Here is a 40,719-nt window from a genome sequence, read left to right as displayed (position 1 = left end):
GTCGACCTGCCGACCTACGCCTTCCAGCACCAGCGTTACTGGCTGGAGTCGGAGCCTGTCGTCTCGGCCGATGTCACGTCGGCCGGTCTGGTCTCCGCCGATCACCCGTTGCTGGGCGCGGCTGTCACGCTGCCCGCGTCCGACGGGGCGCTGCTGACGGGCCGGCTGTCCCTGCGCACCCACCCCTGGCTGGCCGAGCACGCCGTGGCCGGTGTGACCCTGCTGCCGGGGACGGCGTTCGTGGAGCTGGCGCTGCGCGCCGGGGACACGGTCGGCTGCGACCGGGTGGAGGAACTGACGCTGGAGGCGCCGCTGGTGCTGCCGGAGGACGGCGCGGTGTCCGTGCAGGTCTCCGTCGGCGGGCCCGACGAGTCCGGGCGGCGTGCGCTGAACGTGTACTCGCAGACGGACGGCGGCCCGTGGACCCGGCATGCCGTCGGTGCCCTCACGAGCGGTGGCGGATCGGCGGTGTGGGCGGACGCCGGTGCGGCATGGCCGCCGGCGGACGCGGAAGCCGTCGACGTGGACGGCCTGTACGAGCGGTTCGCGCGCAACGGATTCGGTTACGGACCGACGTTCCAGGGACTGCGGGCCGTCTGGCGCCGGGGCGACGAGGTGTTCGCGGAGGTCCGGCTGCCCGAGGACCAGCGATCCGGGGCCGGGGACCTGGGCGTTCACCCCGCGTTGCTGGACGCGGCGCTGCACGCGATGGCGTTCGGTGGGTTCGTCCGGCTGCCCGGCTCCGTCGCTCCGGGTGGCGACACCGGACGGGTCCGGCTGCCCTTCGCCTGGAACGGTGTGGCGCTGCACGCCCAGGGCGCGTCCGCGCTGCGGGTGCGGCTGGCCCCGGCGGGACCCGACGCGGTGACGGTGACCGCCGTGGACGAGTCGGGCCGGTCGGTGCTGTCGGTGGACTCGCTGGTGACCCGGGCGATCTCCCGGGAGCAGCTCAGCCGGGCGCACGGCACCTTCCACGAGTCGTTGTTCCGGCTCGACTGGACCGCGGTGGTGTCACCGGCCGTGTCCCGCGCGCCGGGCAGGTGGGCGGTGCTGGGCGACGACGGCACGTCGCTGTCGACGGCCCTGAAGTCGGCGGGTGCGGCGGGGGCGCAGGCCGAGCGGTACGCGGACCTGCCCGCGCTGGCGGAAGCCGTGACGGCGGGCGGGGACGTGCCGGACCTGGTGTTCGTCCCGTTCGCCGCGTGGCTCGACGGCGGTGAGCCGGACGAGCTGTCCGCGGACCGGGTGCGTGCGGTGGCGCACCGGGCGCTGCGGCTCACCCAGGCGTGGCAGGGCGAGGAGCGCTTCGCGGGCTCACGTCTGGTGTTCGTGACCCGTGGGGCGGTCGCGGCCCGGCCCGGGGAGCGGTTGCCGGACCCGGCCTGCGCGGCGGCGTGGGGTCTGGTGCGGGCGGCGCAGTCGGAGAATCCCGACCGGTTCGTGCTGCTGGACATGGACGACCAGGACACCTCGTTCGCGGTGCTGCCGCGGATCCTGGACGGTGTCGAGCCGCAGTTGGCGGTGCGGTCCGGGCGGCCGTTCGCGCCGCGGCTGGCCCGGGTGCCCGCGGAGCGCGCCAACGGCGGGGCGGGGCCGGACACGGTGGACGAGGGCACGCCGGACTCCGGGGTGTGGTCCGCGGAGGGCACCGTGCTGATCACCGGGGCGACCGGTGTGCTGGGGTCCCTGGTGGCCCGGCACCTGGTGGTCGAGCACGGTGTCCGGCACCTGCTGCTGACCAGCCGCAGCGGCCGGGCCGCCGCCGGCGCCGCCGAGCTGGCGGACCGGCTGACCGCCCTCGGGGCGTCGGTGCGGCTGGCCGCCTGTGATGTCGCCGACCGTGCGGCGCTGGCGGAACTGCTGGCGAGCGTGCCGGACCGGCATCCGCTGACCGGTGTGGTGCACGCGGCCGGCGCGCTCGACGACGGTGTCCTCGGTTCACTGACGCCGGAGCGGGTGGACGTCGTGCTGCGTCCCAAGAGTGACGCGGCGGTCAACCTCCACGAGCTGACCCGGGACCTGCCGCTCACGGCCTTCGTGCTGTTCTCCTCCGCGGCGGGTGTGTTCGGTGCCGCCGGACAGGCCAACTACGCGGCGGCCAACGCGTTCCTGGACGCTCTGGCGCACCACCGCCGGGCGGCGGGGCTTCCGGCGGCCTCGCTCGCCTGGGGCCTGTGGGCCGAACGCAGCGCGATGACAGGGCACATGGACGACGGTGACGTACAGCGGCTGAACCGTTCGGGGGTGGCCGCACTCACCTCCGACGAGGGGCTGGCCCTCTTCGACCGGGCGGTGGAGCTGTCGTCGGCCGCCGAGGCGGACGGATCCGGGGTGGACCCGCTGCTGGTGCCGATGCGGCTCGACGTCGCCGCCCTGCGGGCGCAGGCCGCCTCGGTCGGCACGCCCGCCCTGCTGCGGGGGTTGGTCCGGGTGGCACCGCGCCGGACGGCCGACAGTGCCTCCGGCCGGAGCACGGACGAGGCAGGACAGGTGCCGCTCGGGCAGCGGCTGGCCGGGCAGCCGGCCGAGGAGCAGCTGCGGACGCTGACCGAGCTGGTGCGGACGCACACGGCGACGGTGCTGGGCCACGACTCCGTGGACCCGGTCGAGGAGGGCCACGCCTTCCTGGAGCTGGGCATCACCTCGCTCACCGCCGTGGAGATCCGCAACCGGCTCAACCACGTCACCGGTCTGACGCTGCCGGCGACGCTGCTGTTCGACCACACCACGCCCGCCGCGCTGGCCGGCTACTTGCGCACCCAGGTGGTGCCGGGTGCCGCGCCGGAGCCGCAGCCGTCCGCCGCGGCCACCGGCGGTGCCGGGCAGCAGGCGGCCCCCGCGGCCGGGGGCGGATCGACCATCGAGTCCCTCTACCGGCAGGCGTGCGCCGACGGCCAGTACGTCGCGGGCACCCAGCTGCTGATGGCGGCGGCCCGGCTGCGCCCGTCGTTCCGTACGGCCGCCGAGCTGACGAGTCCGCCCAAGCTGGTCCGGCTGTCCAAGGGCGGCACCACGCCCGGCCTGGTGTGCTTCCCGTCGCTGGTGGCGATCTCGGGGGCTCGTGAGTACGCCCGCTTCGCGGCGGGCTTCCGGGGCCGCCGTGATGTCACCGTGCTGCCCGAACCCGGCTTCAGCAAGGGCGAGTTGCTGCCGGCCGACGTCGACGCCGTGGTGGAGATGCAGGCGGAGGCGGTGCTGCGGACCGTCGGCGAGGAGCCGTTCGTGCTGGTCGGCCGGTCGTCGGGCGGCTGGATCGCCCAGTCGGTCGCGGGGCTGCTCGAGCAGCGCGGGAGCGCCCCGGCGGCGGTCGTGATGCTGGACACCTATCTGCCGCGCAGTGAGGCACTGCCGTGGATCCAGACCAACCTGTCCGGGAAGATGTTCGATCGCGAGAAGATGTTCGGCGTGGTGGACGAGGGCCGGCTCACGGCGATGGGCGGGTACCTGCGCCTCTTCTCGGACTGGGGGCCTGCCCCGATCGGTGCGCCGATCCTGGCGGTGAAGGCCGAGGAGACCTTCACCGGCTCGGAGCAGACCACCGACGAGGAGGCGGCGTGGGGCGCCCGGGTCACCCGGATCGAAGTGCCCGGCGACCACTTCACCATGATGGAGGATCACGCCGGTGCCACCGCCGGAGCCGTCCTCGACTGGCTTGCGGAGAACGCGTGAGGTGAGGGCGCGGCGGCCGCCGTGCCCTCACCTCACGCGTCGCGAGAGAAAGACGGAACCCGGAAGGGCGCGCACGCGTCCTTCGAGCCGCGCAGGCTCCCTTCCGGGCCCGTGGACTGTGAATATCGACAATCAGGAGAACAAAGTGACGTCTTCGAACCTCAGCCCCGTCGGTGAGCAGGTCGGCCAGTTCTACGACCAGCTGATGGGTGCGTTCGACGCCTCTCTCTACGGCCCCAACATCCACGTGGGCTTCTGGAACAGCCAGGAGGACACCACCGGGCTAGAGGACGCCGCCGACCGGCTCACGGACATGATGATCGACCGTCTCCAGGTCGGCCCGGGCGACCGCGTCCTGGACATCGGCTGTGGCCTCGGCGGGCCGGCGATCCGGCTGGCGCAGCGGACCGGTGCCGAGGTCGTGGGCATCAGCGTGAGCCTCAAGCAGGTGGAGAGGGCCAACGAGCTGGCCGAGGCCGCCGGTGTGAGCGGCAAGGTCAGCTTCCAGCACGGTGACGCGATGAACCTGCCGTTCGACGACGCCTCGTTCAGCGCCGTGTGGATGCTGGAGTCCGTCATGCAGATGCCCGACCGTACGGCCGCGCTCACCGAGGCGGCCCGGGTGCTGCGGCCGGGCGGCCGGCTCGCGCTCACGGACAACTACGAGCGGGAGACCATCTCGGAGGAGCGGCGCCCGGTGATCGAGGGCATCCTCAAGCGGTACCTCACCCAGTCGCCGGCGTCGTTCGAGGCGTACCCGACGATGCTGCGTGAGGCGGGCCTGCGCTGCGCGGAGATCATCGACGTCAGCGAGAACACCACGCGGCAGTCGGTCAAGCGGCTCGGTGAGGCGCTCGCCAAGAACATGGAGCAGCTGGCCGCCAAGGTCGACCCGGAGGTCTTCGCCAAGCTGAAGCCCGCGGAGGGGGAGAACCTGGAGATGCCCGAGGTGGGCTACCTGATCGTGACGGCCCGCCGGCCCGCCGCGTAACCGCACGGGGCCCCGTACCGGACAACGCCCGTGAGGGGCGCACCGCCACGGCGGTGCGCCCCTCACGGGCCGTGCGGTGCGACCGGCCGGACAGCGCGGTCGCGCAGGCCCCGCCGCCGTACCCGCGGCGGGGACCGGGGGGTCAGGACACGACACCCACATGTGCCAGCGCCTGCTTCAGCAGTACTCCGTGGCCGCCGGGCATCTCGCTCTGCACGGCCAGGGAGGCCGCATCCTGGGGGCTGAACCAGACGAGGTCGAGCGCATCCTGGCGGGGCCGGCAGTCACCGGTCACCGGCACGATGTAGGCCAGGGACACCGCGTGCTGGCGCGGGTCGTGGTACGGCGTGATGCCCGCCGTGGGGAAGTACTCCGCGACCGTGAACGGCTGGAGGGAGGCGGGGACCCGGGGCAGCGCGACGGGGCCCAGGTCCTTCTCCAGGTGCCGCAGCAGCGCGTCGCGGACCCGCTCGTGGTGCAGGACGCGGCCGGAGACCAGGGTGCGGCTGACCGTCCCGTCCGGGCCGATGCGCAGCAGCAGGCCGATGCTGGTGACTTCACCGCTGTCGTCCACGCGCACGGGCACGGCTTCGACGTAGAGGATCGGCATCCGGGCCCTGGCCATCTCCAGCTCGTCCGTGGTCAGCCAGCCGGGCGTGGTCTCGGTCATGTCAGACATTGCTTGATCATACTTTCCGGGTGGGGCGCCCGCTGGGATCGCGGGCCGGTTCGGATACGGGCGGCCCGTACAGGCGGCGGGCGTTGTCGCGGCCCGTCCAGGCCGCGATCCGCAGGGCGTCGGCCAGACTCAACTCGTCGGCGTCCACGCGGGCTTGCAGGAGATCGGCGAGTCCCTGCCGGAAGCACAGGGCACCCAGGTGATGGAACTCGGCCACACCGTAGGCGTCGGAGCTGTACAGGAGTTTGCGGAACGGGGTGATCTCCAGTGCCTCCTCCAGCACCGCCCGGCAGCGCGCCGGGCCGGTGTAGTGCAGGGCGAGACCGACGTCCAGGTACACCTGCTCGAACACCGTGGCCAGATAGGCGGCCTGGCGGTGGTACGGCCAGCAGTGCAGCAGCAGGACCGGGATCGTGCCGGCGGTGCGGTGCAGCCAGTCGGTGAGCAGGGCGGGGTCGGCGCGGTGCAGCGTCACGTCCGCATCACCGAAGCCGGTGTGCAGCTGCAGCGGCAGACCCAGGTCGACGGCGGTCCACAGCAGGTGCCGTACCAGCACCGGGTCGGTGAGCCGGCCGCCCCGCGCCAGCCAGTGCCGGGCCGCCTCCGTCACCTCGGCGTCCGCGGGGCGCTCCGGGTCCAGGGCGAAGCCCGTGCGGTAGGCCGCGATCGACTTCACCGCCACCACCCCCGGCCGGCGTACGGCCTCCTCGGCGGCGGTGCGCAGGACGGCCGGGTACTCGCCCGCCTCCACGCCCCGCGCGGCCACCGCCTCGGCGAGCTGCTCCAGGCGGACGACCTCGCAGGCGGCGGCGCCGGCGGCCGTGGCCAGCTCGGCGGGGGTGGTGAGCGGGTGCGGGGCGAAGCCGGTGTCCACACAGAACATCTCGGCTCCGGCCGCCGTCAGGAAGCGGCGGTTGACCTCCCGCCAGCCGAGCGCCGCGCGGCGCGCCGTGTAGTCGGCGGGCGGGGCGTGCCGGGGGAGGCCGAGCAGGGGCGCGCAGTGCCGGCGTACGGCCACGCCGACGGGGCTGTCGAAGGGCGACACGCCGGGCCAGGCCGCGCCCTCGGTGATCAGGGCCTCGAACTGCCCGGCGTCCAGGTCGGCGGTCACCGCGCCATGGCAGTGGTGGTCCACCAGCGGCAGCGCGGCGAGGGCCTCGTGGACCGGTCCCGGTGCGGTCATGGTCAGTATGCCCAGCGGTAGGCCGCCGCCACCTGGACGGGCCCGAGCCCGTCGACGGCCGCCGCCTCGCCGAGCCGTACGGCGCTCACCGCGTCGGCGAGGACCGGGCCCAGCGCGGTCCGCAGCACCGGGTCCGCGCGGAACTCCTCGACGGCCTCCGGCAGCGAGCGCGGCAGCCGCCGGACCCCCAGGGCCGCCGCCTCGTCGGGGCCGTAGCGGGCCGGGTCGCCGGTGATCTCGTCGGGCAGGGCGCGGCCCGCCGTGACGCCGTCGAGTCCGGCGGCGATCACACAGCCCAGGGCCAGATACGGGTTGGCGGCCAGATCGACGGGTTTGACCTCCATGTTGGCGTCCTGGTCGTGGCGGCCCGCCGTGCCGGTGACGATCCGCACGGCGGCCTCCCGGGTCTCCCGGCCCCAGGCGGTGAACGCGCCGGCCCACTGGGACGGCTGGAGCCGCAGATGGCTGGCCGGGCTCGGCGCGGTCACCGCCGTCAGCGCGGGCAGGTGGGCGAGGACCCCGGCCACGAACGACTCCGCCTCGGCCGTCATGCCGTAGCGTCCCTCGCCGCCGGCGTGCAGGTTCACACCGTCGCGCCAGCAGGACAGGTGCAGATGGCCGCCGTTGCCGACGCCCTCGGGCAGGTAGGCGGGCGCGAAGGAGACCCGCAGTCCGTGGCGCTGGGCCACCGCCCGGATCGTCTGCCGCACCAGCACGCTGCGGTCGGCCGCCGCCACCGGGTCCAGCGCGCCCACCGAGATCTCGAACTGGCCCGGCGCGTACTCGGGATGGATCTGGTCGACGTCCACGCCCTGGGCCGCGCACGCGGCCAGCAGATCGGCGGTGCAGTCGCTCAGCTCGACCTGCCGGACCGCGCCGTACGCCGGCCCGGAGGCCGCCGGGACGAACTCCCCGGCGGGCGCCGAGCCGAGTCCGAAGGCCCACTCGATCTCCACCGCCGCCTTGAAGTCGACGCCGTGGCGGTCGGCGGCCTCCGTCACCGTCCGGCGCAGGAAGGTCCGGGCGCAGCCGGGGTGCCGTCCGCCCTCCTGCGTGATCCGGTCCACGGGCGCCCAGGCCCAGCCGGGCTGGCCGGCCAGCGGGACGAGATGGTCGAGGTCCGGGTAGAGCCTGAGGTCGCCGTCGGGGGAGCCGAGGACGTCGGTGGTGACGACGGAGTCGTCGGCGAGGAAGGTGTCGAACACCGGCGACATGCCGACGCCCCAGGCCACGGCCGCCTCCAGCCGTGCCGTCGGGATCGTCTTGACCCGGGCGACGCCCGCCGTGTCCACATAGGCCAGCACGATGCCGTGCACGCCCTGGGAGGCCAGGTCGGCGGTGAGGGCCGCGACCCGCTTCAGATCGCCGGGACGTCCGCCGGGCTCGGGGTCGGCAAGGGTGGTCATGCGTCCTCCTCGACGGGCTCGGCCCCGGCCGGAGCCGGGCGACGGATCGGGGCCAGGGTGTCACGGCCACCGCGCCGTACCGTGGTACGACGGTCCCGCCCGGCTCGGCGCGCCCCGCGGGCCTCCACCCCGCGCCGGGCCTCCTCACGTGCGGCTCCCGCCGTCATTGTGCCGTCCCCCGATCGCGCTGTCCCGGGAACCGCGCAGGGTGACGTCCCGGCCACGCTCCGGCGGGGTCCGTCGGATGAGGAACACTGGACCGGTACCGCCGACCCCGACCGGAAGCAGACATGCCCGCCACGCCCGCCTCCCTCCTCGACACCCCCACCTCCCGCTCCGGCTCCGCCGACATCCGGCTGATCGTCACCGACATGGACGGCACCCTGCTGGACGACGCCAAACGGATACCCGGCGGCCTGTGGCCGATGCTCGCGGAACTGCGCCGCCGCGGGGTGCTGTTCAGCCCGGCGAGCGGCCGCCAGTACGCCACGCTGGCCCGGCAGTTCGCCGAGGTCGCCGAGGGCATGGTGTTCATCGCGGAGAACGGCACGTACGTCGTCCGTGACGGCGTGGAGCTGAGTTCCGACCCGCTGGACCGGTCCGTCGCCGGTGACCTCGCCCGGACGGTGCGGCGGCTGGTCGCGGGCGGCGCCGACGTGGGCGCCGTGGTCTGCGGCAAGCGGGCGGCGTACGTCGAGCGGACCGACGAGGCGTTCCTGGCGGAGGTGCGCAAGTACTACGTCGAGCACCGGGTCGTCGAGGACGTCACCGCCGTCGAGGACGACGTGATCAAGGTGGCGCTGTTCGACTTCGGCTCCGCCGAGCACACCACCGCCCCGGCCCTGGAGGCGTTCACGGCCACCCATCAGGTGGTCGTCTCCGGCGAGCACTGGGTCGACGTCATGAACCGCACGGCCGACAAGGGGGCCGCCCTGCGCGGCCTCCAGCGTGAGCTGGGCATCACGCCCGCGCAGACCATGGTGTTCGGCGACTACCTCAACGACCTGCAGATGCTGGACGCGGCCGAGTGGTCCTTCGCCATGTCCAACGCCCACCCGGAGGTGCTGCGCCGGGCCCGCCACCGCGCGCCGTCCAACAACGACAACGGCGTGCTGCGGACCGTCGCCGAGGTGCTCGGCATCCCGCTGCCGCCGGCCTAGCGGCCGCGGCCCGCCGCCTGCCCGGCGGGCCGCGTCAGAGGGACGGCTTGCGTCCCACGGCGCCGTACAGCGAGACGGGGCCGTCGTCGGCCCGTTCCGAGCCGGGGCGCCAGTCGGCCACCGACACGATGCCCGGCTCCAGCAGGTCCAGGCCCTGGAAGAAGGTGCCGACCTCCGCGTGCGAGCGGGCCACCAGGGTCACGCCGCCCGCCGCGTAGGCGGCGATGCCCCGCTGCACGTTCTCCGGTTCGAAGTCGGCGGTCATCGTCGACAGCACCAGGGCGCTGCCCGGTGCCAGCGCGTCGACCAGCGTGGTGACCAGGTCGTGCGCGCCGTCCTCGTCGGCGACGAAGTGCAGCAGGGCGATGAGGGAGAGCGCCACCGGGCGCCCGAAGTCCAGTACGCCGGAGGCCCGTTCGAGGATGGAGCGCGGGTCGCGGGCGTCGGCCTGCACGTACTCCGTCACGCCCTCGGGGGTGCCGCGCAGCAGCGCGCCGGCGTGGGCCAGCACGATCGGGTCGTTGTCGACGTACACCACGCGGGCGTCCGGGATCACGGACTGGGCGATCTGGTGCAGGTTGGGCTCGGTAGGTATGCCGGTGCCGATGTCCAGGAACTGGCGGATCCCCGTCTCCGCCGCCAGTGCCCGGGTGGTCCGGCGCATGAACGCCCGGTTCGCGCGGGCGGCCTTCGGGGCGCCTCCGTCGATCGCCGCGATCTGCCGGCCGAGCTGCTCGTCCACCGGGTAGTTGTCCTTGCCCCCGAGGAACCAGTCGTACACCCGGGCCGGATGGGGCCGGGTGGTGTCGATGTACTGGATGTCCGGCCCGGTCCCCGCCACCTGCTGCTCCTCGGTCGGTTCGGTCCCGGAGGGAGTCCCGGGACGTGCGGGGAGCAGTCTGACACGATCATGCGGCGCGGCGCAGACAGTCTTCGGCCACCTGTCTGTCGAGTGCGGCTCGCACCAACGCGGCGGCCAGTGCGGCCGGTTGGGTGTCCCCGGCCAGCTCGGCGAGCTTGTGGGGGTCTTCCGGCAGGCCGAGCCGCCCGGCGCCGGACAGCGCCTTGCCGTCGAGGTAGGGGGCGATGTCCGGCCACACCCGCTGTGCCTCGCGCAGGAAGATGTCGGCGCCGGCCGGGCCGATGCCCGGCTCCTCCTGCAGCAGTTCCCTGAGCGCGCCGGTGTCGCCCGCCGCCTCCCGGTGCAGCCGGCGCAGGTCCCCGCCCCAGCGCTCGGTCAGCAGCTCGGCGCCGTCGCCGAGCTGGGTGGCGGTCCGCTCGTCGTAGCGGCGGTAGCCACCCCGGCCGAGCGCGTCCACCCGGCGCTGCCGGCCGGCCTCGGCCATCCGGCGCGGGCTGTCCAGGCGGGCCTCGTGCAGGGCCCGGGCGGCGGCCACCGCGACCGATGCCCGGATCCGGGCGCTGAGCAGCAGGGACAGCACCAGGAGCCGGTACAGCGGCTGCGGGGTGTCCCGCAGGCGGATGCCCGCCTCCTCGGCGTACGTCCGCCCGTGCGCGGACACCAGCTCGCGCACGACCCGTTCGTCGCGGTTCATGGGCTCAGGGCTTGAGCGGGTCGTGGCCCAGGGTCATCAGCCGGTGCCGGCGGCGGGTGTCCTCCGGCGTGCGCTCCGGCTCGGGCTCGTTCTCCATGTCGCCGAGGTCTCCGACCGTGTCGACGACCTCGTACATGACGCGGACGTCGTCGTCGGTGAGATCGGTACGGCGCTTCTGCAGGATCGCGAGGACGTGCTGCCCGGTGGGCGTGCCCGCCCGTTCCGGCAGCGGTTCCGTCTCCTCGTCGGCGTCCCGGACCTTCAGCCAGGCCGCGAGTTCCGCCGAGGTCATGTTCACCACGCGGTGGAAGTCCTGCCACAGCGCGTCGAGTTCCAGGGCGTCAGCCATGGGTGTCCCCTTCCGTGCCGGGTGGGTGCGGGCTAGCTGGAGGCGTCGTCGCGCGGCTGGTTCTCGGCCTGGAACATCCAGCGCTGCTTCTCCAGGTCGGCCGTGACGGTGATCAGCAGGTCCTGGGTGACCGGGTCGGCCTTCTCGGTCGCGTCGATACGCTCGCGGAGCCGGTCGACGGCCGTCCCCAGGGCCGACACCATCAGCTCCACCACCTCGGTGTCACGCAGCCAGCCGTCCTTGGTGCCGGGCAGCGCGAAGGTCGCCGCGATGGTCTCCGGCCGGCCGTCCGGCGGCACACCCAGCGCGGAGGCCCGCTCGGCCACCGTGTCGGAGTGGCCGCGGGCCGTGGCGACCACCTCGTCCAGCTGGAGATGGATCGACCGGAACCGCGGGCCCACGATGTTCCAGTGCGCCTGCTTGCCGATCAGCGACAGTCCGAGCAGGTCGACCAGCGTGTCCTGCAGGGCCGTCCCGGTGACGCCGAGCGCCTCCTCGGGCAGCGTGCTCTTGACCACGGTCATGTTGCGCAGGTCCCCTTTCGTCCGATGTCTGCGGTCATGTCCGAAAGGGCGGGTGCCCGGCCTGCCGGGGGCGCAAACCGGCTGATCAGCGGCGCTGTCCGGCTGCCGGGCTGCCGGGCTGCCGGGCTCTCCGGGTTGCCGCGGCCCGTGCGAGCGGTCGGCGCGAGCGGTCCGCGCGAGCGGTCGACGCCGGCGGTCGGCGCGAGCGGTCAGCGGGGCAGCACCTCGTCCAGGAAGCGGATCACCTCCGCGTGGGCCAGTTCCCGGTCCGTCTCGTGGAACACCTCGTGCCGCGCCCCGGCGAAGATCCGCTCGGTCAGCCGGCCGCCGCTCAGCCGCTCCACCCCGGTCCGGCTCCCGGACAGCGGCACCAGCCGGTCGTCGTCGCCGTGCAGCCACAGCAGCGGCAGCGGGCCGACGTCACCGCCTTCGGCCACGGTCGCCAGGGTCCGGACGAACGCCCGCAGCGTCGGGCGCTTCATGGGCCCGTGCCAGACCAGCGGATCGGCCGCGTAGGCGGCGCCCACGGCCGGGTCGCGGGAGAGCGCGGCCGGGCTGACCGGGGTGTCCGGGATCTCCTCCAGGGCCAGCAGCCGTCCCGGCAGTTCCCACGTGCCGATCACCGGGCCGGACAGGATCAGCGCGCTCAGCCCGGTGCCGTACCGCTGGGCGTAGCGGGCCGCGACCAGGCCGCCCATGGAGTGGCCGACCAGGACCAGCGGCAGGCCGGGGTGCGCGGCCCGGGCGAGGTCCGCCACCGCGTGCAGGTCCGTGACCACGTCCTCGAAGTCCTCGATCACCACCCGTTCGCCGGCCGACCGGCCGTGGCCGGCGTGGTCGGGCGCGTACACGGCGGCCCCGTGCCGGCCCAGCAGGGCGGCCAGCTCCCCGTACCGGCCGGCGTGCTCGCCGTACCCGTGCGCCAGCAGCACCAGGCGGCGGGGGGACGGGTGCGGCCACTCGTGCACGGCGAGGGTCCCGTGCGTCCCCCGCAGGACGTGCGCGCGGACGTGGTGCATCTCTCCTCCAGCTGCGTCGGTGAAGGTTCCGGAGGATCTTCCCAGCGGGGCGGCCGGAGGTCTATAGTCCAAAACTAGCAGTGCTAATTAAAGGGTGCTGCGTCCATGCTGATCCACAGCGTCGTAGGTCAGGAGTCCCAGTCGTGCGTCCCGTCCATTTCGCGACCGCCCGTCGTACCCCCATCGGCAAACTGCGCGGATCCCTCTCCTCGGTCCGCCCGGACGATCTGGCCGCGGCCGTGATCCGCCGACTGCTGGCCGACGTGCCCGCGCTCGACCCGGCCCGCGTCGACGACGTCTACTGGGGCGCCGCCAACCAGGCGGGCGAGGACAACCGCAACGTCGCGCGCATGGCCGTCCTGCTGGCCGGACTGCCCGACTCCGTTCCCGGCGCCACCGTCAACCGGCTGTGCGCCTCCGGTCTCGAAGCGGTCACCGCCGCCGCCCGGACCATCGCCGCCGGCGAGGCCGACGTCGTGATCGCCGGCGGCTCCGAGTCGATGAGCCGCGCCCCCTTCGTCCTGCCGCGCCCCGACGAGGCCCTGCCGCAGCGCATCGAGACCCACGACACCCGGCTGGGCTGGCGCCTGGTCAACCCCGCCATGAAGGAGCTGCACGGCCTGCTCGCCATGGGCGAGACCGCCGAGGAGGTCGCCGAACGGTACGGCGTCTCCCGCGAGCGGCAGGACGAGTTCGCGCTGCGCAGCCACCGGCTGGCCGCGGCCGCCCGCAAGGACGGCCACTTCGACGACGAACTCCTGCCCGTGGAGCGCCCGGACGGCACCACGGTCGAGCAGGACGAGTGCGTACGGGAGGACACCTCGCTGGAGCGGCTCGCCCGGCTGAAGCCGGTCTTCCGTCCCGGCGGCACGGTCACCGCGGGCAACGCCTCGCCGATGAACGACGGCGCCGCCGGTCTGCTGCTGGTCAGCGAAGAGGCCCTGGACGAACTGGGTCTCGAGTCCCTCGGCCGGTACGTCGCGGGCGCCTCCGCAGGCGTCCACCCCGACGTGATGGGCCTCGGCCCGGTCCCCGCCACCCGCAAGGTGCTCGCCCGGGCCGGCTGGGACATCGGCGACGTACGGGAAGCCGAGTTCAACGAGGCTTTCGCGGCCCAGGCGCTCGCGTGCGTCGACCAGCTCGGCATCGATCCCGACCTGGTCAACCCCACCGGCGGCGCCATCGCGCTCGGCCATCCCCTCGGCTGCTCCGGCGCCCGCATCCTCACCACCCTGCTGCACCGGATGCGGCGCACCGGCGCGGAGCGCGGGCTCGCCACCATGTGCGTCGGGGTGGGCCAGGGGACGGCGGTACTGGTCGAGCGCCCTTGAGACTTCCGCAACGGGGGCTCCCCGCGAGGGGATTCGACACACCAGCCGTAGCACCGAAGCAGCAAGGAAACGGAGCACCACTCCATGGCAACCCTGTCCGTCGCCGCCATCCTCGCCGAGAACGCCCGGCGCCGCCCCGGCAGGACCGCCCTCGTCGAAGGCGACCTGAGGCTCACCTTCGCCGAGGCGTGGCAGGGCGCACTGGCCCGGGCGGGCGCGCTCACGGGCCTCGGCGTACGGCCCGGCGACCGGGTCGCCCTCATGGCCCCCAACACGGCCGAGTTCCCCCTCGCCTACTACGCGATCACCGCCGCGGGCGCGGTCGTCGTCCCCGTTCACCTGCTGCTGTCGGCCGGCGAGGTGGAGCACGTGCTCCGGGACAGCGGGGCGACCCTGCTGCTCGTCCACCCGGCGCAGGCCGCGACCGGCCGGGCCGCCGCGGACGCCCTGGGCGTCCCTGCCGTGACCCTGGGCGAGGAGTTCGGCGCGCTCGTGGCCGACGCCGAACCGCTGCGCTCCTACGTCACCCGGACCGCCGACGACCCGGCGGTCGTCTTCTACACCAGCGGGACGACCGGAGTCCCCAAGGGCGCCGTCCTCAGCCACTTCAACCTGGTGATGAACGCCACCGTCAACGCCTTCGACGCCAACGACATCCGCGCCGACGACATCGCCCTCGGCGCACTGCCGCTGTTCCACGCCTTCGGCCAGACGGTGTCGCTCCACTCCACCTGGCGGGCGGGCGCCACGCTCGTGCTGCTGCCCCGCTTCGACGCGGCCCGTGCCATCGACCTCATGGTGCAAGAGGGCGTGAACACCTTCCACGGCGTGCCGACCATGTTCGTCGCCCTCGCCGCCGCGGCCGCCGACGCCCGCCGGCTGCCCGGACTGCGGGTGTGCGTCTCCGGCGGGGCCTCGCTCCCGGTCGCCGTGCTGGAGCGGTTCGAGACCGCGTTCGGGGCGAAGATCTACGAGGGGTACGGGCTGTCGGAGACCTCGCCGACGGCGACCGTCAACCAGCCGGACTTCGGCACCCGCGCCGGCACCATCGGCCACCCGCTGTGGGGCGTCGACGTGGAGATCGCCGACGCCGACCAGGAGAGCCGGATCGAGCTGCTGGCGCCCGGTGAGCTGGGCGAGGTCGTCGTCCGCGGGCACAACGTCTTCTCCGGCTACCTCGGCCGCCCCGAGGCGACCGCCGAGGCCCTGGTGGACGGCTGGTTCCGCACCGGCGACCTCGGCACCAAGGACGACGAGGGCTTCCTGCGGATCGTCGACCGCAAGAAGGACGTCATCATCCGCGGCGGCTACAACGTCTACCCGAGGGAGGTCGAGGAGATCCTGATGCGCCACCCCGGCATCGCCCAGGTCGCCGTCATCGGCCTGCCCGACGAACTGCACGGCGAGGAGGTGTGCGCCGTCGTGGTCCCGGCGCAGGGCGGCACCCCCGACGCCGCCGCCATCACCGAGTGGTCCAGGGAGCACCTCGGCCGGCACAAGTACCCCCGGCGCGTGGAGTTCACCGACGCGATGCCGCTCGGCCCCAGCATGAAGGTGCTGAAGCGGGAACTGCGGGCGCGGTACGCGGACCGGTCCTGACCGGCCGGCGGTGATCACGTGACGAGACGGTCCTTACGCCGGGAACTTGTCCGGACATAGCATCGGTCCTCGCATGAACACGATGACGCTCTGGCACCTGTCCGGCTGGGAGTTCGCCGCCCTCGCCTTCGCGGCCCTGCTCGTGGGCTTCTCCAAGACCGCGGTCAGCGGGGCCAACACGGTCAGTCTCGCTGTCTTCGCCGCGGTGCTGCCCGCCCGCGCCTCCACCGGCGTCCTGCTGCCGCTGCTGATCGCGGGCGACGTGCTCGCCGTCCTCACCTACCGGCGGCACGCCCACTGGCCCACCCTCTGGCGGCTGTTCCCGGCGGTGGCCGTGGGCGTCGTGGCCGGCACCCTGTTCCTGACGTGGGCCGACGACGGGATCGTCCGCACCTCGATCGGGGCGATCCTGCTGCTGATGGCCGGGGTGACGGTGTGGCGCCGGCGGACGGCCGAGGCCGGTGAGACCCGCGAGGCGCCGGACGCGGTGACGACCCGGACGGGCCGGATGAAAGCCCGGTCGTACGGCGTGCTCGGCGGGTTCACGACGATGGTCGCCAACGCGGGCGGACCGGTGATGTCGCTCTACCTGCTGTCCGCGGGCTTCCGCAAGCTCGGCTTCCTCGGTACCTCCGCGTTCTTCTTCCTCATCGTGAACGTCTCGAAGGTGCCGTTCAGCGTGGGCCTCGGCCTGATCGACGGGCACTCGCTGCTCCTCGACGCCGCGCTCGCGGTGTTCGTGGTGCCCGGTGCGTTGCTGGGCAAGTGGGCCGTGCACAGGATCGACCAGCGGCTCTTCGAACAGCTCGTGATCGCGGCCACGGTCGTGGGCGGGGTGCAGCTGCTCCTGCGCTGACCCGCGCCCACGCTCCCCGTGCGGCGGACCGTCAGGCGTCCCCGGGATTCCTGCGCAGCAGGTACGTGTCCATGATCCAGCCCTTGCGCTCCCGGGCCTCGGCCCGCAGCCGCTCGATGCGCGGCCCGGCCTCGGCGAGGGGCCCGGAGACGAGGATCTCGTCCGGCGTACCGATGTAGGCACCCCAGTAGATGTCCATGCCGTCCCGGCCCTCCGCTCCCGCCTCCTCGGCGTACCGCCGGAAGGTCTGCTGGGCGTCCAGCATCACGACCACGTCGTCCACCCCGTCGGGGAAGCCCTCGGCCAGCCGCCGCCCGGTGGTGATCTGCATCGGCCGCGCGACCCGGGTCAGGCTCGTGCGGTGCCGCGCGGCCAGCGCGGACACACTGCTGATGCCGGGCACCACGTCGTAGGTGAACGCCACCGAGCCCTGCTCCAGCACCTCCTCCAGGATGGCCAGCGTGCTGTCGTACAGCGCCGGGTCCCCCCACACCAGGAAGGCGCCGGTGCCGTCCTCGCCCAGTTCCTCCGCGATCAGCCGCGCGTAGATTCCGGCGCGGGCGCTGCGCCAGTCCTCGACGGCCGACGGGTAGGCGGCGCCGCCCGCCTTCCGGTCCCGTTCCGGGTCCCGGGCCGCCACGACCCGGTACGACCCCTCCGGCAGGTGCGCGTCCAGGATGTCCCGCCGGAGCTGGGTGAGATCGTTCTTCACCTCGCCCTTGTCGAGCAGGAAGAACACGTCCGTGCCCCGCAGTGCCTTGACCGCCTGCAGGGTCAGCTGGTCGGGGTCGCCCGCACCGATACCGATGACATGAATCTTTCGCACGCCCCGAGTCTGCCGTATGCCGCGGACGGCCCCACCACCGCCTCCACCCGGCCGCGGTGAGGGACCCGGCCCCGCCCGCTCCCGGCCCCGCGGGGAACACCCCGCTCCGGCGGGGGTCTCGGCCAGGGATGGGGCCGCCTGGTCAGGGTCTCGGCCGGGGGACGGGTCCGTCCCGGTCAGGGTCTCGGCCGGGGGACGGGTCCGTCGCGGTCAGGGTCGCGGCGATGGGGCCGCTCCGGTCAGGGGCCCAGCCGGGGCGCCTCGGTGCGGGCGTCCACCGGCGCCGAGCCGTGCTCCACACGCTCCGCCAGCTCCCGCGCCCACCGGGTGAGGCCGGGCAGATCCAGGCCGTAGGGCCGGTCCTCGCCCCGCCCGGTCTCCCACTCCTCGACCGCTCCCGCACCGCGCCGCAGCAGCCGCGCCCCGCCCGCGGTGTTCCCGCGCGCCGCGTGGGTCAGCCCCACCGCCAGCTGCGCGAGCCCCCGCCACAGCGCACGCTCGTCCTCCGGACCCGACTTCCAGGCGTCCTCGAACACCTCGTGCGCGTGGAACGGCCGTCCCGCCACCAGCAGCTCCTGCGCCTGCGCGACCGTCTCCTCCGGCGCCCGCAGCACCCCCTCCGGCTGCCGCGGAACGCCCTCGGCGCCGTACGGCAGCGGACGCCCCAGCCCGTCCCGGGGCCGCGCGTTGCGGGCCCGCCCGGCCTCGTCCCGGTCCCTGGCATCCGATGCGCCCGCGTTCGTCATACCGTCGATTGTCCCTCGCCCCGCCCGGGCTTCTTCGGTGCACTCCCCGGCGTGGGGTAAAGTTCTGTTCGCACGATCACGCGGGGCACCGCGGGTGAGCGCAACGGGACGTGGCGCAGCTTGGTAGCGCACTTGACTGGGGGTCAAGGGGTCGCAGGTTCAAATCCTGTCGTCCCGACTTGTGAGAACGCAGGTCGAGAGGGCCGTACCGGAGGACTCCGGTGCGGCCCTTCGCTCATGTCCCCCCTCCGGCGTGGTCAGCCCCGTTCGACGCTGACACGCACGCTGCCGCCCGGTGCGGCCCAGAGCCAGACCCGGCCGGGTGAGCGCGCGAGGACGCGGGCGTCGCCCTCGGCCGTGATCCGCCAGGTGCCGGGCGGCAGGGACAGTGCCGTCACCCGGGAGCCGTGGGCGGCCGCGCGGTAGGCCAGCCGGTAGACGCCGCTTCCGGGGTCGTAGGACGCGGAGCGGACCGTGCCCGCCACGCTCTCCGCGTACGGCTCGGCGGTCAGCTCCTTGTTGGTGCGCAAGGCGCCGGTGTCGTCGGCGGCGCAGTAGCCGCCGCCGTAGCACCACACGTACCCCGCCCAGCCGGAGGTGTAGCGGCCCAGGGAGGCCATGGCGTCCCGGTAGAAGCGGTTCATGTGGGGCAGGTCGTTGTTCAGCGGACCCCACTCGCCCACCACGACCGGCACCCGGTACCGCTGCGGGTACACGGTGACGGCCCGCTCGTACGCCTCGATCCAGCCGGCCCCGGGATCGTAGTCGGCGCCCGCCTCCATGGCGGTGTTGTAGAAGTGCGGGGCGTACACGACCCGGGGGTCGTCGATGCGGCCGAGGCCGGTCGGCACGCCCTCGCCCACGACCGGGGTGGGTTCGACGAACAGCCAGGCGTCCCGGTCGGCCGGCCGGACCGCGCCGGCCAGCCGGTTGTACATCGGGGTGAGCTGGTCGCGTTCGATCCTGCGCGCCGCCGTCGCCAGATCCTCCCCTGGACGCGTCTCGCCCATGGGCTCGTTGACGAGGTCGTAGCCGAGCACGGCGGGGTGGCGGGCGAAACGGGTGGCGAGGGTCCGCCACATGCGTGCCTGGGCGCGGCGCAGATCCGCGTCCTCGTAGAGGTGGGTGAAGGCGCGCTGCACGGCGGGCTCGAAGTACTCGGCGAACCAGTCCTCGGGATGGGCGGTGAAGGGCAGCCCGTCGGTCCGGGTCGCCCACTCGGGTATCCCGCGGTGACCGAAGGCGGGGCCGAAGACGTCCTGGTGGGCGTCGATCACCACCCGGATGTCGTAGCGCTCGGCCCAGTCGAGGACGCGCTCGATCTTGCGCAGGTAACTCCGGCTGTAGCGACCGGGCCTGGGCTCCAGGTCGTCCCAGAAGACGAGCAGCCGGGCGAAGTCGAAGCCTTTGGCCCGCATGTCGCGCAGATGGCGTTCGGTGATGCCGGTGAGGGCCTGCTCGCCACGGTGTTCCTTGTCCTCGATGTTCCAGCCGTGCAGAGTCAGGACCCGCCCGTTCCGGTCGGTGAGGCGGGGTATGCCCGGCCCGCCGTCCTCGGCGTGGGCGGTGGCGGGGACGAGCAGCGCGGCGACGACCGCGCTCGCCGTCAGGATCGCTCGCAGCACAGGGGACCTCCGGGGCGGCGGTGTCGTGTGGTGCCGCGCATCCCATCAGCGGCCGGCCCACACTTCAAGTGCTCGCACAGGACTGCCACTTGAGGATCGTCGTGTTCGTGTTCGTGTTCGTGTTCGCGTTCGAGGCGAGGCGAGGCGAGGCGGGGCTGGGCGGGGCCACCTTCCTCCTCGGCGGCCCCGCCGCGCCTCAGCCCTTGCCGGAGCCCAGTGTCAGACCGCTGACGAACTGGCGCTGGAGCGCGAAGTAGACGGCCAGGGTCGGGACGGCGGTCAGCAGGGAGCCCGCGGCGACCAGGTTGGGGTCGGTGAAGTACTGGCCGGAGAGGTTGTTGAGGGCCGAGGTGATCGGCATGTTCTCGCCGGTGGAGATCAGCACCAGGGCCCAGAAGAAGTCGTTGTAGATCCAGATCGACAGCAGGGTGGCGAGGGCCGCCATCGCCGGCTTGCACAGCGGCAGGGTGATCTGCCAGTACAGCCGCCACACCGAGGCGCCGTCGACGAGCGCGGCCTCGGTCAGCTCGTGGGGCAGGGAGCGCATGTAGTTGGCGAGCACGAACGCGCAGAAGCCGGACTGGAAGGCGACGTGGATGAGGACGAGCCCCAGCGCGGAGTCGTAGAGCTTGCCGCTCGCGGTGATGCCCGGCAGGTCCGTGAGCAGGTACAGCCGGTACAGCGGGGTGATGACGACCTGCTGCGGCAACAGGTTGCCGGCCGTGAACACCAGCAGCAGCGCGAGGTTGAGACGGAAGTCGAACCGGCTGACGTAGAACGCCACGCAGGAGGAGAGGAACAGGGTCAGCAGGACGGCAGGGACCGCGATCACCAGCGTGTTGCCGAAGTAGTGCAGCATGTCCGACTGCTGGAAGGCGTTCGTGAAGTTGTCGAGGTTCAGCGTGTCGGGCCAGGAGACGTAGCCCTTGTCGCTGGTCTCCCCGTACGGGCGCAGGGCCGAGAAGACCGCCCAGAGCAGCGGTGCCAGCCAGGCCAGGGCGGTGCCCGCGAGGAAGACGTGCAGCAGGACCCGGGCGGGGCGGACCGGTGTGCGCCGCTTCAGCGGGAGGGTGGTGCCGCTCATGCGCGCCGCTCCTTCCGGAAGGTTGCGATCAGATAGGGGATGATCACCGCGAGGGAGATGACCAGCAGGACCACGGCGATGGCGGAGCCGTATCCGATGCGGCTGGACTCGCCGATGATGTTGTCGGTGACCAGGATCGACAGCAACTCCGTGCCCTGGGCGCCCTTGTTGAAGACGAAGACCAGGTCGAAGGCGCGCAGTGCCTCGATGACGGTGACGACGAGGACGACCGTGTTGGTCGGGCGCAGCGTCGGGAAGACGACGTGCCGGAACGTCTGCCACTCGTTCGCGCCGTCCAGGGCGGACGCCTCCCTGAGCGACGGGTCGACACCCTTGAGGCCGGCCAGGTACAGGATCATCATGTAGCCGGTGTGCCGCCAGGACGCGGCGACCAGGACGGCCCACAGGTTGAGGTCGGGGTCGCCGATCCAGTCGATGTAGTGGCCGGGTTCGTTGGCGCCGATGACGCTGTTGATCAGGCCGGTGTCCGGGTTGTAGACCAGCTGCCAGACGAAGCCGATGCACGCCATCGAGATGACGACGGGCAGGAAGAACGCGGTCTGGTAGACCCTGCTGAACCGGATCCGCTTGTCCAGCTGCACGGCGAGGAACAGCCCGAACGGCGTCGGGACCAGGATGAGGGCCGCGAACCAGATGACGTTGTGCTGGACGGCCGGCCAGAACTGCGGGTTGTCGCTGAAGAGTTGCCGGAAGTTGTCCAGGCCGACCCAGGTGATCGAGTCGAAGCCGATGCCGTCCCAGGTGGTGAAGGCGAGGGCGATCGAGGCGAGGGCGGTGACCCAGACCAGGATCACGTGCAGGACCGTGGGCACGCCCGCCATCACGGCGAGCGTGATCCGGTCACGGCGGGTCAGCAGGCGCCGGTGGCCGTGCGTGGCCCGCTTCCGCGCGGGCGCGGCCTCCGGTGCCGGCACGGCCGGCGCCGCCGGGGTCTTCGTCGTCGTGTCGGTGGTCATCGGGTCGCTCACGCGGACGCGAAGATCGTCTTCTTCTGGCGCTCGATGGACGACAACAGGCCGTCCACGCCCTTCGGATTCTGCAGGAACTTCTGCAGAGCGGGCTGCATCACGGTGGACGTGAAGTCGGGGCGGCTGTCGCGGTCCATGAACTGGGTGAGGCTCTTGGCGCCGCCGATCATCTCGAACGCCTTCTTCTGCAGCGCCGAGTACGCGGAGGTCCCGGCCTTGTCGGAGGCGGCCACCACGCTGGGGTCGCCCTTGAGGTACAGCTCCTCGGCCGCCGGGCTGCCCAGGTACTCCAGCAGTCTCACGACACCCGCGTGGTTCCTGGGGGACCTGCTGACCATGAAACCGTCGGTCGGCGCCTCGACGGTGTCCTGGCCGTGGGCCGGGTCGATCTCCGGGAAGGCGAAGAAGTCCAGGTCGTCGAGATCGGCCTGGTCGGTGAACTGCTGTGCCACGAAGGAGCCCAGGAGGTACATGCCGGCCTTCTTCGCGTTCAGGGTCTGTGCGGCGTCCTGCCAGGTGCGGCCCATGAAGCCGTCCTGGTGGTAGGGGAGGATCTCGGCCCAGTGGTCGAAGACGTCCCGGACCCTGGTGTCGGTCCAGGACGCCTTGCCCGCCATCAGCTCCACGTGGAAGTCGTAGCCGTTGAGGCGGAAGTCGATCTGGTCGAAGGTGCCCATCGCCGGCCAGGCGTCCTTGTCCCCGAAGGCGAGCGGCACCAGGCCGTCCTTCTTCATCCGCTTCAGCAGGGAGACGAAGTCGTCCCAGGTGGTGGGGATCTGGTATCCGTGCTGCCGGAAGACGCTTCTGCGGTAGAAGACCGCCCACGGATACGTGGTGAGCGGTACGAAGTAGTACTTGCCGTCCTCGCCCTTGCTGAGCTGCTTCATGGCCTCGGGGAAGTTGTCCCCGATCTTCGCCCAGACGTCGTCGACCGGCGTGGCCAGTTTCTTCGCCGCGAAGAACTGCATGCGGTAACCGGCGAACCAGTGGAACACGTCGTCCGGAGTGCCCTGGAGATAGGAGTTGATCTGCTCCTGGAAGGTGTTGTGGTCCTTGGTGTTCACGTCGACGGTGAGCCCGGAGCGCTTCTTGAAGTCCGCGTAGACACTCTCGAACGCTTTCTTCGGCACCGCGTCCGAGGCGTTGGAGCCGACGGTGACGGTCTTCGGGTCGGAGCCGGAACCGCTGCCTCCGCAGGCGGACAGCAGGGGTATGCCGGCCCCGGCGAGCAGAGCGGCACCGCCCGCTCCGCGCAGCAGGGAACGTCGGCCGGGGGCCGGGACGGAATGGCCGGAGGTGGAGAGGCGCATGGCGGCTCCTGAGGAATACAGGGTTCGGCCAAGGGGATGAGTTGATCACCAAAAGGCTCTCGAAACCGCTCAGAAATCAACTCGACCGAACATCGTGGGCGTAATAACAGCCCCACGTCCGCTCATGCGTCAATACCTCCGGCCGCACTCGGAGGTCTCTTGCCCGAAACGTAAGTCGCCCTGTGCTGTCGGGGGATGGTCGAGGGGGAGTCCGGGTGCGGCGCGCCCCGCGGTCCCGGCGGACCGCGGAGGCGGTGCGGGAAGGTGACGGTGACGGGTCCGCGGGCGTCCGGTGCCGTTCGCCGCGGTGTGCGGTGTACTGGGCTCATGCCCGCGGGGTGCGACCGGAAGGTGAGGTGCGGCTGGTTTGTACTTACATTCGGACCACCTCGTGAAATGATGTCTTGACAAAGTATTGACAGTGGGCCCGACAGAGGCTTGTATCCCGTCCCAACGCATCCGCGTCCCTTGCCCCGTCGCACGCACAGTGAGGTGCAGGAAAGATGGACCGCTCTTCTCGCCCCCGCTCCCGCGGAACGGCCCCCCTCGTGGCCGTGGCCGCCGCGGCAGCCCTCACCCTGGCCGGCTGCTCCAGCAGTCACGGCGGCAAGAAGGCAGAGGAGGAAGCGGCGAACGCCGCCGCGGGCAAGGCCGACACCCCCCGCATGACCGTCGCGCTGGTCACCCACCAGGCGCCGGGGGACACCTTCTGGGACACCGTCCGCAAGGGCGCGGAGGCCGCGGCGGCGAAGGACAACGTCAAGCTGGTCTACTCCGCCGACCCGAACGCGGGCAACCAGGCCAACCTGGTGCAGAACGCGATCGACCAGAAGGTGGACGGCATCGCGGTCACCCTGGCCAAGCCGGACGCCATGAAGAACGTCCTCGCCAAGGCCGAGAAGGCCGGCATCCCGGTCGTCGGCCTCAACTCGGGTCTGAGCGACTGGAAGGACCTCGGCCTGCTGGAGTTCTTCGGACAGGACGAGAACGTCGCGGGCGAGGCGCTGGGCAAGAAGCTGAACACCACCGGCGCCAAGAAGATCGCCTGTGTGGTCCAGGAGCAGGGCAACGTGGGACTCACCCAGCGCTGCGACGGGGTGCGGAAGACCTTCGAGGGCGACACGCAGACGCTGTACGTGAACGGCACCGACATGCCGTCCGTGCGCTCGACGATCACCGCGAAGCTCAAGCAGGACGGCTCGATCGACACCGTCGTCACCCTCGGCGCCCCGTTCGCCCTCACCGCGGTCCAGTCCGTGGCCGACGCGGGCAGCAAGGCGAAGGTGGTCACCTTCGACCTCAACAAGGAACTGGTCAAGGCGGTGCAGAACGGCTCCGTCGAGTTCGCCGTCGACCAGCAGCCCTACCTCCAGGGCTATCTGGCGGTCGACTCGCTGTGGCTCTACAAGAACAACGGCAACTACAGCGGCGGTGGTGAGCAGCCGGTGCTCACCGGGCCGGCCTTCGTCGACAAGTCCAACGTCGACAAGGTCGCCGAGTACGCCGCGAAGGGCACCCGGTGATGAGCATGTCCCAACAGGCTCAGCCCGGGGTGGACACCCCGCCGGCGCCCGGCCCGAAGCGGACCGACGGCCGCACCGCCCGCCGCCCGCTGCCCCTGCGGCTGCTCGCCAGGCCCGAGGTGGGCGTCTTCCTCGGCGCCGTCGCCGTGCTGGTGTTCTTCCTGATCACGGCGCCGCCGGTGCGTGACGGCAGCTCGATGGCGAACATCCTGTACCAGTCGTCGACGATCGGGATCATGGCCCTGCCGGTGGCCCTGCTGATGATCGGCGGGGAGTTCGACCTGTCCTCCGGCGTCGCGGTGATCACCTCGGCGCTCACCGCGAGCATGCTCAGCTACCAGCTGACCCTGAACGTGTGGACGGGGGTGATCGTCGCCCTGGTCGTCTCCCTCGCGATCGGGGCGTTCAATGGCTGGATGGTGGTCAGGACCGGGCTGCCGAGCTTCCTGGTCACCCTCGGCACCTTCCTGATCCTCCAGGGCGTCAATCTCGCCGTGACCAAGCTGGTCACCGGCAACGTCGCCACCGACGACATCAGCGACATGGACGGCTTCGGCCAGGCCAGGAAGATCTTCGCCTCCTCCTTCGACGTGGCCGGGGTCCAGGTGAAGATCACCGTGATCTGGTGGCTCGTCTTCGCCGCCCTGGCCACCTGGGTGCTGCTGCGCACCAGGTACGGCAACTGGATCTTCGCCGTCGGCGGCGACAAGGACAGCGCCCGCGCGGTCGGTGTCCCGGTGACCTTCACCAAGATCTCGCTGTTCATGCTGGTCGGGTTCGGCGCCTGGTTCGTCGGCATGCACAACCTGTTCTCGTTCAACACCGTGCAGTCCGGCGAGGGCGTCGGGCAGGAGCTGATCTACATCGCCGCGGCCGTCATCGGCGGCTGCCTGCTGACCGGCGGCTACGGCTCGGCGATCGGCCCGGTCTTCGGCGCGTTCATGTTCGGCATGGTGCAGCAGGGCATCGTCTACGCCGGCTGGAACCCCGACTGGTTCAAGGCATTCCTCGGCGTGATGCTCCTCGGCGCCGTCCTGATCAATCTGTGGGTCAGCCGCGCGGCGACCCGGAGGTGACTCATGACCGACAACACATCCGGTACCCACGGCGCCGTCCTGACGGACCCACCGGCCCAGGACGGCCCCCTGGTCGAACTGCGCGGCGCCGGCAAGTCCTACGGCAACGTCCGCGCCCTGCACGGCGTCGACCTCACCGTCCACCCGGGCCGGGTCACGTGCGTGCTCGGCGACAACGGCGCCGGCAAGTCCACCCTCATCAAGATCGTCTCCGGGCTGCACCAGCACACCGAGGGCGAGTTCCTCGTCGACGGACGGCCCGTCCGTTTCGCCACCCCGCGCGAGGCCCTGGACCGCGGTATCGCCACCGTCTACCAGGACCTGGCGACCGTCCCGCTGATGCCGGTGTGGCGCAACTTCTTCCTCGGCTCGGAGATGACCCGGGGCCCCTGGCCCGTCCGCCGTCTCGACATCGCCCGGATGAAGGCCACCGCCGATGAGGAACTGCGCAACATGGGCATCGTCCTGGACGACCTGGAGCAGCCCATCGGCACCCTCTCCGGCGGCCAGCGCCAGTGCGTGGCCATCGCCCGCGCCGTCTACTTCGGCGCCCGCGTCCTCATCCTGGACGAGCCGACCGCCGCCCTCGGCGTCAAACAGTCCGGCGTGGTGCTGAAGTACATCGCCGCCGCCCGCGACCGCGGCCTGGGCGTCATCTTCATCACCCACAACCCCCACCACGCCTACATGGTCGGCGACCACTTCAGCGTGCTGCGCCTCGGCACCCTGGAACTGTCCGCCGAACGCAGCGGGATCGGCCTCGAGGAGCTGACCAACCACATGGCGGGCGGTGCCGAACTCGCCTCCCTCAAGCACGAGCTGTCCCAGGTCCGCGGCGTCGACGTCGAGGAACTGCCCGACGAGGGCGACCTCGGCGGACCCGCGGCGAGCGCTCCGGAAGGAACCCCCCGGCCATGACGCACCCCTCTCCGCTCGACCGCATCCGGATCGGCTCGGCGCCCGACTCCTGGGGCGTGTGGTTCCCCGCCGACCCGCTCCAGGTGCCGTGGGACCGCTTCCTCGACGAGGTCGCCGAGGCCGGCTACGCCTGGATCGAGCTCGGGCCGTACGGTTACCTCCCCACCGACCCGGCACGGCTCACCGAAGAGGTGGCCGGCCGCGGCCTGAAGGTCTCCGCCGGCACGGTCTTCACCGGACTGCACCGCGGGCCGGCCGTGTGGGAGGAGACCTGGGCGCACGTCAGCCAGGTCGCCGAGCTCACCCGGGCGATGGGCGCCCGGCACCTGGTGGTGATCCCGTCCTTCTGGCGCGACGACAAGACCGCCGAGATCCTGGAGCCGCCCGAGCTGACCGCGGAGCAGTGGGCGCACCTCACCAAGGGCATGGAGCGGCTCGGCCACGAGGTCAGGGAGACCTACGGCCTCGACATCGTCGTGCACCCGCACGCCGACACGCACCTCGACACCGAGGCCCACGTCGAACGCTTCCTGGACTCGACCGACGCCGGACTGGTCAACCTCTGCCTGGACACCGGCCACTACGCCTACTGCGGCGGCGACAGCGTCAAGCTCATCGAGACCTACGGCGAGCGCATCGGCTACCTGCACCTGAAGCAGGTCGACCCGGAGATCCTCGCCGGGGTGGTGGCGGGCGGAGTACCGTTCGGGCCGGCCGTGCAGCGCGGGGTGATGTGCGAACCGCCCACCGGCGTACCGGAACTGGAACCGGTGCTGCAGGCGGCGCAGAAGCTCGGCGTGGAGCTGTTCGCGATCGTCGAGCAGGACATGTACCCGTGCGAGCCGGACCGGCCGCTGCCGATCGCCGTGCGCACCCGGCGCTTCCTGCGGTCCTGCGGGGCCTGAGGGCCGCAGGAGGGGCCGCGCGCGCCGGATCCTTCGGTACCCCTACGGATTCGGCCACCGCACGGCCGGGAACCAACGGGGGGCCGCGGGCGTTCTCACCGACGACGGGGGAACGCCCGCGCGGACGGGAGGACGACATGGCACACCGCACGGAATTCCACGAGACGCCCCCGGAAGCCGCCGACGCGGCGGCCGCCCGGCGTCACGAGCGCTTCAGCCACCTGCCCGAGCGGATACACCCGCAGGACATGGTGGAGACGAGGCCGGCAACCCTGCCGGACCCGGCGCGGGACACGTACCACGCGGACGAGTGGCTGATCCGCTACTGCGGTTGACGAGGCGCCGGTCCGCCGTCGAGACCGGCGGCCGGTGGCCGGGCGACCGCGGTCGGCCCGGCACGGTGAGGGCGCCCGGGCACGTGGCCGGGCGCCCTCACCGCCTCCTCGTTCACGTCCCCCGCACCTCCGCGAGCGTCACCGGCCGGTGTTCGCGCAGCGACAGGGTGCACGCCTCGGCGATCCAGCCGGCCTCCAAGGCGTCCTGAACGGTGCACGGGGAGGGCCGGGTCCCGGCCACCACCTCGGTGAACGCGGTGAGTTCGGCGCGGTAGGCGGCGGCGAACCGGTCCATGAAGAAGTCGTGCGGAGTGCCGGCCGGGAAGGTCGCGCCGGGCTCGACCGAGCGGAGCGGAAGCTGTTCGTCCAGTCCCACGGCGATCGAGTCTGCGAAGCCGTGCAGTTCCATGCGCACGTCGTATCCCCGCGCGTTGTGGCGCGAGTTGGACACCACCGCGATCGTGCCGTCGTCCAAGGTCAGGAGCGCGCCGGTGGTGTCGGCGTCACCGGCCGCCTCGATGTAGTCGGCGCCCCGGTTGCCGCCCACCGCGTACACCTCGGTCACCTCACGGCCCGTCACCCAGCGGATGATGTCGAAGTCGTGCACCGAGCAGTCGCGGAAGATCCCGCCCGACGCGGCGACGTACGCGGCCGGCGGCGGCGCGGGGTCCAGGGTCGTGCAGCGGACCGTGTGCAGTGCGCCCAGCTCACCGGAGCCGACGGCGGCCCGAGCGGCGGCGAAGCCCGCGTCGAACCGCCGGTTGTAGCCGATCTGGACGGGTACGCCGCTGTCCCGGACGGCCGCGAGCACCTCGACGCCCTCCGCCATGGTGCGGGCCACCGGCTTCTCGCAGAAGACCGGCACACCGGCCGCCACCCCCGCCCGGACGAGGGCGGGATGGGCGTCCGTGGCCGCCGCGATGACGATGCCGTCCACGCCGGCCGCCAGCAGGGCCTCCGGTGAGTCGGCGACCTCGGCCCCGAACCGCTCGGCGGCCGCCTTGGCGGCGTCCGTGAAGGGGTCGGTGACGACGAGCGACTCGACGGCGTCCAGACCGTGGAGGGTCTCGGCGTGGAAGGCGCCGATGCGGCCGAGGCCGAGGATTCCGATGCGCATGGGTGTTTCTCCTAGGGTGCGGATGCGGGTGCGGGTGCGGGTGCGGATGCGTATGCGGGTGCGGGTGCCGTACCGGTATGTGTACGGGGGCCGGTGCGGGTGCGGGTGCCGTACCGGTATGTGTGCCGGAGCCGGAGCCGGAGCCGGAGCCGGAGCCTCGTCGTCGAGGAGTCCCACGCGTTCCTCCGCTCTCCCGGGCGCGCGGTCGTCCTCGGCCGGCCGCCCGGCGGTTCTCCTACAGGCCGACCCATCGGCCGCTGCGCGCGGACTCCACCATGGCGTCGAGCACGCTGGCACTGTGCACCGCGTCCGTGAGGGTGGTGCCGTACGGCCGGCCCTCGGCGATGGACCGTACGAAGCGGTGGGCCTCGATCACCTTCAGGTCGTCGTAGCCCATCGCGTTGGCCGCGCCGGGCTGGAAAGCCGCGAACTCGCCGGCGTCCGGGCCGACGTACACCGTGCTCACCGGCTGGTCCTGGTAGGTCGTGCCACGGCTCACCCGCAGTTCGTTCATACGGCGGAAGTCCCAGAACACCGCACCCCGGGTGCCGTGCACCTCGAAGCCGTAGGCGTTCTGCTCACCGACCGAGACCCGGCACGCCTCCAGGACCCCGCGGGCGCCGGAGGCGAAGCGGAGCAGACAGCCGACGTAGTCCTCGTTCTCGACCGGTCCGGGCTCGCCGCCCGAGGCCAGGGCGTGCCCCGCCGTCGCCCCGGACGGACGGGCGCGTTCCGGTACGAAGATCGCCGTGTCGGCGGTGAGCGCGCAGATGTCGCCGAGCAGGAAGCGGGCCAGGTCGGCGCCGTGCGAGGCCAGGTCGCCCAGTACCCCGCTGCCGCCACGCTCGCGCTCGTACCGCCAGGTCAGGGCGGAGTCCGGGTGGGCCGCGTAGTCGCTGAACAGACGGATGCGGACATGCGTGACCGTGCCGATCCCACCGGAGGCGATCAGCTCCCGGGCGGACTCCACGGCGGGCGCGTTGCGGTAGTTGAAGCCGACCGTGCCCTGCACCCCGGCCCGGTCGGCCGCGTCGGCGACCGCACGGGCGTCCGACGAGGTCAGGCCCACCGGCTTCTCGATCCAGAGGTGCTTGCCGGCCTCGGCCATCGCCACGCCGATCTCCCGGTGCAGGAAGTTCGGCGCGGTGACGCTGACGGCCTGGACGCGCGGGTCGGCCGCCACCTCGCGCCAGTCGCGGGTCGCGGAGACGAACCCGAACCGCTCGGCGGCCTCCTCGGCCCGGCCCGGCACCTCCTCGGCGACCGCGACCAGCCGGGGCCGCAGCGGGAGCCGCGGATAGTGGTGCGGGAGACGGGCGTACGCCTGGGTGTGCACGCGGCCCATCCAGCCGAACCCGACGACGGCGACACCCAGCGCATCCACCATGACAGCCCTTCCGCGGTGTGCTTGGACCGGTCCACGTCCGACGCAGCCCACCTTTGTTCGGACATGGCCAGCGTGTCAACCCTTTGACAGCACGGCTCGCCGCATGGAACGGTCCATGTCATGAGACCGCCGACGATCCGTGACGTGGCCGAACGGGCCGGCGTGTCGAAGTCGCTGGTCTCCCTGGTGCTGCGCGGCTCCGGACCGGTGCGGCCCGAGAAGCGCGACGCGGTGCTGCGGGCCGTCGAGGAACTGGGCTACCGGCCGAACGCCGCCGCCCGCAGCCTCAGCGAACAGCGCAGCCGCACCGTCGGGGTCCTCCTGGACGACCTGCGCAACCCCTGGTTCGTGGAACTGCTCGACGGACTCAACTCCCCGCTGCACGCGGCCGGACTGCACATGCTGCTCGCCGATGCGCGCCTCAACCGGCGCATGGGGCACGACCTCGCCGAACCCTTCCTAGAGCTGGGGGTCGACGGCCTCGTCGTGGTCGGTACCGTCCCGGACGCCGGCGCGCTCGGCACCCTGGCGCGGCGGATGCCGGTCGTGGTGGCGGGCGCCCGCGAGGCACAGCCGCCGGGTGTGGACGTCGTCGCCGGGGACGACGAGCAGGGCGCCCGGCTGGTCACCGAGCACCTGCTCGGGCTGGGACACCGGCGGATCGCGCATCTCGCCGGCCTCGGCGCCGTCGGGGCGCTGCGCCGGCGCGGCTTCGAGACGGCGATGCGGGCGCACGGCGCCGAGCCGCTCGTGGAACCGGGCGACCTCACCGAGGAGAGCGGCTACCGCGGGACCGTACGGCTGCTCAGCCGCCCGGAGCGGCCCACGGCGCTCTTCGCCGTCAACGACATGACCGCGGTCGGTGCGCTGTCAGCGGCCGGGGAGCTGGGGCTGCGGGTGCCCCGCGACCTGTCGGTGACGGGGTACGACAACACCAGCATCTCCCGGCTGCGGCACCTGTGGCTGACGACGGTGGACACCGCCCCGTACGAGGCCGGCCGCCGCGCCGCGCACTGTCTCCTGGACCGCCTGGCCGGCCGCGGCGGCGAGGGCACCGTCCACCTGGCCGCGCCGACCCTCCAGGTACGGGGGACGACCGGACCGCCGGACCCCGCCGGCCCGCCCGGCCCGTAGCCGTAAGTGATCGCCGGGCCCGGCGGGACCTCCGGGGCGCGGGCGTGCGCCCGGTCGTCAGAGGTTGATCGCGTACGCCTTGCGCAGCGTCTCGTGCACGGTCCACGTCGTGCGGTCGCCCGCGCGCAGCACCGCCATGTCACCGGGCCCCACCCGCAGCGTCGGGCCGTCCGCCACCTCGATCGTCGCCGACCCGCTGATCACCACGAACAGCTCGTCCGCCTCCGTGTCGGTGACCACGCCCGGGGTGATCTGCCAGATGCCCCGGATCTGCCGTCCGTCCGGCGACTCCCAGACCACCTTTCCGGTGACCTGCGGATCGCCGGAGACGATCTGCCCGGGGTCCAGCGGCTCGGGTTCGAGGTCCGCGTCGGGGATGTGGAGCGTGAAGCTGTGCGTCATACGGCCGACCCTAGTCGGCTCGCGGGCCGCCCCGCCGTGGACAGTGTGTGGGGCATCGGGCCTGGTCGGAGGACACTTCGTCGGGGTGGCGGCAGGCCGGGACACGGACTGGCGGGGCCGCCGGGCCCGGGTGATCGTGGGGACATGGCTGACTTCACGGTGGCCGGCACGCCACCGCCCCGGCAGCACGACACACGCGAAACGGTCCTGTTCGGAGGGGTGTACGGCGCCGTCCTCGCCAGCTCGATGGTCGCCGCCCTCACCCAGTACGGGCACACGTCCGCCGAGGTCCGCGGTTACGACGCCGCGTGGGTGCTGGTGACCGCGTGCGCCTCCGCCCTCGCCCACGGCTACGCCCACTACATCGCCGAGCGCGCTCCGCACGGCCGCTGGGACGTCCTGGTCGCCCTGCGCAACGAATGGCCGCTCGTGACGGCCGTGCTGCCCACGGTCTTCCTGCTCGCGGGCGCCCGGTGGGGGTGGTGGCCGGCGAAGGGCGTCGAGTACGCGGCGTTCGTGCTCAACATCGTGATCCTCTTCGTGCTCGGCCTCCTCACGGCCCGCTGGTCGGCCCGGCGCTGGCCGGTCGCCCTCCTCATGGGACTCGGGGACGCGCTGCTGGGGCTGATCGTGGTGGCGGCGAACGCGCTGATCAAGTAGCCGCCGGCCGACGGCCGCCGCGGACCCCGTCCAGGGCGATGGCGAGGACCCGGTCCCGCTGGGCGGCGTCCTCGAAGGCCGTCGCCATGATCCCGGCGACCAGCCGCAGCAGGTCCCCGAACTCCATGTCCGCCCGGGCTGCACCGGAGCGCTGCGCACGCTCCAGCAGCGGGCCGCCGGCCGCGTACATGGACTCGCGGCAGGCCTGGAAGATGTCCGACTCGCCGTCCAGGGCCTCGCGCACCGCGCGCTTGGTGACCATGTACCCGGCGAACCGGTCCAGCCAGGCCGTCAGCGCCTCCCACGGCTCCCGGTCCGCGAGCTCCACGGCCGCCCGGCACAGGGCGTTGACCTCGTCCGCGTAGACGGTCTCGAACAGATCGCGGCGGGCCGGGAAGTTCCGGTACAGCGTGCCGATCCCGACGCCCGCACGCCGCGCGATGTCCTCCAGGGAGGCGTCGGCCCCGTGCTCGGCGAACGCCTCGCGGGCGGCGTCGAGCAGGGCGTCGTAGTTGCGGGCGGCGTCCTTACGGTGCGGGCGGCGCGTCGCCACGATCTCGCTGACGGGGAACGGCGTGGCCGTCACGGTGCCTCCCGGGAGGGAATCGATTGAACCGGAGGGGTGCCTCCGTTACAGTGGAGGGGTACCTCCACTTTATCAGTGCGGGGCGGCTCCGCCGTGGCCGGACGCGGCCCGCGCATGCCCGCTCCGCACCCGCCGCACGGCCCGTACGACCGTGCCCTCCACTTCCGACCCTCCGTGTCCCCGCTTTCCGGAGAGGCTTCTTCATGCCCCGCCCGTCCACCCGCCTCACCTTCGCGGTCCTCGCGACCGGTGCCGGCGTCTTCTCCATGCTGCAGTCGCTGATCGCGCCGGCCCTGCCGACCGTCCAGCACGCCCTGCACGCCTCCCAGTCCACCGCGACCTGGGTGATGACGGCCTACCTGCTGTCCGCCTCGGTCTTCACCCCGATCCTCGGCCGGGTCGGCGACCTCGCAGGCAAGAAGCGGACCCTCGTCGCCGTCCTGCTGGCCGTCCTCGCGGGGTGCCTCGTCGCCGCGCTGGCCCCGAACATCGCCGTACTCATCGTCGCCCGGATCGTCCAGGGTGTCGGTGGGGCCCTGTTCCCGCTCTCCTTCGGCATCATCCGGGACGAGTTCGCCCCGGCCGAGGTCAGCGGCAGCATCAGCAACCTCTCCGCCGTGATCGCGGCCGGCGGCGGCGTCGGCATGGTCGCCGCCGGGCCGATCGTCTCCGCGCTCGACTACCGCTGGCTGTTCTGGTTCCCCGTGGCCATCGTCGCCGCGACGGTCCTGATCGCCCTGCGCTACGTCCCCGAGTCGCCCGAGCGAGCCGAAGGCAAGGTCAGCTGGGGCGGTGCCGTCCTGCTCTCCGGCTGGCTGGTGGCCCTGCTGCTGCCGCTGAGCCAGGCCGGACAGTGGGGCTGGGGGTCGGCGAAGGTGCTCGGCCTGTTCGCCGTCGCCGTCGTGCTGTTCGCGGTGTGGCTGGTGACCGAGGCCCGCTCCCGCAGCCCGCTCATCGACCTGCGGGTGCTCAGGCTGCCCACGGTGTGGACGACCAACGCCGCCGCCCTGCTGTTCGGCGCCGGCATGTACTCGATCTGGTCCTTCCTGCCGGGCTTCGTCCAGACCCCCGGCGCCGCCGGCTACGGCTTCGGCGTCGGCGTGACCGCCTCCGGCCTGCTCATGCTGCCGATGCTCCTCGCGATGTTCCTCTCCGGCGTCCTGTCCGGCCGCCTGGAACCCCGCGTCGGGGCCAAGGCACTCCTCACCACGGGCGCCGCGCTCGGCTCCCTGGCCTGCGGCTTCCTCACCCTCTGGCACGACGAGCAGTGGCAGATCGCGGTCGTGGCCGGTCTGTTCGGCCTCGGCATCGGACTGGCCTTCGCCTCGATGGCCAACCTCGTCGTGGGCAGCGTGCCGGTCGACCAGACCGGCGCCGCGACCGGTATGAACGCCAACATCCGCACCATCGGCGGCTCCATAGGCGCCGCGCTCACCAGCGTGCTGGTCACCGGCCGGCTCCAGCCCTCGGGCCTGCCGTACGCCTCCGGCTACACCCACGGCTGGGCCCTGCTGGCCCTGCTCTGCCTGGCCGCGACCGGCGCGGCACTCCTCGTCCCGGTCCGCCGTCCGGGCCGCGTCACCGAGCCGCACCCCGTGCCGGAGGCGACACCGGCACCCGCACCGGTGCGGTAGGGTTGACCTGCGTGATCACGCGGAACACCCCGCGTGAGACCGCGGCGGGACGTGGCGCAGCTTGGTAGCGCACTTGACTGGGGGTCAAGGGGTCGCAGGTTCAAATCCTGTCGTCCCGACCAGGACGGACGTCCATGGTCAGCGGTAAGGCCCGTATGCGCAGCGCGCATACGGGCCTTACCCGTACCCGGCGCACGGTCCTCGCACCCGGGGCGACCGGGCCGGACCCAGGCGGCGCCGGCCGGCTGTGCCGCCGGGCGCCGCCCGCGCGCCGGACATCGCCCGCCGGCTATGCCGCCCTGCGCTGTCTGCGCGCCGCCATCACCGCGTAGACCAGGATCCCGACGAACAGGAACAGCACGCCCTGGTACACCGCCGCGTAGCCTGCGCCCGCCATCAGCCAGACCGAGAAGGCGGCGGCCACCGCGGTGACCACGGCGTCGCGCACCAGCCGCGTCCGGTCGACGTCCTCGCCCCGCACCAGGTGGAAGATCTGCGCGGCGGCGGCCAGCAGGTACGGCACGGTCGCCGTGAACGTGGTGACGAGGACCAGGATCTCGAAGACCTTGCCCGAGCCCGACAGGTAGTTGTACGTGGTGAGCAGCGAGGCGAGGACGGCGGTCACGCCGACCCCGACGGTGGGCACGCCCCGCCGGCGGCGGCTGAAGGCGCTCGGGAACAGCCCGTCGCGTGCCGCCGCGTACGGTGTCTGGGCGCTCAGCAGCGTCCAGCCGTTGAGGCAGCCGGTCATCGAGACGAGGGCGGCGAGCGCCACCGCCGTACCGCCCCAGCTGCCGCCGAACATCGTGTTCACGGCATCCGAGAACGGCGCGGTGGAGGTGACCAGGCGGTCGTGCGGGACCGTGCCGAAGACGGACAGCGTGCCCAGCAGATAGACCAGCGCGGCGCCCGCGGTGCCGATCACGGTGGCGCGGCCCACGTTGCGCCGGGCGTCCTTGACCTCGCCCGCGCTCACCGCCGCGGACTCGACGCCGAGGTAGGAGAAGAGCAGCAGGGCGGCGGAGGCGGACACCGCGCCGACCGCGCTGTGGCCGCCGGCGTTGAACGGCCCGAGCCGGTCGGCGTCGAAGAAGAACAGTCCGCCGACGGCGACGAGCAGCAGCGGTACGAACTTCAGCACCGTGGAGACCAGCTGGACGGCGCCCACGTAGCGGGTGCCGGCGAAGTTGGCGAGGGCGGGCAGCCACTGCAGGGTCAGCGCGGCCAGACAGGCGGTCCAGCGGTGGCCCTGGACCGGGATCAGCACATCGAGGTAGCCGACGGCGGCGACGGCGAGCGCGGCGTTCGACACCCAGGTGGTGATCCAGTACGACCAGGCGGCGAGGAAGCCGGCGAAGTCGCCGAACGCCTCGCGGGCGTAGACGTAGGGGCCGCCGGTGCGGGGGTCGCGGGCGGCGAGCCGGCCGAAGACCAGGGCGAGCGCGACGGCACCGACGGTCAGCACCACGAAGGCGACCAGGCTGACCGTGCCGAAGGGCGCGATGGAGGCGGGCAGCAGGAAGATGCCGCCGCCGATGATGTTGCCCATGACCAGCGCGGTGGCGACGGGCAGCCCGAACCGCCGGGCGTGCCTGCCGGTGTCGCCGTGCGGGTCCTCGACGGGAACCGTGGGGGACTCCGCGGGGACGACCGCGGGGGCCGGAGCCGACTGCGGGACGGTTCCGGTGCTGTGCATGGGTGGTGCGCCTCTCATGGAACTGACGTTCCCGGGATCGCCGGGACGGGGCCCATGGTCGGGGACGCTTCGAGCCGCCGCAAAATCGCCGGTCGTTGTTTCGTGTGGGGCGCCCGGACCCGCAAAAAGCGTCGTGGCGCACCGCTCGTACCGCGAGATGTCCCGCGATGGGCCGCCGGGGCGCGCCGGCTGTCGGGGCGTCCCGACCAAGCCGGGCGCCCCGATCGCGCCGGGCGCCCCGACCGGGCCGGGTGCGTCGGGCGCGGGGCGCGCTGGGCGTCGGTCGCGTCGGGGCGCCGCTTCTACCGCCGGGCGCGCCGGGCGTGCGGTGTGCCGGGTGGGGCGCGTCGGCCGCCGGTCTCGTCGGCGTCGGGCCCGCCGGGCGTCTGACGCGTCGTGTGCCGGGCGTGGGGCGTGCCGCGCCCCGGGCGTGCGGTGTGCCGGGTGTCGGGGCCGGTCAGTCCGCGGCTGCCCACAGGCTGCGTACGTGTCCCAGGTGCCGGGTCATGATCTCGTGTACGGCCTTCTCGTCACGCTCCAGCAGGGCGTCCAGCAGCTCCAGGTGCTCCTCGGCGGAGGCGAGCAGCCGGCCCGCCTCCACCAGCGCGGTCAGCCCGTACAGACGGGAGCGTTTACGCAGGTCGGCGACGACCTCGACCAGGTGGGCGTTGCCCGCCAGGGCGAGCAGTCCCAGGTGGAAGCGGGTGTCGGCCTCGACGTAGCCGATCAGGTCGCCCGCCACCGCGGCGGTGACGATCTCCCGGGCCGCCGGGCGCAGCGCCTCCAGCGAGACGCGGTCGGCCGTACGGGCCAGGGCCACCACGGTGGGGATCTCGACGAGTGACCGGATGTGCGTGTACTCGTCCAGCTGCTGGTCGGAGACGGCGGTGACCCGGAATCCCTTGTTGGGCACGGTGTCGACCAGGCCCTCCTTGGCCAGGTCCAGCATCGCCTCCCGGACCGGGGTCGCCGAGACGCCGAACCGCGTCGCCAACGAGGGCGCCGAGTACACCTCGCCCGGCCGCAGCTCGCCCGCGATCAGCGCGGCGCGCAGGGCGTCGGCCACCCGCTCGCGGTAGCTGCTCCGCCGGCCGCCGAGCCGGGGGAGCGCGGGCGCCTCTTCCCCACGCGCGTTCTGTGCCATGTCACGCATCACCGGGTGAGTCTAGAGGACGAAGCCCTCCGGGAACGGATCGGTCGGGTCCAGCAGGTACTGCGCGGTGCCCGTGATCCACGCGCGGCCGGTGAAGCTGGGCAGCACGGCCGGCACCCCGGCGACCTCCGTCGTCCCCAGCAGCCGCCCCGTGAAGCGGGTGCCGATGAAGGACTCGTTCACGAACTCGGTGTGCAGGGGGAGTTCACCGCGCGCGTGCAGCTGCGCCATGCGCGCGCTGGTACCCGTGCCGCACGGGGAGCGGTCGAACCAGCCGGGGTGGATGGCCATGGCGTGCCGGGAGTGCCGCGCCGTCGCGCCGGGAGCGTAGAGGTGGACGTGGTGGCAGCCGCGGATCGACGGGTCCTGCGGATGCACCGGCTCCGCCTGCTCGTTGATCGCGCGCATCAGCGACAGCCCCGCCGCGAGGATGTCGTCCTTGCGGGCGCGGTCGAAGGGCAGCCCGAAGGCGTCGAGCGGGAGGATCGCGTAGAAGTTGCCGCCGTAGGCCAGGTCGTAGGTGACCGTGCGCCCGTCGGGCAGGGTGATCTCGCGGTCCAGGGCGGCGGAGAACGACGGGACGTTGCGCAGGGTGACGTTCAGCGCGGCACCGTTCTCCACCGCCACCTCGGCGACCACGGGTCCCGCCGGGGTGTCCAGCCGGATGGTGGTCACCGGCTCCACGACCTCCACCATGCCGGTCTCGACCAGCACGGTCGCCACCCCGATCGTGCCGTGCCCGCACATCGGCAGATAGCCGGAGACCTCGATGTAGACGACGCCGAAGTCGCAGTCGGGGCGGGTCGGCGGCTGCAGGACGGCGCCGCTCATCGCCGAGTGGCCGCGCGGCTCGTTCATCAGCAGCCGCTTGACGTGGTCGAGGTGGTCGCGGAAGTACAGTCGCCGTTCGTTCATGGTCGCGCCGGGGACGGTGCCGACACCACCGGTGATCACGCGGGTCGGCATGCCCTCGGTGTGCGAGTCGACGGCGTGCAGGACGAGTTTGCTGCGCATGCTCCGGCCCCCTTACGCGAGACCGGCGGCGACGGCCTTCTCGGTGGCCGCGCGGACCGCGGCCTCCTGCTCGGGCGGCAACGGTACGCGGGGCGGGCGCACCGGGCCGCCGTACCGCCCGACGACGTCCATGGAGAGTTTGATCGCCTGGACGAACTCGGTCTTCGAGTCCCAGCGCAGCAGCGGGTGCAGCTGCCGGTACAGGGGGAGCGCGGTGCCGAGGTCACCGGCCGTCGCGGCGCGGTACAGCTCCGCCGACGCGCGGGGCAGCGCGTTGGGGTAGCCGGCGACCCAGCCCTTGGCGCCGGCCACCGCCAGCTCCAGCAGTACGTCGTCGGCGCCGGCCAGCAGGTCCAGTTCCGGGGCGAGTTCGCGGATCCGGTAGGCGCGGCGGACATCACCGGAGAACTCCTTGACGGCGCGCACGAGTCCCTCGCCGTGCAGCCGGGCCAGGAGTTCGGGGACCAGGTCCACCTTGGTGTCGATCGGGTTGTTGTACGCCACCACCGGCAGGCCCGCCTTGGCGACCTCGGCGTAGTGGGCGAGGACGGACCGCTCGTCGGCGCGGTAGGCGTTGGGCGGCAGCAGCATCACCGACGCGCAGCCCGCCTCGGCGGCGCGCTCGGCCCAGCGTCGGGCCTCGGCGGAGCCGTACGCGGCGACACCCGGCATCACGCGCGCCCCGCCGACCGCGGCCACGGCCGTCCGCACCACCCGGTCGCGCTCCTCGGGGGTGAGCACCTGGTACTCGCCGAGCGAGCCGTTGGGTACGACGCCGTCGCAGCCGTTCGCGACGAGCCAGGCGCAGTGCTCGGCGTACCGGTCGTGGTCGACCGAGAGGTCGGCACGGAGCGGCAGGGCGGTGGCGACGAGGATGCCCCGCCAGGGGCGGTTCTCGGAATGCGTCATGGGTGAACTCTCCTCAGTCAGTAGCGTGTGACATATCACCGACCGGTGCTCGGGTGGACCCGCCGTACCCGCGGATGCATCGGCTGCCCGGAGTTGCCCGGTCGGGCGGGTGAGCAGGCGGTTCGGAGGGGCCGGGTCGTTCGGTCGAGCGGGTGAGCGGGCGGTCGGGAGCGGCCGGGGTCGTGCGGTCGGGCGGGTGCACCGGCTGCCCGGAGCGGCCGGGTCGTTCGGTCGAGCGGGTGAGCGGGCGGTCGGGAGCGGCCGGGGTCGTCCGGTCGGGCGGGTGAGTCGGCTGGTCGGATGGCCGGGTCGTTCGGTGGGCCGGTGAGTCCGTGGTCCGGCGGGGCCTGGGCGGCGGGAGTCAGTCCGTGTCCGGCGGCCCCGCGTCCGTGTGTCGCGAGCCGGTACCGGAGGGCGGCGGGCCGGTGTCCGCGTCCGGCGTGCTCCCGTCCGCCCCCGGTCGGCACGCGTCCATGTCCGGCGGCCCCGCCTTCGTGTCCGGCGGCCTCGCCTTCATGTCCGGCAGGCCCGCCTTCGTGTCCGGCAGGCCCGCCTTCGTGTCCGGCAGGCCGGCCAGGACGCCCAGCGGGACCGGTCGGGCGAACGGCCGCCGGCCGGGGGTGAGCGGGCAGCCGGTCAGACCCGCCACCGCGGGCGCGCACATCCGGCCCTGACACCAGCCCATCCCCGCCCGGGACAGCAGTTTCACGGTGCGCAGGTCCCCGGCGCCGAGCGTGGCCACGGCGCCGCGTACCTCCCCGGCGGTGACCTCCTCGCACCGGCACACCACCGTGTCGTCCGGGATCCGGTCGGCCCAGCCCTCCGGCGGCTCGTACACCGCGTCGAGGGCCCTGGCGAACTCTCGCAGCCGGGACCTGGCCAGCCGCGCGGCGGTCCAGCCGCGTGGATCGGGGTCGGTGCCGTACAGCCGGGCGGCGGCCGAGCGCCCGGCGATGTGTCCCTCGGCGAGGGCGAGCCCCGCACCGCCGACGCCGGTGGCCTCCCCGGCCGCCCAGACGCCGGTCACGTCGGTGCGCTGCTCGTCGTCGACGCGCACGGCGGTACCGGACAGGGTGCAGCCGAGGGTCTCGGCGAGATCGGTGTGCGGCAGCATGCCGTGGCCCACGGCGAGGGTGTCGCAGCGGATCCGGCGGGCGCTGCCGGGCCGGAGGTCACCCGCCCGGCCGAGCGCGGCCACCGTGACCGCCTCCAGCCGGTCGGTGCCGTGTGCCGCCACGACGGTGTGGCGGGCCAGGACGGGGACGCCGTGACGCAGCAACCGGGCCGCGTAACCCGCGCCTTCGGCGAGTTTGCCCGGCTGGGCGGCCAGCGCGGGCGCCCGGCGCAGCAGTGCGGCGGGACGGGCGG

The 40,719-nt window shown here is 72.9% G+C and carries 37 protein-coding genes and 2 tRNA genes; 16 read left to right on the top strand and 23 right to left on the bottom strand.

Translation table 11 applies throughout. The features are described 5' to 3' along the window. Both GT045_RS20415 and GT045_RS20410 read left to right on the top strand, forming a co-directional pair. On the top strand, positions 1-3,669 hold a 3,669-nt coding region (locus GT045_RS20415), incomplete at its 5' end, for a type I polyketide synthase (protein ID WP_161335029.1). 145 nt (positions 3,670-3,814) lie between these two features. After that, the gene (locus GT045_RS20410; RefSeq protein ID WP_161297770.1) at positions 3,815-4,660 is read left to right on the top strand and encodes a methyltransferase domain-containing protein; all 846 of its coding nucleotides are present in this window, start codon (positions 3,815-3,817) and stop codon (positions 4,658-4,660) included. Between the two features lie 142 nt (positions 4,661-4,802). Here GT045_RS20410 and GT045_RS20405 read toward each other — a convergent pair whose 3' ends face one another. Genes GT045_RS20405 through GT045_RS20395 form a run of 3 tightly spaced genes read right to left on the bottom strand, consistent with a single transcriptional unit; the run spans position 4,803 to position 7,928 of the window. Continuing rightward, the gene (locus tag GT045_RS20405; RefSeq protein WP_161297784.1) at positions 4,803-5,330 is read right to left on the bottom strand and encodes an NUDIX hydrolase family protein; all 528 of its coding nucleotides are present in this window, start codon (positions 5,328-5,330) and stop codon (positions 4,803-4,805) included. Between the two features lie 16 nt (positions 5,331-5,346). Continuing rightward, positions 5,347-6,522 (bottom strand): amidohydrolase family protein, encoded by a 1,176-nt coding sequence (locus GT045_RS20400; RefSeq protein ID WP_161335028.1) that lies wholly within the window; start codon positions 6,520-6,522, stop codon positions 5,347-5,349. 2 nt (positions 6,523-6,524) lie between these two features. Continuing rightward, positions 6,525-7,928: a glutamine synthetase family protein gene (locus GT045_RS20395; protein ID WP_161335027.1), complete on the bottom strand. Its 1,404-nt coding sequence runs from the start codon at positions 7,926-7,928 to the stop codon at positions 6,525-6,527. A 290-nt stretch (positions 7,929-8,218) separates the two neighbouring features. On the opposite strand from GT045_RS20395, the gene GT045_RS20390 reads away from it, so the two are divergent. Then, positions 8,219-9,088, top strand: a complete 870-nt coding sequence (locus GT045_RS20390; protein ID WP_161335026.1) for a Cof-type HAD-IIB family hydrolase — start codon at positions 8,219-8,221, stop codon at positions 9,086-9,088. Between the two features lie 34 nt (positions 9,089-9,122). On the opposite strand, the gene GT045_RS20385 is transcribed toward GT045_RS20390, so the two are convergent. The 5 genes from GT045_RS20385 to GT045_RS20365 form a co-directional block, all read right to left on the bottom strand. Then, entirely contained in the window at positions 9,123-9,929 is an 807-nt protein-coding gene (locus GT045_RS20385; RefSeq protein WP_161335025.1) for an SAM-dependent methyltransferase, read from the bottom strand. A gap of 67 nt (positions 9,930-9,996) precedes the next feature. Continuing rightward, the gene (locus GT045_RS20380; protein WP_161335024.1) at positions 9,997-10,644 is read right to left on the bottom strand and encodes an endonuclease; all 648 of its coding nucleotides are present in this window, start codon (positions 10,642-10,644) and stop codon (positions 9,997-9,999) included. Positions 10,645-10,648: 4 nt separating this feature from the next. Then, entirely contained in the window at positions 10,649-10,993 is a 345-nt protein-coding gene (locus GT045_RS20375) for a DUF3140 domain-containing protein (RefSeq protein WP_161335023.1), read from the bottom strand. A 32-nt stretch (positions 10,994-11,025) separates the two neighbouring features. Beyond that, entirely contained in the window at positions 11,026-11,517 is a 492-nt protein-coding gene (locus tag GT045_RS20370) for a DNA starvation/stationary phase protection protein (protein WP_161335022.1), read from the bottom strand. Positions 11,518-11,726: 209 nt separating this feature from the next. Beyond that, positions 11,727-12,536, bottom strand: coding sequence for an alpha/beta hydrolase (locus tag GT045_RS20365; RefSeq protein ID WP_161335021.1), 810 nt, complete (start codon positions 12,534-12,536; stop codon positions 11,727-11,729). Positions 12,537-12,679: 143 nt separating this feature from the next. Here GT045_RS20365 and GT045_RS20360 point away from each other — a divergent pair, with 143 nt between their 5' ends. From GT045_RS20360 to GT045_RS20350, 3 genes are all read left to right on the top strand, one after another. After that, positions 12,680-13,867 carry a thiolase family protein gene (locus GT045_RS20360; RefSeq protein ID WP_161335020.1) on the top strand — a complete coding sequence of 396 codons (1,188 nt, stop codon included), beginning with the start codon at positions 12,680-12,682 and terminating at the stop codon, positions 13,865-13,867. 84 nt (positions 13,868-13,951) lie between these two features. Continuing rightward, on the top strand, positions 13,952-15,466 hold the full coding sequence (locus tag GT045_RS20355; protein WP_161335019.1) for a long-chain fatty acid--CoA ligase: 1,515 nt from the start codon (positions 13,952-13,954) through the stop codon (positions 15,464-15,466). 73 nt (positions 15,467-15,539) lie between these two features. Further along, positions 15,540-16,322, top strand: a complete 783-nt coding sequence (locus GT045_RS20350; protein ID WP_161335018.1) for a sulfite exporter TauE/SafE family protein — start codon at positions 15,540-15,542, stop codon at positions 16,320-16,322. 31 nt (positions 16,323-16,353) lie between these two features. Here the strand turns inward: GT045_RS20350 and cobF are convergent, their stop codons facing one another. Then, entirely contained in the window at positions 16,354-17,148 is a 795-nt protein-coding gene (cobF, locus tag GT045_RS20345) for a precorrin-6A synthase (deacetylating) (RefSeq protein WP_161297782.1), read from the bottom strand. A gap of 239 nt (positions 17,149-17,387) precedes the next feature. Further along, the gene (locus GT045_RS20340; RefSeq protein ID WP_161297783.1) at positions 17,388-17,894 is read right to left on the bottom strand and encodes a DUF309 domain-containing protein; all 507 of its coding nucleotides are present in this window, start codon (positions 17,892-17,894) and stop codon (positions 17,388-17,390) included. A gap of 104 nt (positions 17,895-17,998) precedes the next feature. Between GT045_RS20340 and GT045_RS20335 the strand changes: the two genes are divergently transcribed. Beyond that, positions 17,999-18,072, top strand: a tRNA-Pro gene (locus GT045_RS20335). Between the two features lie 79 nt (positions 18,073-18,151). Here GT045_RS20335 and GT045_RS20330 read toward each other — a convergent pair. The 4 genes from GT045_RS20330 to GT045_RS20315 form a co-directional block, all read right to left on the bottom strand. Next, positions 18,152-19,519 carry a cellulase family glycosylhydrolase gene (locus GT045_RS20330; protein ID WP_161335017.1) on the bottom strand — a complete coding sequence of 456 codons (1,368 nt, stop codon included), beginning with the start codon at positions 19,517-19,519 and terminating at the stop codon, positions 18,152-18,154. Between the two features lie 196 nt (positions 19,520-19,715). Beyond that, a complete protein-coding gene (locus tag GT045_RS20325; protein WP_161335016.1) occupies positions 19,716-20,603 on the bottom strand; it encodes a carbohydrate ABC transporter permease in 888 nt (295 codons plus the stop codon). Continuing rightward, on the bottom strand, positions 20,600-21,580 hold the full coding sequence (locus GT045_RS20320) for a sugar ABC transporter permease (protein ID WP_161335015.1): 981 nt from the start codon (positions 21,578-21,580) through the stop codon (positions 20,600-20,602). Before GT045_RS20320 ends, GT045_RS20325 begins: the two co-directional genes overlap by 4 nt. An 8-nt stretch (positions 21,581-21,588) precedes the next feature. Continuing rightward, positions 21,589-22,902: an extracellular solute-binding protein gene (locus tag GT045_RS20315; RefSeq protein WP_161335014.1), complete on the bottom strand. Its 1,314-nt coding sequence runs from the start codon at positions 22,900-22,902 to the stop codon at positions 21,589-21,591. A 503-nt stretch (positions 22,903-23,405) separates the two neighbouring features. On the opposite strand from GT045_RS20315, the gene GT045_RS20310 reads away from it, so the two are divergent. The 5 genes from GT045_RS20310 to GT045_RS20290 all read left to right on the top strand — a co-directional run bounded on the left by GT045_RS20310 (position 23,406) and on the right by GT045_RS20290 (position 27,659). Then, entirely contained in the window at positions 23,406-24,425 is a 1,020-nt protein-coding gene (locus GT045_RS20310; RefSeq protein WP_161288587.1) for a sugar ABC transporter substrate-binding protein, read from the top strand. Then, positions 24,425-25,501: an ABC transporter permease gene (locus GT045_RS20305; protein WP_161288589.1), complete on the top strand. Its 1,077-nt coding sequence runs from the start codon at positions 24,425-24,427 to the stop codon at positions 25,499-25,501. Before GT045_RS20310 ends, GT045_RS20305 begins: the two co-directional genes overlap by 1 nt. 3 nt (positions 25,502-25,504) lie before the next feature. Beyond that, positions 25,505-26,419 carry an ATP-binding cassette domain-containing protein gene (locus GT045_RS20300; RefSeq protein ID WP_161288591.1) on the top strand — a complete coding sequence of 305 codons (915 nt, stop codon included), beginning with the start codon at positions 25,505-25,507 and terminating at the stop codon, positions 26,417-26,419. Continuing rightward, a complete protein-coding gene (locus tag GT045_RS20295) occupies positions 26,416-27,324 on the top strand; it encodes a sugar phosphate isomerase/epimerase (protein ID WP_161335013.1) in 909 nt (302 codons plus the stop codon). The genes GT045_RS20300 and GT045_RS20295 overlap by 4 nt, the downstream gene beginning before the upstream one ends. A gap of 137 nt (positions 27,325-27,461) precedes the next feature. Continuing rightward, a complete protein-coding gene (locus tag GT045_RS20290) occupies positions 27,462-27,659 on the top strand; it encodes a hypothetical protein (protein WP_161288595.1) in 198 nt (65 codons plus the stop codon). Positions 27,660-27,771: 112 nt separating this feature from the next. Here the strand turns inward: GT045_RS20290 and GT045_RS20285 are convergent, their stop codons facing one another. Beyond that, positions 27,772-28,776 carry a Gfo/Idh/MocA family oxidoreductase gene (locus tag GT045_RS20285; protein ID WP_161335012.1) on the bottom strand — a complete coding sequence of 335 codons (1,005 nt, stop codon included), beginning with the start codon at positions 28,774-28,776 and terminating at the stop codon, positions 27,772-27,774. A gap of 235 nt (positions 28,777-29,011) precedes the next feature. Further along, positions 29,012-30,163, bottom strand: a complete 1,152-nt coding sequence (locus GT045_RS20280) for a Gfo/Idh/MocA family oxidoreductase (protein ID WP_161335011.1) — start codon at positions 30,161-30,163, stop codon at positions 29,012-29,014. Positions 30,164-30,283: 120 nt separating this feature from the next. Between GT045_RS20280 and GT045_RS20275 the strand changes: the two genes are divergently transcribed. Further along, positions 30,284-31,297: a LacI family DNA-binding transcriptional regulator gene (locus tag GT045_RS20275; protein WP_161335010.1), complete on the top strand. Its 1,014-nt coding sequence runs from the start codon at positions 30,284-30,286 to the stop codon at positions 31,295-31,297. Between the two features lie 57 nt (positions 31,298-31,354). Here the strand turns inward: GT045_RS20275 and GT045_RS20270 are convergent, their stop codons facing one another. Beyond that, positions 31,355-31,699 carry a cupin domain-containing protein gene (locus GT045_RS20270; RefSeq protein WP_161293039.1) on the bottom strand — a complete coding sequence of 115 codons (345 nt, stop codon included), beginning with the start codon at positions 31,697-31,699 and terminating at the stop codon, positions 31,355-31,357. A 144-nt stretch (positions 31,700-31,843) separates the two neighbouring features. Between GT045_RS20270 and GT045_RS20265 the strand changes: the two genes are divergently transcribed. Beyond that, a complete protein-coding gene (locus tag GT045_RS20265; RefSeq protein WP_161293037.1) occupies positions 31,844-32,359 on the top strand; it encodes a hypothetical protein in 516 nt (171 codons plus the stop codon). Here GT045_RS20265 and GT045_RS20260 read toward each other — a convergent pair. Then, positions 32,352-32,945: a TetR/AcrR family transcriptional regulator gene (locus GT045_RS20260; protein ID WP_161293035.1), complete on the bottom strand. Its 594-nt coding sequence runs from the start codon at positions 32,943-32,945 to the stop codon at positions 32,352-32,354. The two genes, GT045_RS20265 and GT045_RS20260, sit on opposite strands and share 8 nt — an antisense overlap. Positions 32,946-33,148: 203 nt before the next feature. Here GT045_RS20260 and GT045_RS20255 point away from each other — a divergent pair, with 203 nt between their 5' ends. Next, complete coding sequence (locus GT045_RS20255) at positions 33,149-34,579, top strand: MFS transporter (protein ID WP_161293033.1); 1,431 nt, start codon at positions 33,149-33,151, stop codon at positions 34,577-34,579. Positions 34,580-34,624: 45 nt separating this feature from the next. Continuing rightward, a tRNA-Pro gene (locus GT045_RS20250) sits at positions 34,625-34,701 on the top strand. A gap of 167 nt (positions 34,702-34,868) precedes the next feature. Here the strand turns inward: GT045_RS20250 and GT045_RS20245 are convergent. The 5 genes from GT045_RS20245 to GT045_RS20225 all read right to left on the bottom strand — a co-directional run. Then, on the bottom strand, positions 34,869-36,275 hold the full coding sequence (locus GT045_RS20245) for an amino acid permease (RefSeq protein WP_161335009.1): 1,407 nt from the start codon (positions 36,273-36,275) through the stop codon (positions 34,869-34,871). Between the two features lie 457 nt (positions 36,276-36,732). Beyond that, positions 36,733-37,428: a GntR family transcriptional regulator gene (locus GT045_RS20240; protein WP_161296553.1), complete on the bottom strand. Its 696-nt coding sequence runs from the start codon at positions 37,426-37,428 to the stop codon at positions 36,733-36,735. Positions 37,429-37,440: 12 nt separating this feature from the next. Continuing rightward, a complete protein-coding gene (locus GT045_RS20235; protein ID WP_161296551.1) occupies positions 37,441-38,442 on the bottom strand; it encodes a proline racemase family protein in 1,002 nt (333 codons plus the stop codon). Positions 38,443-38,454: 12 nt separating this feature from the next. After that, the gene (locus tag GT045_RS20230; protein WP_161335008.1) at positions 38,455-39,351 is read right to left on the bottom strand and encodes a dihydrodipicolinate synthase family protein; all 897 of its coding nucleotides are present in this window, start codon (positions 39,349-39,351) and stop codon (positions 38,455-38,457) included. Positions 39,352-39,712: 361 nt separating this feature from the next. After that, the coding region (locus tag GT045_RS20225) for an NAD(P)/FAD-dependent oxidoreductase (RefSeq protein ID WP_161335007.1) at positions 39,713-40,719 on the bottom strand (1,007 nt) is incomplete at its 5' end.

It is taken from the genome of Streptomyces sp. SID486, assembly GCF_009865385.1.
Classification (GTDB): domain Bacteria; phylum Actinomycetota; class Actinomycetes; order Streptomycetales; family Streptomycetaceae; genus Streptomyces.
This window is presented reverse-complemented; position numbering and strand designations above follow the sequence as displayed.

Excerpts from the sequence above, each read along its gene's own strand:
- GT045_RS20405 (WP_161297784.1), bottom strand. The coding sequence starts at position 5,330 with ATGACCGAGACCACGCCCGGCTGGCTGACCACGGACGAGCTGGAGATG.
- GT045_RS20400 (WP_161335028.1), bottom strand. The coding sequence starts at position 6,522 with ATGACCGCACCGGGACCGGTCCACGAGGCCCTCGCCGCGCTGCCGCTG.
- GT045_RS20395 (WP_161335027.1), bottom strand. The coding sequence starts at position 7,928 with ATGACCACCCTTGCCGACCCCGAGCCCGGCGGACGTCCCGGCGATCTG.
- GT045_RS20390 (WP_161335026.1), top strand. The coding sequence starts at position 8,219 with ATGCCCGCCACGCCCGCCTCCCTCCTCGACACCCCCACCTCCCGCTCC.
- GT045_RS20380 (WP_161335024.1), bottom strand. The coding sequence starts at position 10,644 with ATGAACCGCGACGAACGGGTCGTGCGCGAGCTGGTGTCCGCGCACGGG.
- GT045_RS20375 (WP_161335023.1), bottom strand. The coding sequence starts at position 10,993 with ATGGCTGACGCCCTGGAACTCGACGCGCTGTGGCAGGACTTCCACCGC.
- GT045_RS20370 (WP_161335022.1), bottom strand. The coding sequence starts at position 11,517 with ATGACCGTGGTCAAGAGCACGCTGCCCGAGGAGGCGCTCGGCGTCACC.
- GT045_RS20365 (WP_161335021.1), bottom strand. The coding sequence starts at position 12,536 with ATGCACCACGTCCGCGCGCACGTCCTGCGGGGGACGCACGGGACCCTC.
- GT045_RS20355 (WP_161335019.1), top strand. The coding sequence starts at position 13,952 with ATGGCAACCCTGTCCGTCGCCGCCATCCTCGCCGAGAACGCCCGGCGC.
- GT045_RS20350 (WP_161335018.1), top strand. The coding sequence starts at position 15,540 with ATGAACACGATGACGCTCTGGCACCTGTCCGGCTGGGAGTTCGCCGCC.
- GT045_RS20340 (WP_161297783.1), bottom strand. The coding sequence starts at position 17,894 with ATGACGAACGCGGGCGCATCGGATGCCAGGGACCGGGACGAGGCCGGG.
- GT045_RS20325 (WP_161335016.1), bottom strand. The coding sequence starts at position 20,603 with ATGAGCGGCACCACCCTCCCGCTGAAGCGGCGCACACCGGTCCGCCCC.
- GT045_RS20320 (WP_161335015.1), bottom strand. The coding sequence starts at position 21,580 with ATGACCACCGACACGACGACGAAGACCCCGGCGGCGCCGGCCGTGCCG.
- GT045_RS20315 (WP_161335014.1), bottom strand. The coding sequence starts at position 22,902 with ATGCGCCTCTCCACCTCCGGCCATTCCGTCCCGGCCCCCGGCCGACGT.
- GT045_RS20310 (WP_161288587.1), top strand. The coding sequence starts at position 23,406 with ATGGACCGCTCTTCTCGCCCCCGCTCCCGCGGAACGGCCCCCCTCGTG.
- GT045_RS20305 (WP_161288589.1), top strand. The coding sequence starts at position 24,425 with ATGAGCATGTCCCAACAGGCTCAGCCCGGGGTGGACACCCCGCCGGCG.
- GT045_RS20300 (WP_161288591.1), top strand. The coding sequence starts at position 25,505 with ATGACCGACAACACATCCGGTACCCACGGCGCCGTCCTGACGGACCCA.
- GT045_RS20295 (WP_161335013.1), top strand. The coding sequence starts at position 26,416 with ATGACGCACCCCTCTCCGCTCGACCGCATCCGGATCGGCTCGGCGCCC.
- GT045_RS20290 (WP_161288595.1), top strand. The coding sequence starts at position 27,462 with ATGGCACACCGCACGGAATTCCACGAGACGCCCCCGGAAGCCGCCGAC.
- GT045_RS20285 (WP_161335012.1), bottom strand. The coding sequence starts at position 28,776 with ATGCGCATCGGAATCCTCGGCCTCGGCCGCATCGGCGCCTTCCACGCC.
- GT045_RS20280 (WP_161335011.1), bottom strand. The coding sequence starts at position 30,163 with ATGGTGGATGCGCTGGGTGTCGCCGTCGTCGGGTTCGGCTGGATGGGC.
- GT045_RS20275 (WP_161335010.1), top strand. The coding sequence starts at position 30,284 with ATGAGACCGCCGACGATCCGTGACGTGGCCGAACGGGCCGGCGTGTCG.
- GT045_RS20270 (WP_161293039.1), bottom strand. The coding sequence starts at position 31,699 with ATGACGCACAGCTTCACGCTCCACATCCCCGACGCGGACCTCGAACCC.
- GT045_RS20265 (WP_161293037.1), top strand. The coding sequence starts at position 31,844 with ATGGCTGACTTCACGGTGGCCGGCACGCCACCGCCCCGGCAGCACGAC.
- GT045_RS20255 (WP_161293033.1), top strand. The coding sequence starts at position 33,149 with ATGCCCCGCCCGTCCACCCGCCTCACCTTCGCGGTCCTCGCGACCGGT.
- GT045_RS20245 (WP_161335009.1), bottom strand. The coding sequence starts at position 36,275 with ATGCACAGCACCGGAACCGTCCCGCAGTCGGCTCCGGCCCCCGCGGTC.
- GT045_RS20240 (WP_161296553.1), bottom strand. The coding sequence starts at position 37,428 with ATGCGTGACATGGCACAGAACGCGCGTGGGGAAGAGGCGCCCGCGCTC.
- GT045_RS20235 (WP_161296551.1), bottom strand. The coding sequence starts at position 38,442 with ATGCGCAGCAAACTCGTCCTGCACGCCGTCGACTCGCACACCGAGGGC.
- GT045_RS20230 (WP_161335008.1), bottom strand. The coding sequence starts at position 39,351 with ATGACGCATTCCGAGAACCGCCCCTGGCGGGGCATCCTCGTCGCCACC.